This window comes from Sphingobacterium sp. HSC-15S19 (assembly GCF_050433745.1).
In the GTDB taxonomy this organism is placed as follows: domain Bacteria; phylum Bacteroidota; class Bacteroidia; order Sphingobacteriales; family Sphingobacteriaceae; genus Sphingobacterium; species Sphingobacterium siyangense.
The window spans coordinates 1-40,756 of the sequence record NZ_JBNPWQ010000048.1 but is presented as its reverse complement, the minus strand read 5'-3'; the positions used below and the strand labels follow the sequence as shown (position 1 = coordinate 40,756).

Annotated in this window: 42 protein-coding genes; 20 read left to right on the top strand and 22 right to left on the bottom strand. The window is 37.7% G+C overall.

The window, feature by feature from the left end:
• Positions 1–452: 452 nt before the first annotated feature.
• The gene (locus tag L1283_RS25900; protein WP_075991388.1) at positions 453–896 is read right to left on the bottom strand and encodes an SRPBCC family protein; all 444 of its coding nucleotides are present in this window, start codon (positions 894–896) and stop codon (positions 453–455) included.
• A 223-nt stretch (positions 897–1,119) separates the two neighbouring features.
• On the opposite strand from L1283_RS25900, the gene L1283_RS25895 reads away from it, so the two are divergent.
• On the top strand, positions 1,120–3,759 hold the full coding sequence (locus L1283_RS25895; RefSeq protein WP_232475692.1) for an alpha-L-rhamnosidase: 2,640 nt from the start codon (positions 1,120–1,122) through the stop codon (positions 3,757–3,759).
• Positions 3,760–3,793: 34 nt separating this feature from the next.
• Here L1283_RS25895 and L1283_RS25890 read toward each other — a convergent pair whose 3' ends face one another.
• The 5 genes from L1283_RS25890 to L1283_RS25870 all read right to left on the bottom strand — a co-directional run bounded on the left by L1283_RS25890 (position 3,794) and on the right by L1283_RS25870 (position 11,343).
• Positions 3,794–4,699, bottom strand: coding sequence for an AraC family transcriptional regulator (locus L1283_RS25890; protein ID WP_429626620.1), 906 nt, complete (start codon positions 4,697–4,699; stop codon positions 3,794–3,796).
• Positions 4,700–4,887: 188 nt separating this feature from the next.
• Entirely contained in the window at positions 4,888–5,877 is a 990-nt protein-coding gene (locus L1283_RS25885) for a DUF5007 domain-containing protein (protein WP_075991385.1), read from the bottom strand.
• Positions 5,878–5,885: 8 nt separating this feature from the next.
• Entirely contained in the window at positions 5,886–6,569 is a 684-nt protein-coding gene (locus tag L1283_RS25880) for a hypothetical protein (protein WP_075991384.1), read from the bottom strand.
• A gap of 18 nt (positions 6,570–6,587) precedes the next feature.
• Positions 6,588–8,201: a RagB/SusD family nutrient uptake outer membrane protein gene (locus tag L1283_RS25875; RefSeq protein WP_145327716.1), complete on the bottom strand. Its 1,614-nt coding sequence runs from the start codon at positions 8,199–8,201 to the stop codon at positions 6,588–6,590.
• Between the two features lie 4 nt (positions 8,202–8,205).
• A complete protein-coding gene (locus tag L1283_RS25870) occupies positions 8,206–11,343 on the bottom strand; it encodes a SusC/RagA family TonB-linked outer membrane protein (protein WP_145327715.1) in 3,138 nt (1,045 codons plus the stop codon).
• Positions 11,344–11,581: 238 nt separating this feature from the next.
• Between L1283_RS25870 and L1283_RS25865 the strand changes: the two genes are divergently transcribed.
• The 3 genes from L1283_RS25865 (at position 11,582) to L1283_RS25855 (ending at position 14,078) form a co-directional block, all read left to right on the top strand.
• A complete protein-coding gene (locus tag L1283_RS25865; protein ID WP_075991381.1) occupies positions 11,582–12,748 on the top strand; it encodes an FN3 domain-containing metallophosphoesterase family protein in 1,167 nt (388 codons plus the stop codon).
• 119 nt (positions 12,749–12,867) lie between these two features.
• Positions 12,868–13,347 carry a GNAT family N-acetyltransferase gene (locus L1283_RS25860; RefSeq protein WP_088160504.1) on the top strand — a complete coding sequence of 160 codons (480 nt, stop codon included), beginning with the start codon at positions 12,868–12,870 and terminating at the stop codon, positions 13,345–13,347.
• A gap of 194 nt (positions 13,348–13,541) precedes the next feature.
• On the top strand, positions 13,542–14,078 hold the full coding sequence (locus L1283_RS25855) for a GNAT family N-acetyltransferase (protein WP_145327714.1): 537 nt from the start codon (positions 13,542–13,544) through the stop codon (positions 14,076–14,078).
• A 24-nt stretch (positions 14,079–14,102) separates the two neighbouring features.
• On the opposite strand, the gene L1283_RS25850 is transcribed toward L1283_RS25855, so the two are convergent.
• From L1283_RS25850 to L1283_RS25840, 3 genes are all read right to left on the bottom strand, one after another.
• Positions 14,103–15,032 (bottom strand): alpha/beta hydrolase, encoded by a 930-nt coding sequence (locus L1283_RS25850; protein WP_429626619.1) that lies wholly within the window; start codon positions 15,030–15,032, stop codon positions 14,103–14,105.
• Positions 15,033–15,132: 100 nt separating this feature from the next.
• On the bottom strand, positions 15,133–15,354 hold the full coding sequence (locus L1283_RS25845) for a methyltransferase type 11 (RefSeq protein WP_120335437.1): 222 nt from the start codon (positions 15,352–15,354) through the stop codon (positions 15,133–15,135).
• Positions 15,355–16,662: 1,308 nt separating this feature from the next.
• Positions 16,663–17,262, bottom strand: coding sequence for an HD domain-containing protein (locus L1283_RS25840; RefSeq protein WP_232475691.1), 600 nt, complete (start codon positions 17,260–17,262; stop codon positions 16,663–16,665).
• Positions 17,263–17,440: 178 nt separating this feature from the next.
• Between L1283_RS25840 and L1283_RS25835 the strand changes: the two genes are divergently transcribed.
• The 6 genes from L1283_RS25835 to L1283_RS25810 all read left to right on the top strand — a co-directional run bounded on the left by L1283_RS25835 (position 17,441) and on the right by L1283_RS25810 (position 23,202).
• Positions 17,441–18,463 (top strand): LLM class flavin-dependent oxidoreductase, encoded by a 1,023-nt coding sequence (locus L1283_RS25835; protein ID WP_429626618.1) that lies wholly within the window; start codon positions 17,441–17,443, stop codon positions 18,461–18,463.
• Positions 18,464–18,475: 12 nt separating this feature from the next.
• The gene (locus L1283_RS25830) at positions 18,476–19,597 is read left to right on the top strand and encodes an NAD(P)-binding domain-containing protein (protein ID WP_088160503.1); all 1,122 of its coding nucleotides are present in this window, start codon (positions 18,476–18,478) and stop codon (positions 19,595–19,597) included.
• 163 nt (positions 19,598–19,760) lie between these two features.
• A complete protein-coding gene (locus L1283_RS25825; protein ID WP_088160502.1) occupies positions 19,761–20,672 on the top strand; it encodes a hypothetical protein in 912 nt (303 codons plus the stop codon).
• 145 nt (positions 20,673–20,817) lie between these two features.
• Positions 20,818–21,591: a helix-turn-helix domain-containing protein gene (locus L1283_RS25820; protein WP_088160501.1), complete on the top strand. Its 774-nt coding sequence runs from the start codon at positions 20,818–20,820 to the stop codon at positions 21,589–21,591.
• A gap of 202 nt (positions 21,592–21,793) precedes the next feature.
• Positions 21,794–22,291: a DUF1772 domain-containing protein gene (locus tag L1283_RS25815; RefSeq protein ID WP_088160500.1), complete on the top strand. Its 498-nt coding sequence runs from the start codon at positions 21,794–21,796 to the stop codon at positions 22,289–22,291.
• Positions 22,292–22,698: 407 nt separating this feature from the next.
• On the top strand, positions 22,699–23,202 hold the full coding sequence (locus L1283_RS25810) for a hypothetical protein (protein WP_088160499.1): 504 nt from the start codon (positions 22,699–22,701) through the stop codon (positions 23,200–23,202).
• A 526-nt stretch (positions 23,203–23,728) separates the two neighbouring features.
• Here the strand turns inward: L1283_RS25810 and L1283_RS25805 are convergent.
• Positions 23,729–24,535, bottom strand: coding sequence for a LexA family transcriptional regulator (locus L1283_RS25805; RefSeq protein ID WP_075991372.1), 807 nt, complete (start codon positions 24,533–24,535; stop codon positions 23,729–23,731).
• Between the two features lie 339 nt (positions 24,536–24,874).
• Between L1283_RS25805 and L1283_RS25800 the strand changes: the two genes are divergently transcribed.
• A complete protein-coding gene (locus L1283_RS25800; RefSeq protein ID WP_088160498.1) occupies positions 24,875–25,447 on the top strand; it encodes a hypothetical protein in 573 nt (190 codons plus the stop codon).
• Positions 25,448–25,597: 150 nt separating this feature from the next.
• On the opposite strand, the gene L1283_RS25795 is transcribed toward L1283_RS25800, so the two are convergent.
• From L1283_RS25795 to L1283_RS25785, 3 genes are read right to left on the bottom strand one after another with little or no spacing between them, the layout of a single operon-like run.
• Positions 25,598–26,113: a hypothetical protein gene (locus L1283_RS25795; protein ID WP_088160497.1), complete on the bottom strand. Its 516-nt coding sequence runs from the start codon at positions 26,111–26,113 to the stop codon at positions 25,598–25,600.
• Positions 26,114–26,120: 7 nt separating this feature from the next.
• Positions 26,121–26,447, bottom strand: a complete 327-nt coding sequence (locus L1283_RS25790) for a hypothetical protein (RefSeq protein ID WP_088160496.1) — start codon at positions 26,445–26,447, stop codon at positions 26,121–26,123.
• Positions 26,434–26,928, bottom strand: a complete 495-nt coding sequence (locus L1283_RS25785; protein ID WP_088160495.1) for an N-acetylmuramoyl-L-alanine amidase — start codon at positions 26,926–26,928, stop codon at positions 26,434–26,436. Before L1283_RS25785 ends, L1283_RS25790 begins: the two co-directional genes overlap by 14 nt.
• A gap of 608 nt (positions 26,929–27,536) precedes the next feature.
• Here L1283_RS25785 and L1283_RS25780 point away from each other — a divergent pair.
• The 4 genes from L1283_RS25780 to L1283_RS25765 all read left to right on the top strand — a co-directional run bounded on the left by L1283_RS25780 (position 27,537) and on the right by L1283_RS25765 (position 31,972).
• The gene (locus L1283_RS25780; RefSeq protein ID WP_088160494.1) at positions 27,537–29,768 is read left to right on the top strand and encodes an ATP-binding protein; all 2,232 of its coding nucleotides are present in this window, start codon (positions 27,537–27,539) and stop codon (positions 29,766–29,768) included.
• A 138-nt stretch (positions 29,769–29,906) separates the two neighbouring features.
• A complete protein-coding gene (locus L1283_RS25775) occupies positions 29,907–30,803 on the top strand; it encodes an SIR2 family protein (RefSeq protein ID WP_088160493.1) in 897 nt (298 codons plus the stop codon).
• 36 nt (positions 30,804–30,839) lie between these two features.
• Entirely contained in the window at positions 30,840–31,694 is an 855-nt protein-coding gene (locus L1283_RS25770; protein ID WP_429626617.1) for a DUF2071 domain-containing protein, read from the top strand.
• Entirely contained in the window at positions 31,691–31,972 is a 282-nt protein-coding gene (locus tag L1283_RS25765; protein ID WP_075991365.1) for a hypothetical protein, read from the top strand. The genes L1283_RS25770 and L1283_RS25765 overlap by 4 nt, the downstream gene beginning before the upstream one ends.
• A gap of 60 nt (positions 31,973–32,032) precedes the next feature.
• Here L1283_RS25765 and L1283_RS25760 read toward each other — a convergent pair whose 3' ends face one another.
• Positions 32,033–33,190: an FAD-dependent oxidoreductase gene (locus tag L1283_RS25760; protein ID WP_429626616.1), complete on the bottom strand. Its 1,158-nt coding sequence runs from the start codon at positions 33,188–33,190 to the stop codon at positions 32,033–32,035.
• Positions 33,191–33,220: 30 nt separating this feature from the next.
• Positions 33,221–33,982: a helix-turn-helix domain-containing protein gene (locus tag L1283_RS25755; protein ID WP_429626615.1), complete on the bottom strand. Its 762-nt coding sequence runs from the start codon at positions 33,980–33,982 to the stop codon at positions 33,221–33,223.
• Positions 33,983–34,355: 373 nt separating this feature from the next.
• On the opposite strand from L1283_RS25755, the gene L1283_RS25750 reads away from it, so the two are divergent.
• The 4 genes from L1283_RS25750 to nudK all read left to right on the top strand — a co-directional run bounded on the left by L1283_RS25750 (position 34,356) and on the right by nudK (position 36,515).
• Positions 34,356–34,589, top strand: a complete 234-nt coding sequence (locus L1283_RS25750) for a hypothetical protein (protein ID WP_429626614.1) — start codon at positions 34,356–34,358, stop codon at positions 34,587–34,589.
• 31 nt (positions 34,590–34,620) lie between these two features.
• Positions 34,621–35,460, top strand: a complete 840-nt coding sequence (locus L1283_RS25745) for a helix-turn-helix domain-containing protein (protein WP_312349787.1) — start codon at positions 34,621–34,623, stop codon at positions 35,458–35,460.
• A 118-nt stretch (positions 35,461–35,578) separates the two neighbouring features.
• A complete protein-coding gene (locus L1283_RS25740) occupies positions 35,579–35,917 on the top strand; it encodes a hypothetical protein (RefSeq protein ID WP_075991363.1) in 339 nt (112 codons plus the stop codon).
• Positions 35,918–35,933: 16 nt separating this feature from the next.
• Positions 35,934–36,515: a GDP-mannose pyrophosphatase NudK gene (nudK, locus tag L1283_RS25735; protein ID WP_075991362.1), complete on the top strand. Its 582-nt coding sequence runs from the start codon at positions 35,934–35,936 to the stop codon at positions 36,513–36,515.
• A 23-nt stretch (positions 36,516–36,538) separates the two neighbouring features.
• Here nudK and L1283_RS25730 read toward each other — a convergent pair whose 3' ends face one another.
• The 7 genes from L1283_RS25730 to L1283_RS25700 form a co-directional block, all read right to left on the bottom strand.
• Entirely contained in the window at positions 36,539–36,967 is a 429-nt protein-coding gene (locus L1283_RS25730; RefSeq protein WP_075991361.1) for a hypothetical protein, read from the bottom strand.
• 136 nt (positions 36,968–37,103) lie between these two features.
• The gene (locus L1283_RS25725; RefSeq protein WP_075991360.1) at positions 37,104–37,364 is read right to left on the bottom strand and encodes an Ada metal-binding domain-containing protein; all 261 of its coding nucleotides are present in this window, start codon (positions 37,362–37,364) and stop codon (positions 37,104–37,106) included.
• 10 nt (positions 37,365–37,374) lie between these two features.
• Positions 37,375–38,103 (bottom strand): 2OG-Fe(II) oxygenase, encoded by a 729-nt coding sequence (locus tag L1283_RS25720; protein WP_429626613.1) that lies wholly within the window; start codon positions 38,101–38,103, stop codon positions 37,375–37,377.
• Positions 38,104–38,258: 155 nt separating this feature from the next.
• Positions 38,259–38,690 carry a MarR family winged helix-turn-helix transcriptional regulator gene (locus L1283_RS25715; RefSeq protein ID WP_429626612.1) on the bottom strand — a complete coding sequence of 144 codons (432 nt, stop codon included), beginning with the start codon at positions 38,688–38,690 and terminating at the stop codon, positions 38,259–38,261.
• A gap of 47 nt (positions 38,691–38,737) precedes the next feature.
• Entirely contained in the window at positions 38,738–39,373 is a 636-nt protein-coding gene (locus L1283_RS25710) for a nitroreductase family protein (RefSeq protein ID WP_120335416.1), read from the bottom strand.
• Positions 39,374–39,385: 12 nt separating this feature from the next.
• On the bottom strand, positions 39,386–39,754 hold the full coding sequence (locus tag L1283_RS25705) for a DUF1304 domain-containing protein (RefSeq protein ID WP_075991357.1): 369 nt from the start codon (positions 39,752–39,754) through the stop codon (positions 39,386–39,388).
• A 3-nt stretch (positions 39,755–39,757) separates the two neighbouring features.
• Positions 39,758–40,183, bottom strand: a complete 426-nt coding sequence (locus tag L1283_RS25700) for an organic hydroperoxide resistance protein (protein WP_075991356.1) — start codon at positions 40,181–40,183, stop codon at positions 39,758–39,760.
• 167 nt (positions 40,184–40,350) lie between these two features.
• Here L1283_RS25700 and L1283_RS25695 point away from each other — a divergent pair, with 167 nt between their 5' ends.
• Positions 40,351–40,683, top strand: coding sequence for a hypothetical protein (locus tag L1283_RS25695; RefSeq protein WP_429626611.1), 333 nt, complete (start codon positions 40,351–40,353; stop codon positions 40,681–40,683).
• The last annotated feature ends 73 nt before the right edge of the window (positions 40,684–40,756 follow it).

Here is a 40,756-nt window from a genome sequence, read left to right as displayed (position 1 = left end):
TTATCATGGCGGTGTGTTATAATTTTGCAATTTAAATATAGCAACTTTGCTATATCCAAACACCGCCACTTTTTAAACGTTTAGGACGCAAGTGTTAATCAGATTATTAATTTAATTGTTATTTTCATAAATTAATCAAACAATTAACAAAGCTTCCACCAGAAATTATAGTAGCTATCCTAGTTCCATTGAATTCAGATCCAATCAATTTTTCCACAGTGGAGTGGTTTTATTTCGACCGTGTCATTCTACAAACATCAGGAGTAAATCTGAAGATGAGCGGGGATCCAATGGATATGTGATAGACAGCTTAGAATCAAGTCTATGGTATTTTTGGAGAAAGAAAAATTATAGCGGTAATGATTTAGGGATTATTAATCTCGAAGGAGAAACAGATGCTGGAGCCCCCAAGGGCAGGCTCACAGTTTATTATTTTGGTATGCTAGCAAAGATCAATTCGAAAAAGGCTGTCCTTTACCTGTTTCAATATATGCTTCTAAACTTTTCACAAATTGTCGCCATCCATCTGTACAAATAGCATAACATTCGATTTCAGGGGATAAGCCAATATGTTCAAGTTGCAACACAACCCCGTTTTCTTTTTCAGTGATGTCCCAAACGATCGTTGTGCCAATCCATTCTTTTTGATTTTTCAATCCAGGAAGGGCTATCAAGGAATCTTCGACATGCCAAACAACTTTTGCATTTTCATATAAGTCTTCCACTTGCATTACTTTGTAAATAAGATCGCCAAAGCGAATTGTAAATCTATCCTCCTTCTTATTGGAAGAGCCCTCAAACATGGTTGTCCACCAAAATGGTATTTCATCGGTTAGTGCTTTAAAAACCCGATCCTTTGTTACACCCAACTGGATCGTTTGACTATAATTTTCCATTGTCAATTTTTATTTTTTGAATAGTACACACGGCCTCGATTTTCCGTTATTATTAACGAATTTATAGATAGATTTTCCAATCGACCTTAGCATAAGACAAGTTTTTCTTCAGTGTCAGGATAGTACATGACGCTTATATAAAATTTATTGCGGATAATAGCTATATACTTTTATACTCCAAGCAACAGATTACTAATCAAATATAAAACCATCTATGAAGACTATGCTTCAAAAATTAGGAATATTAGGATTTCTGATCGTACTAAATTTCTCCACTTTCGCTCAAAAACTAGCGGTAATTGACCTAAAGGTAGAACATCTGAGCAATCCATTAGCCATCGAAACCGAGATTCCGAGATTGAGCTGGAAAATAACCTCTACGGAGAAAAACACACAACAAGCCGAATATGAAATTCGAGTGGGAACAGACAAAGTTTTCTTAAATAAAGATAAAGATCTCGTTTGGAAACATCGTTCTTCCACAGATCAATCTGTGTTAATTGACTACGCGGGATCTCCCCTTCAGTCAAAGAAAAAATATTTTTGGCAAGTCCGGGTAAAAGACAATCATGGCAATACATCTGCCTGGTCCACAATAGGATTCTTTCAAATGGGAATCTCAACCTCAGATTGGTCTGCACAATGGATCACTGTCTCAGGAAAGGACACTTCGTCCCGAAGTCCACTTTTCAGAAAAGAATTCAGCCTGAAAAAAAAGATAAAATCAGCGATGGCCTATATTACGGCAAAAGGCCTATACGAAGCCAAGCTTAATGGCGCTCGTATAAGTGACACATATTTTGCTCCGGGATGGACCAGCTACAAGAACCAGTTGCAATACCAAGTTTACGATGTTACAGCATTGCTTAGGGTCGGTTCGAATGTGCTGGGCGCAAGTCTCGGCAATGGCTGGTATAAAGGCCGTATTGGATTTGGAAATCAGCATAATTTCTATGGCGATACACGGGGACTGCTTTTACAACTTGAGGTCGAATATACCGACGGCACAAAGGAAACAATAAATACGGATGAGAACTGGAAGTATACTTATGGGCCTATTATGGCGTCGGATATCTATGATGGAGAGATTTACGATGCTAGAATGGAGATTACTGGATGGGATAATATTGATTTTAAAGAAGATAGCAACTGGAAGAATGTAAATGTGATGAACAAAGGAACGGAAAAGCTTATCGCGATGAGCGGTCCTCATGTTAGGAAACATGAACAGTTTAAAGCCCTCAGCATTTTTAAAACCCCAAAAGGGGAAACTGTGGTAGATTTTGGGCAAAATTTGGTGGGATGGGTGATTTTGAAGGCACAGGGCCCTACTGGAACAAAGATTACACTAAGTCATGCTGAAGTACTTACTAAAGAAGGTAATTTTTATACAACAAATCTACGATCTGCCAAGGCTCAGGACAGCTATATTTTAAAAGGCGGGGCCGAACAAGTCTTTGAACCACATTTTACTTTTCAGGGTTTTAGGTATGTTAAAGTTGAGGGCTATCCCGGAGAATTAAAATCCGATGATCTAACGGCCGTGGCTCTGTATTCTGATATGGCGACGACGGGTAAATTTACGACTTCCAATCCCCTAATCAACCAATTGCAGCACAATATTCAATGGGGACAAAAAGGAAATTTCGTAGATGTACCTACCGACTGTCCACAACGCGATGAACGCCTAGGTTGGACAGGCGATGCACAAGCTTTCGCGAATACCGCGGCTTACAACATGGATGTAGCAGGATTCTTTACGAAATGGCTAAAGGATGTCAAAGCTGACCAACAACCCAGCGGACTCATTCCTCATGTCGTACCAAATGTACTTGGGATCAATGATGGCGCATCAGCTGGTTGGGCCGATGTAGCCACAATTATTCCTTGGGATATGTACCGCGCTTATGGAGATCGCAGAATATTAGAAACACAATACGAAAGTATGCAAAAATGGGTGGGTTATATTACTTCTGTTGCGAAAAATAATCTCTGGAATTCAGGTTTTCATTTTGGGGATTGGCTTTTTTACCGTCCGAATGATGATAATGATGGAAGAGCCGCTGTAACCGATAAATATCTAATCGCACAGACTTTTTATGCTCACTCGACGCAACTACTGATTAACGCAGCGGAGGTCTTAGGCAAAAAAGAAGACGTTGCCAAATACACGGCATTACTTTTTAACATCAAAGCAGCCTTTGCAAAGGAGTATATGACTCCAACAGGTCGCCTAGTATCCGGTACACAGACGGCTTATGTACTGGCACTGCAATTTGATATGTTGCCTGAAGAGCTACGATCTGCTTGTGCTGACCGCCTTGTTGCCAACATCCGGGATTATGGCAACCACCTCACGACAGGTTTCTTGGGCACCCCTTATATATGCCATGTCTTGACTCGATTTGGACACAATGACGTTGCATACGATCTATTGATGCAAGAGAGTTATCCCTCTTGGCTCTACCCCGTGAAAATGGGCGCTACCACCATCTGGGAAAGATGGGATGGTATTAAACCTGATGGATCTTTTCAAACTCCAGACATGAATTCCTATAACCATTACGCCTATGGCGCCATTGGTGACTGGATGTATCGAACAATAGCTGGAATTAACTCGGCAGCAGATGCTCCGGGTTATAAATCAATCGTTATTGCTCCAAAACCGGGTGGTAAATTAACACATGCATCTGCAGAACTTGAAACGGTGTACGGTACGGTAAAATCGGCCTGGCTGTTAGAGAATAATCTATTGAAACTAGATGTCACCGTTCCGGTAAATACACGGGCAAAAATTGTACTCGTTGATTCCAGCCACAATATAGGTTCGGGTACTTATCATTTTGAAAGTAGTGTCAAATAAGCATAAAAGCCACGTCACACGACGTGGCCTTAAACTAAACATATGAAACAATTGTATTTTCTGTATGTCGCTGATCATAGCGCATAATATACTCTTTCGGTGTGCAACCGATAATCTGTTTAAATACGCGGTTAAAATTTGTAATGCTATTGAAGCCACAGTTATAAGCGATAAATGAGATATTTTCCAAATGTAAATGATCTTTTCCCAATTGACTGCAAACCTCATTAATTCGTATCCGGTTTAGATAACCAACTAAGGTGATTCCACAGTGTTTTTTGAAATAACGGCAGAATGCCTGTGGCGACAAGTGTGCACTCTCTGCTACACTTTCTAAAGTAAGCCCATGTTTAAAATGTGTATTGATATAATGACAAACCTTTTCAATTCGGTTATTTTTTCCAATCGAACAGACGGCAGCCTCCATAAGTTCAGGACAGAGTGAATCTGTTCTCTTTGAAATTTGAGATAGTGTTCTTAACAAATAAAAGAAATGCATCATTTTATCTATCTTTTCGGATTGTTTTAACAACATAATACGCTTAGATACCACTTCGAAATCCATCTTAGGAATCTTAAACCCCCTGGAATCCTGTTTTAAAAATTGCTCCAATGGTTCAAATTCGCCCAACATAAAGAGCTGTTTTAATCTCCCAGCAGGATCAAAAAATATGGAAATCGAACGTGCCGCATCGCTCGCCTTATCTTCAGAAACAGATTTAAATACATGCGCCTGGTTCGCGCCAATGAAGAAGATGTCGTTTTCTTTAAAGCTATGCAAGGTTTCATCCACGAGCAATACACCTCTTCCCTTTGTAATCCACATCAGTTGCGCTTCTTGATGACGATGCAAATGCGGGTAGAAAGATTCCGATATATCCTCTTGAACAGTTATACTCTGTCCTTGTATCACGGGGATATTAAACTGTAGTGTTTTCATAGTGCGTCGGTATTTAGGGTACTCAACATTGGTTTACTAAATATAAATAACAAACACAACATATTTATTATACGTCAATCTGAGATCAAATAAAATATCAAGATTTGCTCATTATTGGATAATTTTTGCACTTTGATCTTTTGGATCTATTAAAAACAAGGGGAGCCCCGCTTTGCCCCCCCTAATCGTTATTGTGTTATACGCGTTACTGTTGGCAGTTTCACCTGAACCTCATAAGTACCTTCCATCAATAGTTGGAATCCAAATACGGGGTTAACATTATTAGCACTCAACCCATCTATCTGTGCATACTTCATTGGGATGCGATAATAATTGAGAAATCCCCAATCTGTTCCATCTTTTCCAATTAATTTAGCCAATGGAAAGGGGGCTACTTCAAAATCACAGATCATTGAATTATCTGTAACCTGTACGGGATTAAACTTCACATGAGATTCAAACATCGGACGATCCCCTCTTTTGATCACTTCTCCATTTTTAGGATTGAATGCATTTCCATTTTTATCGACGATCTTTAGAATAACACGAGCGCCATCGTTTGAAATTTTTGTACAAGTCACCTTTGGAGCCGTGATCCCAGTAAAAACTTCAGCAGCACTTGATCCTGACGCCGCCTGATATGTTACTTTAAACATATCATCAATCGTGGGCTCTACAATCTCAATGGTTGCCAATTTAGGGAATACCCGTTCTCCTCTTGGATTGGTCATTTTGACATCAAAATTAAAACGCCCTAGAGGTAGGTTGGCAGAAGCTCGATTAAAAACCAGCTGTCCACTGACGGTATTGAATTCCATCGGAGCCTTTTTTACTGTTTCTCTCTTTTTATTGAGAAGCTCGACCGTGGTATCTGTCTCGGCATTGAATACTAAACCAGGCTTAAAGGTTAGAATGTCAAATTCTTTAAAAAAGACATCCGGTGCGGGCTGACCTGTTGCTTCATCCTTTAAATTTAACAATTCGAATGTATAGGGCGGAGTGGAGCCATCTGTATTGATACGGTCAGACATCGTAAGCGACATCCCACGTTTACAAAAGATGGTATTGTCTTTATAACGGATACCTTCACTCAAAAAGCCGTTTTCAATTTTTTTGCACCCAGAAGTCAGTGTAAAAACAAACACTAGGCTATATAAAATTTTTAAATTCGTTTTCATATCTGTTTTTAGTCAGCCATTTTTCCGGCGTTAAAAAATAAACGATGCGTGTTTTGCAATACATGCAATACACCTGTCGTCGTAATAATTCCTGAGGTTTGACAATCATAGGATTTATCGAGCTGATCTTTGGGAATCGCATTATAATCTGGTTCTTCAGCATCAAGAGTCCCGATAACCTTTGTAAAATTGAGATAGTCTACATAATCCAAATAATCGCTGTAATCACGTGTTCTGCGCAACTTAATATTGAACCTGACATTTGGGATCGCGCCAAGCTTGCTCACAAAATATTTATTATCCGGGCTGAGATTCTCTCTTGTAATCTTTCCATCGAATAGATAAATCATCATCGAATCGCGTAATTCCTTGACTGGGATGTTATTTATCCCGAACTGAATATTTTCGTTTCCTACTTCAATGATCTTTTGTTGTTTTTTGGCGGCTACATAATCCCGTACGCCATAATCACTCGTTGCAAAGAAAGTGACATCCGAATTGACAATATCTTTAATACCAGCGCGATCTATAATCTTAACCAATGAATCAAAGCTACCGTGCTGCTTTAAAAAATCATAGGTTGTCTGATTCACGTGGGCGTCGCTCTTTCCTCCATCTACTTTGTAATTATCTTTCTTACAAGCAAAAAGAAAGATCAATAACGACGCAAACAATCCTGTTATCTTTTTCATAATTCTTTTAGTTAGTGCTTAAACCTTTCCTCTCCAGTAAGAGGTCTGTGTCAACTTGTTATTATTTTTGAATAGGGCTGGATTAATCGGCCAATAAAATCCTTCTTGACGAAAACGGGATTCTGAAAGCCATGGAACAAAATTGCTGTATTGCTTTGTTCGCAATAGATCATAAAAAATATGCCCTTCGAGATAAAGTTCCTTACCTCTTTCAATAATATATTCGTACATGACATCGTCTTTACTCGATGTATTATCCACGAATGCAGATTCATCGGCGCCATTCCTTTTTCTAAATTCATTGATGATATCTATCGCTTTAGAGACTTGATTTCTGTAGAGTGCAATTTCGGCTTTCAACAAGCGCATATCCGCTAACCTAAAGACAATCAAATTATTGCTAACATAAGGATCTTGCTTTTGTGATGGATTACGATAGACAACACTTTGATATTTTATGCAAGTAGCTTTATCGCTGTTTAAATCTGTAAAATTACGTCGACAGCGAATATCGCTATCGTCAAAGACCTGTGAAGGCATCGCTTTCCACTCCCACTGCTGCAAACTTGTATTCCAATACCAATCCCAAACTTGGTCTATTTTATAAAAATGATTTGTCAGATAATCTGCATTGACATAACACCTCGAATTTGTTCCAGTAGTTGCCAGCTGCGCAGTTCTCAAAAACATATTGGCAATATGCTGGTTGGTTCCTTCACGCGTATTTTCACTCATTGCAATTTCAAAAATACCCTCACTCGAAAGTCCTTCGAAAGTCTTGTAATAATTGGATGTATCAGTCAGTGAATACATACCATTATTTAAGATTTCATCGATGGCTTTATCGGCTTTGTCTACCGCTTCGAGATCCGGTTGGTTTGAATTGACATCGCTCATTGTGGCCTTCCAAAGGTAAAAATGTGCTAACAATGCATTCACTGCGCCTTTATTGGCTGTAACTTTCGCATTCCCAACAAGTGAATATTGCCAAGGTAGCAGTTCATGTGCCAACAGTGCGTCCTTCTCAATCTGCGCCATAACCTCTTTTTTGGTACTTCGTGCTAATTCCGGAGCAGAAATAGGATCATCGTATTCTTCAGTTACCAAGGGGACATCTCCCCAAACACGTAGCATCATAAAATAAGTGAACGCCCGTAAAAAATAGGCCTCTCCGAGCATCTCATTTTTGAATTTCGTCGGATTGGTCACATCGGTCAGCAAGTCGTCCGCTACCTTAGGAACTCGATTAATAAGGATATTGCTCATCGTAATCGCTTTATAATACTTGGTCCAGTCTCCGAAATTTTCTACGTTGTATTGAAATGTGAAATCTCCGTCTTGAATTCCTTCCAGACCATCGCCATTATACTGGATTGTAAAATAATTCTTGGCAATTGCATCGCCATACATAAAGTATCGAGGACTCGGATTCCAGTTACCAGAATTCATCACATCCCGCACCAAGGCATAGTTACCGGCCATAGCACTTCTCAAATCGCCGGAGCTTTTCCAATACGCACCCGCAAAGGTTGAATTGACAGGTTCTTCCACCAAAAACTTTTTACATGACCCTAGCAAGAAAACCAGCATCAGTAGCACAGCTAGTCTATAGTTTAAAAAAAATCTTTTCATCGTCTTAAAAAGTTAGTTCAAATCCTAATGTATATTTTCTTGGAATAGGATAACCCCCACCGTTATACTCTCCATATGGGTTTACTGCCTCGGCATCAGGCAATTTTTTTGATTTTTGCCAACGGGCTACATTGTCAACTATACCAAAGAATCTCACTTTAGAAATACTCCATTTCTTGCTAATGCGTTCAGGGAGGTTGTAAGAAAAAATAAGATTCTTGAAACGCATATAGGAACCATTTTCTAAAAAGAAAGTCTGTGCAGAGGTATAGTAGTAGCGATAGGTACCGATATCATATTTGGCATATTCGGCTTTATCACCTGGCTGCCTCCAAATATTCAGTTTATCTAAATCCCGTATCGAATAGTAAGTGAAATTTGATACCGCATCTCCGGAAGTGGAATTATTAAATTGATCTGATTCAAAAAGATTTAGTACATCTCTTCCAAAACCATAGGTAAAAAATAAAGTAAGCGAAAAGTCTTTATAGTTAAAGACATTATTCCAACCTCCTGTCCATTTAAAATTGGGATCTCCAATAGCCCTTTTATCCGGATTGATACCACTGTTAAACACGTCTACAAAATAATCGCCATCAACATCTTCAAAATAAAAATCTCCTGGGTTGAACGTTCCATTGGAATTGCGATAACGCTCACCTGTATAGGGGTTAACAGGAATATCATCCAGGGTAGCAAAAACGCCCAAAGTTTTATAGAGATAGAATGCATTGATTGGACTACCTACGGAAAGGATATGTGATTTATCAAATCGATCGCCGTCCATGACCATATCACGGCCACCATTTGGAAGGTTCATAATTCGATTCTTGACATAAGAAATATTTAAATTGGATCGCCAGGTTAATGCGGAGCTACGTGGGAGCACATCAGCTGATAATTGAATATCGACACCTGAATTGCGAATCCCGACAGAATTTGTTTTGGCATAATCATATCCTGAAGTCACCGGGAGCATTACATCAAATAGTCCGTCATAATTTTCCTTATTAAAGACATCGACCATAGCTGTAAATCGTCCTCTATACAATTCCATATCAACGCCTAGATTCCACTGTCTATTACGTTCCCAACTCAGGTTCTTTTGTGCAACACCATTTCTAAAGTTTGGCGTAATAGCCACCTGACCATTATAGGAAGTTGCTCCGGAATTACCCTGATACCCACCATTATTGACATTATAGAGATTATACTGCAAATAGTTACTTGAAGGGAGCGATCCAGTCAATCCATAACTTCCTCTAATTTTAAGTAAGGTGAATGTAGGGTTATTTTTTAGAAAATCTTCTTCAGTTAAAATCCAGCCAACAGATGCCGATGGAAAATATCCCCATTTGTTGTTCTCTCCAAAGCGGGACGAACCATCAGCACGTACAGCACCTGAAAAAAGGTATTTACTATCAAAATCATAGGAAAAGCGACCGAGATAAGATAGCTGTGACCATTTTTGCAAATCGGAGTTGGCACCAATATTATTTTGCAGAAAACCTGTAACCACTTGGATCTGATCCGATACGCCCTGGCTGCCCCAAGCTGATACATTTTGCATTCTATTCTTTTCAGCTTCCTGGCCCAGTAATACATTGAGCGAGTGTTTTCCAAACTGTTTGACGTAGGTTAAAAAGTTCGATATCCTGACCTGGCTATTCTCATAAGAATAAGCTGACGAATAATTACCCGCCCCACTCATCAAGGCTGATGGTCTATTATAAGCCCTGTTGGCCATATCTTTGATATAGGCAGATTGGGAGGTAAAAGTTAACCCAGGTGCAATATTGAAAATCAGATTTAGATTGGTATTCAGATTAGAAGATTCATTATTGTCAAGACTACTATCATAGGTACCCAAAAGATAAGCTTTTTTAGCATCTGAAAGATTAAAAAGTGACGATGGCATACTACCCGCACTCAATGCTATTGGGCTCACATCACTCCCGCTCCCCCGCGCTCGCTTATTATACGAATAGGCAACAATGGGATTGATGGTTAAACGCTCATTGATAGCCTTACTGGACAAATTGAGTCTTCCTGTATAGCGTTTAAACCCGGTTGCTTTAATGATCCCGGCCTCATCGTAATAATTTCCGCTAAAACGATACGAACTAATTGCCGATCCGCCACTAACAGAAAGGTCTGCACTCTTTATCTTTCCTTTTTGGTAGAATAAATCCTGCCAATCTGTATTTCCATTGAATGCAGGGTTTAGCGAATCGGTTAGCATAAAAGGTAGATTTCTAAAATCGTTGGAAGAGAGTTGATTTTTTAGTATCGTCATCTTCTGCTCACGTTCGGTTCTTCCGAGTGTTACTTCACGTAGTTCGGGCCGTTGCGTTAGACCTCCATATCCGGTTAGCATAAAACGGGGATCGCCATTACGCCCTTTTTTCGTCGTAATCATAATCACCCCATTTGCTGCTCTAGACCCATAAATTGCAGCAGCAGAAGCATCTCTGAGCACGTCCACAGATTCGATATCATTCGGATTTAGACCTGCAAGGTAGTTGGTTCCTGTTCCTGTATTCGGACCCACAAATTGTTCTGTAGGCTGCGGAACTCCGTCAATAACATAGAGTGGATTACTAATGACATTGTAATAGTCGTCATTGGAGTAATTCAGGCTAACTGCCGATGTACCACGAACAGCCAATGTTGGCGAAGCACCCGGAGCGCCAGAAAAATTCTGAACGTTGACGCCAGCTAATCTTCCCTGAAGCAACATATCAAAACTGGCAGCTGGAAGATTTTCTAGATCCTTACCTGAAATACTTGATATAGCTGCAGTAGCTTTTTTGCGGGAAGTACTTTGATAACCGATTACCACGGCCTCGTCAAGAATACTTAATGTTTCGACCAAGGTAAAGGTCATTTTACCGGTTGCAGGGATAGGCTGACGCGCCCGCTCGTATCCGATAAAACTCGTCTCCAAGACATCTCCAACTTTACCTGAAATCTTAAAATTCCCCTGATCATCGGTCTGTGTACTATTGGAAGTACTCGTGTTTCTTAAAGTTACTCCGGCTAATTGCTTACCATTCTTATCACGTACGGTACCCGTGATCTGCTGGCCTAGTGCAATTAGTGAAGTTAGAAACACAGATAAAAATAAAACTATCTTTTTCATTTGTGTTTGATTAGGTGCTCTTACTTAGGTTATTCCAAATATAGGAGCTAAACACAGGTCTAATTTTCTTAATTATTACCAGTTTACAGCACTTTTTTAGCAAAAAACAAAACGGGGCGCCATGTAGTCTAGCAAGACTGTTACATTTTGATTGATGGCTTTTTTACACAATTTTATATCTTTAGCTTAAGAAAAACCGATTTACATCGGTAAATCAATTATAGACCCAGGTACTACAATGACGAAACTAAAATGCATCATCCTATTGTTGTTCTTCAATTGTTTTATGGCAGTTGGTCAGGATGCGATCAGAATAAATCACTTACCTTTCATTCAAGGACTGACAGAGCAATCTGTTTCCATTATTTGGACGACAGACAAGCCTGCTACTGGCTGGGTTGAGCTGGCCCCAGATGACTCCAGTCACTTTTACTTTAAGGAAAGACCAAAATATTATGCGGCTGCCTATGGCTTCAAAAAGGTAGGCACTTTACATCAGGTTACATTGACCAATTTAAAACCTGGAACACGCTATAGATATCGTGTGTATAGTCAGGAAGTTCTCAAACATGTTGGAGTCAATGTGCAATATGGAAAAGTAGTGGCCACTGATGTCTATCAAAAGGCACCCCTATTTTTCCAAACCTTTGGCATGGCCAAATCTACCCATTTTACGGTAGTTAATGATATTCACGAACGCAATGAGGTTCTCGATAAGCTATTGGATATCGGCGGTCTAAAGACTAGTGACTTTGTGGTATTCAACGGTGATATGGTTAATAACCTATTAAGTGAAACACAACTATATGAAGGGTTTATGGATACCGCCATTAAAAAGTTCGCCAGCGAAAAACCAATGTTTTATTCAAGAGGCAATCATGAAACACGTGGACCTTTTGCCACTGAATATCCCCAATATTTCCCAACACCAACAGGTAAACTATATTACCAATTTAGGCATGGAAATGCTGGTTTTATCATTTTAGATTGTGGTGAAGATAAACCCGATACCGACATTGAATATAGTGGCATTGTAGATATGGATAACTATAGAAGCGAACAAGCGGCCTGGTTAGCTCAAGCTATTGAAGATCCGTCATTTAAAGATGCCAAATATAAGATCGTAATCTGTCATATGCCCCCTTTTGGTGGATGGCATGGGGAACAAGAGATTTTGGAGAAATTTGTTCCTATCCTCAACAAAGCAGGAACACAGATCATGCTATCAGGACATTTACATAGAAACATCATCAAAAATGCGACAAATACGATACAATTTCCGGTCATTGTAAATTCCAACAATAATGTGCTTCGCGTAGATTTAGACGATGAAAAAGGAATCTTCAAAATTCTCGATCAGCAGGGGAAAACGGTGGACCAAGTGATCATTAACCCGTTAAAATAAAACAACAAATTTGCTCATGAATGAGGACTATACGGCCATAACCGTATGTTGTAAAACTACCATATAGATATTTTAACTCTATTCTTTATAATTAAGCAAATTATGGTAAATTAATCTAAATGAATACAATATCGACTGAATATCTGATGACCTCAGAACTTGACAGGAACGAAAAAATTGCTATCATGGGATTATGGAATAAAGAATATCCCGCAGTTATGGCATATTCCAGCCTATCGACCTTTGAGAACTATTTGGAAAGCTTAGGCCAACCACAACACATCCTTGTCAAACAAAATCAACAAATTGTCGGTTGGTGTTCAAAATTTGATCGCGATACAAAACGCTGGTTTCTTATTATACTTTCAAGTCTTTTACACAAAAAAAGAATAGGTTCCAATCTACTTGACAGATTGAAATCTGAAGAAACGGAGCTTAACGGCTGGGTGATAGACCATCACATGGAGAAAAAAAATAATAATTGCCCGTATAATTCACCGCTAGGTTTCTATATGAAAAATGGTTTTGAAGTCGAACCGAATCAACGTCTTGAGACTTCCAACCTATCAGCAGTAAAAATAAAATGGTCAAGAAGATAGCGCAGGAAATTTACCTGCACTTTCATATGCAAATGCTAATAGCAAATCGTACTTCCGTCAATTTCTAACAAAAAAGCTTCGAAAGAGCAAAGAAAAACGACCCTATGTGCATCTATCAGGGGAACGAGCATTAGCTGAAGAGCCTTTGAACCTGAATAAATTTTGAAAATAATGAATGCAATATACCTTAAACCATGGTCAACTTAAAACCACTCTCTGTTGAAGATGTCTCACCATTTTATGAATGGCTCAATGACGATTTATCTATTAAATATTCCCTCTCTCTTTTTCAGTCACTCCGATCAAAGGATCATATAGACAATTGGTTTTTATCCGTTGTCAACGATTCTAAAAATTTTAATCGTGGAATTTTCCTAAACGATTCGAATAAACTGATTGGGTATGCGGGCATTTGTAATATTTCCAAGCTAAACAGATCCGGAGAGTATTTTATCTTTATAGGGAATCGCCAAGAATGGGGGAAAGGGATAGGCTCTTTAGTTACCAAATTAATCCTAGATATAGGGTTTGGAAATCTAGGGCTCAATAGAATTATGCTTACGGTATCTGAACCGAATTATGCAGCGATAAAAGCATATGAAAACGCAGGATTTCAATTGGAAGGAAGAATGCGTAAAGCCTGTTTTAGGGATAATCAATTTCACGACAAGCTATTGATGTCAATCCTGGAAGATGAATGGCACGATAGAAGAAACCTAGGTATAAAATAAAATCAATCGCTACATATCCCCACACTATTTTGAATAAAACGTTTTTGGATACAACTTCTTAAAAGCGTTGTAGACCGCTTGATGTATTACAGTGGAATGCAATTCATCAGGCATGTAATCAAATACAAAATGATTTTTTTTATTGTTATTAAGTATATCAGATAACGCTATGGCCTCATCATACATTCTCACATCTTCTTCTTTATTGGGCACACCAAGATAAACTTTTATATCTTTTTTCAAATTACCTTGTAGAAACTTCGCTGCTCTTTTCAATAATGACTCCTCGCCCCACCACAAACTTGGGCTTATAATAATATAGTCATCAAATAGTTCGGGTTGTTTTAATAGTATCTCTACGGAAAGAAGCCCCGCCAGTGACTCCCCTATTAAAGTTTGTTTTCCATTCGATTTATAATTGCCACTTATGTAAGGAATCAATTCCTTTTTCATGAAGGTTCTATATTTTTCGGAACCACCATACGAGGGAAAGCTAGCTTTTTGAAAACCTTCCTTTTCTATAAAATCTGTATTTTCAACAGGGAAGGTAAAATCTCTCCTTCGTGTATTTCCACCTATTCCAACAACAATACTTTGAGGGAATCTATCGATCCAGGGTTGTGTACTGAAACGGACAATACCCGCAATATGAAAAAAATCTTCATCAATACCACCATCAAGAACATATACAATTGGATAGCGAACAGAATCATTGGGGTTATAATTGTCGGGAAGATAAATGTTGATCATTCTGTCTTCACCCAAAACTTTTGAATGCAAAATCTCTGACCTCCCCATCAATAAAGGAGTACCATTTTGTGCCAAACAATCTGTATTAAAAAAAAAGAGAATTAAAAGAATGAGCATTCTATTACCAATCATATCCGATATATCGCGCTTACCAACACTGTTTTTTTGAATAATCTTATTTTGAAATCCTTGACTATTCGACATAATATCCCTAAGACCTGCCAACAGTTTTGTTCAACAAATTACCAGCGCAATTTACAATGAAAATTAATATAATTGTTAGTTTTTTATTTTTTGAACATAATTAAATGATTCTTTCACAACGATAACCCCACTCGAACATCTTTCTAACAATGCTGTTGGTCTCAATTTCCAATTGTGAAGATTCAATTCTTAGAATACGTTCTTCATCGTCAAGATCGAAGTTAATTTTATAAGCGGAAAACAGGCTGACAAGAGTTGCAACAATTCGCTGTGCATCCTTCATTCGATAAACATTGGTTTTAAATATTTCGACTCGTTTCATTAGATCTGATTAAGTTCCATTCAAGAAATACGGTGTTAATCCTATTCCATTTACTCATTCTAAACTACAATACAGCGCGTACAACAGCTACAAAGTTTAGATAAATACAGTAAAAAACTCGGTAAGTATGGTAAATTAAACGGTAAACACCAGGCTACTATTTAATAACTGAATTATAACCATTCATAAATCCCTGAATAAGTTCAGGAAGATTCAATAATAAAAATACGCAAATGACAATAGCAATAATGGCATAAAAAAACCACGACGAACTTTTCTTTTTCATAATAAGCTATTTAAGAATAATCAATTTAAAAATATAGGCTTCATAAAGATGGAAATTGCGCTAGAGCGCTGCAAAACAGAACAGACACAATAATATACCTTCTTGATTTTCAATATAACTCAATATACGAAATTAATCTATATAACAATAAAGTAATTTAAAAATTATATTTTTCAAAAAATAAAAACAGTCACTTCAAATAAGAAAGTTAATGTTACAAAATAGAATCTTTGTAATCCATGTATAGTCGAACCTTATCTTGTCGCATATTGTGTAGGATACTGGGCTTAATAGCGCGATTGATTGAAGATTTATATTCTACTATAGTGTCCCCAATATTGGCCTGGGAATCTTTGGTTTTCACGCTGGTAAAGATGGTTATCAATCCTACTATAGTTAAAATTACCAATGAATTAAAGAAGTGTATCATAAATAAAGATTGAATAGTTTATCAATCCAATTTCAAAAAATAAACTTTAAAAAACCAAAAGTTTTCGGTGAAAGAACAATTTCCATCGGTAAACAACAGACTTTTATCTATAAACCGACCAACTCTTGCCATAAACAATTACACAAGAGAATTCCATACTAAACTTTCTGTCATATATTTTTTTACAAACAGATTTTCAGAGGCTCTTGACCATACTAAAAAACAGCGCGTTATCACCTACGCTAAGTTCGCGGTCCAATATTAAGTTTTCTTTAATTTTGATGCTTCCTATTTAGTCTGACTACTCAATTTCGTAAATATGTCCCATGAAAAGAATAGGAACATTCATTTTGACAACGTGCATGTTTGCAACCTCGCAGCTCACGTTCAGTCAAAACAATATACAAAATAGAATTAGTTCTTTTTGGAAAGCAATAAAGTTGGACTACCAAATGGCTGGACACTAACCTCTGTTGGGAAACAAATAGAACTCGAAGACTTACCGCTGAACTTAGTTATCAATCATCATAAAAAGCTGGCAGCTGTCAGCAATAGTATCGGATTTACTGCTTGCCATTGATCAGTATCCTAACTACTCTCCCTTTTTGAGAATCCCCCGAGCAACTCCAGCATCGATCAATTTTTCTGCATATTCCCACAATACTGCTGAGCCATCCTTGATGACAGATTTTTTTGCATAAACCTTTTCATAATTTACACCAGGTTCATTCCAGGTTCCACCATTATTGGAACTATTCTGTAAAAGTGGTTCCAATCGATCCATCGCTCGTGCGAACTGTGCTTCTGGCGTTTGGCCAGCTTCAAATTCTTCCCAGATCGCAATGAGTTCCTCTGCTTGCTGCCCAGGCAAAATTCCAAAAATCCGCTGAGCTGCCAAACGCTCCGCACCTGTATTGGTATGATTTTTTTCTGTATCATAGATAAAAGTATCACCTGCATCAATTTCGACGATATCGTGTATCAATACCATTTTGACTACCTTCAATAAATCCACTGATTGATTTGCGTGTTCTGAAAGTACAATAGCCATGAGGGCAAGATGCCAACTATGTTCAGCGTCATTTTCGGGACGGTCACTATTGAAAAGTTTTGTCCTGCGCTGGATATATTTAATCTTATCGATCTCCTTAATAAACTCGATCTGTTGTAATAATTTGTCTGAAAGCATCATCCTGAATCACTAATACAATTGAATAATATATAAAATTACTCTTTTTGAGCCACAGCCTACTTGTCATTTGGGAAATTCATTCAAACCATATATTATTGACACCCATCGGACAATGTAAACTACCGAAATAATCGCAACATTTATTAAATTTGATTGACATCAAATCCCATTGTGATTTATGAAAAAAATAGGCTTTTTATCTTTTGGCCATTGGTCCAAGCATCCCGCATATAGTACGCAGACCGCAAGCGATACTTTATTGCAATCCATCGATCTAGCAGTAGCTGCTGAAGAAATAGGCATAGATGGTGCATATTTCCGTGTACACCATTTTGTGAATCAGCTAGCATCTCCCTTTCCTCTATTATCGGCCATTGGAGCCAAAACCTCCAAAATTGAGATCGGCACCGGCGTCATCGATATGCGCTATGAAAACCCCCTTTATATGGTGGAAGACGCAGGAGCTGCAGATCTAATCTCCGGGGGCAGATTGCAGCTCGGCATCAGCAGAGGATCGCCTGAACAAGTAATAGATGGTTGGCGTTACTTTGGTTACAATATCAACGAGGGCGAAACAGATGCTGATATGGGAAGGCAAAAAGCATTGGAATTTTTAGAAAAACTTAAAGGAATTGGTTTCGCTGAACCAAATCCCTATCCAATGTTTCCAAACCCGCCCGGTTTGCTGAGACTCGAACCCCATTCGGAAGGGTTACGTGATCGTATCTGGTGGGGAGCAGCATCGAATGCCACGGCTGTATGGGCTGCTCAAAACAGGATGCACCTGCAAAGTTCCACTTTGAAATATGATGAAAATGGCAAACCTTTTCATATTCAGCAGGCCGAACAAATACGTTTATACAAAGAGGCCTGGAAGGAAGCAGGGCACCCTGGTGAACCCCGCGTTTCGGTCAGTCGATCCATATTCGCTCTGGTCGATGATTTAGATCGTTATTACTTCGGGCAAGAGGCTGACAAAACAGATAAAATTGGGGTAATAGAATCGGACAAGCGGACGATTTTTGGGCGAAGTTATGCCGCAGAACCAGATCAACTCGTGAAAGAACTAGCGCAAGATGAAGCAATACAGGAAGCAGACACGCTATTATTGACCGTTCCAAATACGCTAGGGGTCGACTACAATGTCCACATTCTTTCAGCCATTTTGGAACACGTAGCTCCCGAACTTGGTTGGCGTTAACTCCACTCTCGTATGATAAAGAACATTCGCTACAAAACAAAAATTGCAGTCATTGGTGCGGGTCAGGCTGGACTTTCTGCTGCTTATCATTTGAAGAAGCTCGGACTTAAAATCGGGCCGGATTTTATCATCTTGGATGAAGCCTCTGCACCAGGAGGAGCCTGGCAATTTCGCTGGGACTCCCTTACCTTAAGTACAGTCAATAAAATACACGATTTGCCCGGCATGTCGTTTGAGGAGACTTTATCAACAAAAGGGGCGGAAGTTCAGGCAAACACCGCTGTTCCCCATTATTTTAAACTTTATGAAGAAAAATTTGGACTTCAAGTATATCGACCAGCTAAAGTAGAAAAAGTCTACTTGTACCAAGATCGCTTTCATATCGATACGGCAGAAACTCTTTTCTCAGCACTCGGTATTATCAACGCCACCGGAACATGGGAAAACCCCTATATTCCTACCTATCCAGGTGCAGAATTATTTCGTGGCGAGCAACTTCACACAAAGGATTTTAAAACTGCAGAGTATTTTCGTGGCAAACATGTTATTGTTGTTGGAGCCGGTATTTCTGCCATACAGCTATTGGACCAAATCTCGAAGGTTACAACGACAACCTGGGTAACACGACGACCACCTTTATTCAGAGAGGGGCCATTTGATGACATGGCTGGGCATAATGCTGTTGCTATGGTAGAGGAACGTGTACGGTTGGGGCTTTCACCTTTGTCTGTCGTTTCCGTTACGGGCCTCCCCTATTCTACAAAAATCCAGGAGATGGAAAAACGGGGTGTCCTTCAACGTTTTCCAATGTTTCAAGAAATAACAGAAAAGGGGATCAAATGGGCCGATGGAACAGAACAACAAGCAGATGTTATACTTTGGAATACAGGCTTTAAAAGTTCATTGCGCCATCTAGACGCTGTGCTGCCAAAAGAAAAACAGGGCGGCATTCAAATGGCAGGAAGACTAGCGACTATGGTCGCTAAAGAACCAAGAATTCACCTCGTGGGTTATGGTCCATCAGCATCGACAATCGGTGCAAACCGTGCAGGTAGCGCCGCAGCTAGAGAACTTCTAAAAACGCTTTCAGCTGCCGACCTGAACACAAATACATTTAGTGGGATCCAACTATAATGGTAGTTTCAATTTTGAGTACAATAACAAAAAGTCAATTTATTTTATACGCTATTTAACAACAGTACGAATCTTAAAAATTATAACCACTATTGTCAGAGTTCACTGAAACAAAGGTATACGACAGACGATCAATAATACGCACCAGCACAGCTTAATTGATATGAGACATTTCAAACAGCCATTCCGTACAAAAATAATAAACCAGAGCTGGAAATTGTTGCTGGGACTATTCGCCGTTGCATTCTTTAGTTGTAACTCGCACAACAAGCATGTGCAATTACCGGATTCTTTTCTAGTCTACCAGGAAATCGATAGCCTAAAAACTTCGAATTACAACCTGATAGAACAAGATTGTTCTTTTATAGCAAATAAGCGTTATAGATTTTCCGTCTTTAAAAACGACTCAGCGTGTTTCTTTCAGGTCGAAAAGCTGCAAAATAATCAATGGCACCTCATTATGCGAGATATGGATTATAAGACCAATAATTCAGGATTATCGTTTACCGATCAAAACAAAGACGGTTTTGAAGATATTGTATGGAACAAGAAGTGGCAAGAACATGCCTATTTGTTTAATCCAAAGGTTGAAAATTTTATTGAGATAGGTGAATACCACAACAGCAAACCACTTAAAATCAAAGGGAAAACCGCGTTTTATAAGCATAGTTTTCCCATTCAGTATTTTTGGAACGAAGAGAAATCCAGGAACTCTATTTGCGGAGAAATCATCGAAACACATTCAGAACTCTTTGCGATTGATGAAAATTATCAGAAAATCAGCATTGCAACATTGGATAATTTCGACAGTTATGATTATCCCTCGGTTGACAGTTGCGTGCAGGCTATTAAATGTTATACCCCTCCCTACAGGGGACGTTACAGCAAAATAAGCATTTGGAATGTTGGGACAGCAGTGGATTCGGTCGTTTTAAAAAGTGACCTGAGTCATTACAACCCTTCGTTGGATTCAAATTGGATTGCCAATTATTGGCAAAATAATTATGTTAAATTACTGGAACATGCACAATTATTTCAGGTGAGAAGAGAAAATCCCCTTTCTTATTTCAAATAAATCGGATTACATGCGTAGACTTTAGATATACCATGATATTACAAATCCGCTAATGAAAATCTTAGGGCAACTCCATCTTATAATAGATTTTTCAGTATATTTAAACGTACAACAGGTCGTAATCAAAAGCCAACAAAGTTAATTGATGAATTCTCAAATTATCAGCCCTGATACATCCATTACATTATTCGTAAAGGCGATCCTGGTATTTGAAAGTCAGAAAAATGATCGCGTAAACTTACCTTTTTATGCTGATGGTTACCCTGGTCTATTGTTTCAACGATGCTATGGTGATTTTACAATCAAGCCCCATGATAAAAAGATGCCGACGATTTTTCTCTATGGTCAGACAATAAAACCGATTTCAATAGATGTAACAGGGCCTTTTCAGATTATCGTTTTTCAATTTTACCCATTTGTATTACGCCGATTTTGGGGTATCTCGCCCGAAAGCATAAACGACGACTGCTATGATCTAGATGCTCCTTCAAATAGAGCCTTCCACCAACTAAGCAGTACATTATTCTCATCTTCAAATGCTGAAAACAGCATCCAACTATTAACACAATCGCTCCTCAGCTTTTTCGATAGCAAGAAATATAACATAGATTTTTCGATTCAGCGAGCAATTCTCGAAATCATCAAAAAAAAGGGCCAAATCATTATTAAGGAAATTGCAAAAAAAGAAGCATTGAACATCCGAACTTTTGAAAGAAGGTTTTTCAAGGAAACTGGGGTGTCCGCTAAACAATTCGCTAAAATGGTACAGTTTCAGGCCGCTTTGAAACAGCTTAATAGCAAAGATTTCCAAAAGCTAACGGAAATTGTTTATGAAAATGGGTTCTCCGACCAATCGCACTTTATTCGTGTCTTTAAGACTTTCACAGGAACAACGCCAACATCATTTAACAAAAAGTAGGTTACTGTCGTTTTTATTCTATATTGACTCACTGTTTATCACAACTTTTGTATTGTCTAAGGGCGAGCTCAACGAAAGTGTGTAATTTCTTAAAGCCTCAACTTCTTCGAAAGATTTGCTATAAGAAAACAATGCTTTGATAAATTAGAGCTCCTAGAGAATTAGGTTCAGTAAAACATTGTACATCAAAAAAAATATAGACATGAAATCGCAAGACATCATTTTAGCGCTGGCAACAATATTTTCGGCTATCATATCAGGCTTGTTTTTTTCGTATACCTTTTCGGTCAATTTGGGTCTACATAAACTCAACGATAAAGCCTTTTTGATGGCCATGCAAAATATCAATAAAGAAATACTAAACTCAGCTTTTTACTGCTGTTTTCTAGGTGCACCAATTTTGTTATTCATGGCTACCATATTATTTTTTGATCTGTATTCGCCAAAATTTTATCTAACCCTAGCAGCATGCCTAAGCTATATTATTGGTGTATTTGTGGTTACAGGCACGCAAAATGTACCCTTAAATAATCAATTAGCCTCGATAGACCTATTGATATCTTCAGAAAAATCGTTAAGACTTGCACGTGACGCTTTTGAAAAACCCTGGGTATTTTGGAATAACATCCGAACTTGCTCTTCTTTACTTACACTCACTTGTTTAGTTATTAACTTGGTCTTTTTTAAATCAAAAAATTGATCATAACATTGGGCTAATCGTATAAGATCAAATCTTTATAACCAGTTTACTGACATTTCCGCCGAAATAAAACTCGCGTTTATCATTTACCTATCTCTTATAGACGAAAAAAAGCCCACGGCATGCGAATTTAAATTCATTCCCCCCGAATTTAAATCAAGTACTAAAACCTCTTCCTCAATACTTTACTTTTATAAAAATTGATCAACGGATGTTATTGAATGTGAGCTTAAATTATCATGAAGGCATGTATATTGATGGTTCAAAGAAATCTTCACGAAACTGCCAAAACATAAATGAGCAGAAGTTGTCTATCAATAAAAAGAGTCTTTACAATTAAAAAAGGAGCATAGCAGTATGAAGTACGTTATGCTCAAAATAATATACAATTAATGAGATTTTTCCCAATGAAAACAAAACACTTACTTTCGACATCATTGTTAATATCTTCAGCCATGGCGCTGTTCACATCTTGCAATGGCAGTTCTGTTGATACGGTAAAAGCTATCGAATCAAACTATGACAATCAAAACAAAACCATTACATTAACAGGTGAATTTGATGCACCATCCTTTACATTCTCATCAGGTAAATCAAAAACTATGGCCATGAATTTCGTAGTTAAATCCCATGCATTTAGTTCTGAAAAATTCACTGCATTCAGCGTTATATTACCTGTAGGAACAGAAAAAAACAATGTTTTATTTGAAATTCCCGCAGATCAGAAAAATTATACGCTTAAGAACTTTTATGTATTTGACGATAAGGGAGAAAAAATCAATCTAGATTCCCATACAACCTTCAAGATGAAGGGAACTGTTCACTACAGTGAAATGGAAAAACCTGAAACTGAACGGGAAAAAGATAATTTTTCCTATAAAATAACCGATGTAAGCTTTGTAAAAGACTAAAATTAACAACAATTGATAGCATAAGAAATAAAAAAGCCAGATTTCAAAACCTGGCTTCAAAAATAAACATATGATGATTAGTAAATGGTAAGTCCGTAGGTACAACTTAGTAAATAGTTTGATTTATTCAAAAATGCCTCTACCCGCCCTGACAACCTGCGCACATGTACCTATTATTTCAATTGAACGCCACGGACATGCCTGAATAATGAGCAACCAATATTCTCTTCACGTTATCGGCCTTCTCAACATTAAATATATACTAGGTGCGCCAAGACAGCACGCAACAACATGCCCGCAAACGTTCAATTTATAATCAAATATAGAAATAAAAACTAATATAATTAGTTTTTATTTCTATATTTTTTAGCAAAATCATAAAGAATTGATACGGAGAACTTTCAATTTAATAGCGGGCGATTGGATTAATTTATCGCACCTATAGCCTAAACAAAACGGTCCACCTATAAACGTTGATATGAAAAGACGAACCATCAAAACGATCATATGCTGAGTTAGGCTGCCCCTAAAGCGAACGGCTAATATCTACAACATTAAAAATTTGGTCAACATCATCTAGACTTACTTCAAAATCCGGGTATCTTGTTTTATCAGTATTTAGCGAACGAAGGGTAAGAATTCCGTTATTGACATCATGATGAGCAATTTCTTTGATAATGACTCCTTCATATTTATGTACAACAACCCAATAACGATATTTGTGGGTATGAAATTTTGATTGCCATAACTCCCTTTTAATCAAACGTCCCGTCACAATATCGCCGTCCAATACACTTGCATCGGTTCCATCGGTCATACTATCACCACTAACTTCAAAAGAACGATAGGCACCTTTATGGAACTCATTGACCGTAATAAAATGTGCCGGTAAATCGTCCATATATTCAGCATCAGAAAAGCCTGACAAATACCCCGCTTTAGCTTTCTCTGTCACAAGTTTTGTCTGCATCAAATATCGTCCTGGGGAAACTTCAAAAAATATATTATTCTTATTTTCGTCAATAAACTTGACGTCCTCCGAAAAATACCCTATTGACTTACCGTTACCAATACTAAGCATTGCTATCGTGTCGGGGTGCATTAAAGGAGTTATCTCCACTCTTTCACCTTTTCCATACACCAACCAGTCATACTGAACCTGAGGAAAAGCCGCTTGAATACGTGTTTTCATCGTAAGTCCAATAGGATACTCTCCTTTTTTAATACGCGAGTACACCTGTTCGCGTACACCCAATAAAGACGCGAATTCACGGTTAGTAACGCGCATCTCCAAGCGTAAAACTTCAAAGTTATTATTTGGATAAGTTTCCATAGTCGATCGGGTATTTAACAAATGTTACACAAATATATAACAATCTGACACTAAGTTACACAACTTATTAAACCTAAACAAACAGACAATCAAAATAAAACAATAAAAACCTAATTACCAATACATTATAGTTAAACAAATAAGTTTATATTTCCATATAAAAAGTAAAAATATGCTTCAAATAATCTTGTATGATTAACAAATTTGTTTAACTTTGTTTAACACCAATAGACTATTAAATTCATAGAATAGACGAACAGGGTAGTAAGTAAATTAGCTATTCACTGGATTTGCAATTAGCGAGACTAAAATCAGTTCATACTTAAAGATAAAAAGAAAATGGAACAGCTCATGACACAACATCCCAGACAGCACATTGTTTACGCAGTAGATTATCATCAACGACAAAAGCACAACAGTAATTTAAGAAAAGAAGAAAGCAGTACAATAACCGACAAAAATAGCTCACAGGGTATGAACTCACTATATCATTCATTCATCATGAGTTTCTTGAAAGAAAATCATCCTGAAATATTAAAATCCATCGATAAGATATATGAATCTGACCTTTCCAAGATCAGTCAAGTAATTGACTGTTATTGTCAATTTGTGGGTATACCTTCTCAACAGATTATGGGTGAATATATCAATTATAAGGATATTCAGCATCGTTACAAAGCTATCGCCGTTGTTCTACGTATTTTTCAGCCGGAAAAATTAGATAATCTGAAAACAAAAGTAAAAAGTAGCATATATAAGGAACTTGGCCCTTATTTAAAAATAAATAATGACACGTTACAGAAATCTATCATCTGTGCTTGCAATCAATTTGACCTCTATCGTGATTTCAAAAAGGAAATTAAACAGATTGCCAATTATTACCTTATTGACAGGCATTTCGATGGGGTTTAGTATTATTTGTACAATCACACCAGCTCTGCTAATTCGGCAATTCTGCCCGGTTCCAAAAATATAGTCCTTGAATTTTAAATACTCAAGGACTATTTTGTGCTTCTTATCTGAACTTCATTAAGAATAATAGTAACATTTTTTAATCGGAAACTACCAAGACTCAACAAACTTACGTTTCTTTACCCACCAAATAATCAAACCGACCAATACACTGCCACCCATTAAAAAATAAAGAAGGCTTGACACCGCTGGTTTTGAAACCTCTTTTGATTGTGCTTTGCGTAGTTCCATTTTCGTTTCAATTTGCTGACGACTTTTTACCTTCTGAGCTTTCCAATTGGTATCGAACCTACTCTCAAGCTGCAGCTTTTCAGAATAATGTTCCTTTTTCGTATAGACTTTTCCCTTACGTAGCTGAACAGCACCATCCTGCATAATTTGGATCCCTTCACCTTCAATTTGCATCACATATTCATCTGTTACCAAAACCTCTTTATCTGATCGAACAATTTGTATATGTTCCGTGTTCTGTGCTATAGTAGCATAATTGGTATTTTTCTCGTTGACACCAAACTCTTGTGACCCCTTGGTTTTCTCAACTTTTCTAAACAAACCGCAGCTGCTAACCAGTAGCAGCATTGCGATTATCTGTAGTGTATTCTTCATTTTTAACTCACTTTAATTCAACCTGTAACCTATTATAAAGTTTCATGAGATCATCATATTTCACTTGCAAATCCGTTAAGGTTTTAGCGCAAGACGTACGTTCGTCATTTGCTAAACGTAACCCTTCATTAAGATCTTCAATGATCGTCCGTAATTGCTCAATATCTTTCTCTAATCTATTGGCATATCCTTCCCATTTTTCAATTACCTTTCCGGCATTCTCAACATTTGTTGCCTCCACTTCGGCTTGCTGCTTGGGCCTTCCAACATAATACCCCCCTACAGCTGTCACTACAGGGATAATCAATTTCTCCAAAATCTCAAGTAATTCCATTATAACTTCCTTTTGTTAACGGTTTAAATTTTTCCCAGGGAAACTGTATCCCCGGATCCTCCTTTCTTCCAGGCGAAATATCCGAATGTCCCAAAATCTCCCGAATTGAATAAGTACGGACAATTGTTTTACAAACAGCTATCGCCACATTGATCTGTTTTTCGGTGTAGCTCTCCGTACCTTTATTTTGCAATTCAATTCCAATGCTACAATTATTCAAATCTCTTTGACCGGCCCAAGTACTAAGGCCCGCATGCCAACATTTAATATTAAAATGGGCCAATTGCGTTATAACACCAACACGGCTGATATGAAGATGGGCAGAGACCTTGCTCCGGGAATCAGTCATCCAATCAATTGCACTCGTTGCATTGGATGCACCATCGTAGTGCATAATAATATAAACGGGTTTAATAATTCCACCTTTGTTTGGTGTATCTCTATAAGAAACACCGATCAATTTGTTTTCTTTAATTTCCATATCCGAACTTTTTTTATGACTTAACCTTTTTCTATGCTAAAAAAATTGCCATTGTGTATTAAAAAAGGGAAACACATTTTATCAATCGTCATTTAGCTTCTATTTTTATACAAAGTTAAGTGTGATCCTCTGTCGCAGAACGGACTATTAGCTGGATGTAAGCGGTAGGTTACAGATACCGAATATTACACAAAATTTTCTTCGGTGTACGCGTTCACCAAAAGTGATTTTAACAGGACCAACTCTTCATATCACCCTCAAAAGCAAACAATAACACAACAAAATATTACTGAAATTTATGAGGGAACATGTTACCAAGACCGTGATATCATTGTCAAGTCATATCACAACAGATCTCACATCATTGACGAGGCATCAAACATTTCCTGTACTGCTTTGTTGTTTGTTTGTTATAGCATAGGATGAGTTATACCGTGAAGGCTAGGAAGTTGGTTCGCCTAGCCTTTTTTGACGAATAAAAACAACATATCTGACTGATCCGCCCATCGTAATGACATAATCATTTTTTACAGAGGTTTCAATTTACACTATATTGCTTCTATGCAGATTATGGTGAGAATACATCTTTTTTTTGTAAGTTAGCTGGTATGGACGACCCTCATTTTTTAAATTGCGATCAAGAACCCATTCATCGCTGTGGTTATGTACAAAATTATGGTTGTCTTATTGTATTTGACAAATCCCATCACTGTATTGGTTGGAGCGAAAATTACGAAAAAACAGGATTTCCTGCACATAGTATATATCAGGGGCTTCTCCTTTCAAAATTTATCAGTGATCTTAATTTGTCTCATCCGATCGATTTAGATCAGATCTTACAGGATAAAGTAGAAATTTTCAAACACAGATATGTCTCAGATGTCCATTTGAATGGTACGGCACATTACCTGAGTATTTATCCTTTTGACGATAAGATCTATATCGAGATAGAAAGGCATCAATCACAATCGCATCAATTCAAGAATATCTACCACTATGCCCAACATATAAACGCAAGTAGGGATATCTGGAAAGCATTAGCCGAAAATATCTATACAGTAACAGGATACGACCGTGTCATGATCTATAAATTTTCGAAAAACGGCGACGGAAAAATCATAGCCGAACATGTTGTTGGAGGACTAGACCCTTTATTGGGCTATCGTTATCCCGAATTTGACATTCCGCAACAAGCACGTTTGCTTTACACGAAGATCTTTGCGCGTGTCACCCCTGATACAGATGCTATACCGATCCCAATCCTTGGTGTTCAACCCGAGCAACTCGACTTATCAATGACAGGAATACGTGCCATGTCAACCATTCACCTGCAATACCTTCGCAATGCACATGTCCGTGCGAGCGGGAGTTTCTCGATTATTGTTAACGGCAAATTATGGGGACTAGTCGCCTGTCAAAATAGAACACCAAAAACCATTGATTTGGCACAAAGACATCTCTCCGTATTTATTGTCCAATATGCCGTAAACAACTTTCTGGCAAATAAACAAATTGCAGATAACAACTTTAAGCTAAAAACAAAAAGTATAGAATTTGAGATCAGACAGCGTCTTTTCACAAAACACGACCTCTACAATGTAATCGGAAGTTTAGGTTCAAGTTTAATGAACATTTTAAAGGCAGATGGCATTGCCTTCAAAAGCCGTGATAAATGGCATCTTGTAGGCAAAACGCCCAACCAGGATACAATTCAACAAGTAGATAACAATCTGATTAACAATAATTACAGCGAGTTATTCTGGCAATCTGATTTTACAGGGCCCCAGGAAGGTAACCAAACGCCTTTTCATTTTCCTGGCATCGCAAAAATAGACTTGGAGAGCAAGCTGGATTTTAAGATTTACTTTTTTAGAGAGGAATTGAAAATTGAAGAAATTTGGGCAGGGCAACCTAAAAAAGAACTTATTTACGACCCTAGCAAGCCCATAAACTTCCCCTCCCCACGCACATCGTTCGAGGCCTGGAAAAAGACTGTCAGTGGCACCGCACCTAAATGGAAAGAACGAGAAACCAATTTTTTAAAAAACTTAAGCATCATTATTCAAGAGGCCTGCTTAAAAAAAATAACAGAGATTCAAGCACTCAATGAGAAATTGATAGAGATCAACAATGTCCTTGAAACCTTTAGTTATACACTGAGTCACGATCTAAAAAATCCTTTAGCAGCCTTACAAATGACAGCCCAAATGATTCGTGATCGACCTGGACTGAGCCAGGAGTTTCTAGGAAAAGCTGGTAAAAACATGATGGAAGCCATTCAGCTCATGAACAATATGCTCGATAAAACCGCTGATTTTGCCCGTACAAAAAGTTACAATTTTGAATATGAGCCTGTCTATCCCGAGCGCTTTATTCAAAACATTATCGACGACTGCAAAGTCAGGTATAATATTAATCAATTGCATTTTCAAAAAGGCAAAATACTACCTATTGATGGTGAGAAAACATTGATTTATCAATTGTTTCTAAACCTTTTAGGAAATGCCATAAAATACAGCAGCAACAAGGAAGCTCCTATGATTGGTATTGATAGTGAAGATCATGGACACATCGTTGTTTATAAAATCTGGGACAATGGTATTGGAATTTCTTCAGAAGATACTGAAAGGATTTTCGAAATTTTCCATCGCCTACCAAATGCGGTCCAATTTGACGGTTCGGGAGTTGGATTGTCCATCGTCAAAAGAATCGTGGAAAGACTACATGCAAAAATCACCGTAGATAGTAGATTGAATGAAGGTACCATTTTTCACATTCATTTTCCTACGAATAGTCAAACCCTGCAGACAATACCATCGACAGTACCATCACAAATCTAGTTGACATAAATCCTACGATTTTTTATTAAATTCGTAGGAGAGAAATCTAAATTCAATAGATTATATGTTACAACCAAAAATGAGATTGATTGACATCGTCATTTAACTTTACATGCGTGAATCTTGATTTATAATACAATGAACAAGTTTGCTTTATTAGTTGGAAACGACATTAATAATATTTCACCAGGAATAAGCTGGAGTGATTTACTACACAACATCAAAGAAAAGTATAAAGTCAGCTCATTAGAAAATGGACAAAAACCTTTTCCTATGTTGTATGAGGAAATATTCCTTAACGCAATTCGAGAAAAACATATTAATGAAAGAGAACTCAAAACCTATATATCGGATTGCGTCTCTCAAATCAATCAAAACGAAATACACCAATTAATTCGGGATCTTTCGATCGAAAACATAATCACCACTAACTATGAATTCAGCTTAGAAGGAGAAATCGCCACAGCAAATACCGGCTTAATCCGTGAAACGACCTACAGTGTATTTCGTAAACACCAAATCGGCAACACGAGCTATTGGCATATACACGGTGACTGCCTAAATCCATCTTCCATTAATCTAGGTTATGAACATTACTGTGGCCAATTGCAAAAAATGAGGGATTATGTGGTTAATGGGACAAATTATAATTCGCAAACGGTCTACAAGGCTGCACTAATTAAAAGATTAAGCCGAAAAAAGGATACTAAACTCCAATCCTGGATTGATTTATTTTTCACGCAGGATATCCACATTCTAGGTCTATCGCTTGATTTTGTAGAAATAGACCTTTGGTGGCTGCTAACCTATCGCGCCAGAAATAAGTATTATAGACGAAGCGCATTTATTGAAAATCAACTCTTTTATTATACAACTAAAAAATGGTATGCACTCTCCAAAGATAAAATGCAATTACTTCAAGCAAACGATGTTGAAATTGTCATTATTGACGAAACCAATAAAACTAAATACTACAAGAAAGTCCTCGCAGGCATAAAAAATAGATATAAGCTACCCAGCAAAATATTAAGTTGAACCATACAGCAATTCATAGATTTTCAGCTTGTTATCATGTCATTAATAGAAAAAGAATTTCGCGCTGCCAAACTAAACAAATTTACATTAAGCATTGAAAACTTTCTGAATAGTCTATTCTTGAGGAAAACAAAGTTTATACTTACCAAACCCTTTTCAGCAATAAAATTGAAAAGTGAAATTAGCCATGTAGTTTATTTAAACTGGATGGTGCCTCTCGCCAGAATTCAACAATTCGTCCCCCCAGGAATTACCCTCGATCCTGTCGGTAACCATGTTTTATTTTCAGTGCTAACTTACCGCCATGGCCATTTCGGCCCTGCAAAACTATATCATTTAAAATCCTTATATGGGTCACCTCTACAGAGTAATTGGAGACTTTACATCAGTCAAACCCAAGAGCAATTTAAAGCGCCTACAGTCCTATTTCTCGCAAATGTAATGAGTAGCCAGATCTATTGCATCGGTAGTTGTTTATTCAGTAGCATGATGTATACACATCAACCTTTGGCTTTCCAACATGACCATATCGGCGTTCAAACTCACACCAAAATAATCCCCGGGAGAAGCAATGCACCAGACTTGGAGGTTGTTTGCCAACCCTGTGATCAGTGGAATATTCCAAGTCAATTTCTCCATCTGTCGAAAGATTTCAATCAACTCCTGAATAAAATAATTATTCAAGACCAAGCCTTAACTCCACTGAACAATGGTCTATTCCGACAGGCGAATATTGCGTTAAAATTCGATCCAAAAGACATAAGACCTTTAAAAATTGATTTCTTTAGAAGCGAAACATTAGCTGATATTGTTCAGCATGAAAAGTGTTTTGCTTTCGAAATACCGGCGGTTTCATTTTTTATGAATCACGAAAAAACAATAAAATTATGAACTTTATCGATTTTAGTATAGCTGTATTGCTCGCAAACGCGATGCCCCATTTTATTTTTGGAATAACAAAAGTTCGCTTCTTAGGGCTTTTTGGTTATACGGCAACAGCAAATATTTGCTATGCACTATGCCAATGTATAGTCGGAATCGGTCTGTTTCATCACAAATACGGGTTAGATAAACTTTTTAGCAATGGTTTTGCACTTGGCAGCACATTAGTTCTGATACTTTATTTTATTTTCGGTAGCTTACTGCTTGTGAAGTTCCAGAAAAAATAAATATTCTTTTTCTGGAAACTCCCTTTGTTACTCCATACTGCTTAAGGTGATTTAAGGTTGTTAATCCGCCGATGGATGGCTAAAAAATTCCAACATAGCAGATAAAGCAGTAGCCGAATGCATGCGATCACTATTTTCCAATGTATCCTGTGTTGCTTCTGCCCCCCTTCTTATCATGTCTTTTTCAAAATAAGATAATGCTTCCAGCAAAGATTCATGTTTCCCATTTGTCAGGCATTCAGCCAACTCGAAGGCATCCTGCATTGCTACATTCGCCCCCTCCCCAGCAAATGGTGGCATACGATGAGCTGCATCTCCGATCATTGTAAGGTTAGTCTGTGTTTCCCAGTGTTGATCAAGAGCAAAATAATATTGGGGACGGGGTATAAACTGAACATTGTCATTCACAAAAAATTCATCCCAAACCGTGGTCCATCCAGGGAAATGATCTTTAAGCCACTGCGATACTTGCTTATTGTCCTTAAAATCAATTCTAGCCTTATTATAATCTTCTTCTAGCATCTTTGTACTTGCAACAAACATCATTGAACCGTCACCTTTTGTACCATATCCAATAAATTGTTCCGATCCAAAAGCCATCACTTTACCACCGTTCGCCAATTTAAAAAGATGAGGAGCATTCTTTTCAGCATCATAGATATTTCCCTCAACCAATGTAATTCCCGAATATATAGGCGTTAGATTACTTAAGTAAGGACGTACTCTTGAATTTGCTCCATCTGCTGCGATCACCAGATCGGCATATGCATCCACTGCATGTTTAAAATGCAACAACCAACCTTCACCATATCTTTCCATTGCAACGAATTGACTATCCCAAACAACGGTATGCGATTCTAAAGCATTCAATAAGATATCTCGCAAAGGGGCTCGGTCTATTTCCGGTCGATTTTCGGCGACTGACTGCTCTTCATCATGGTCATCAAATTTTACGATGAGATCCTGATCAACGATACGCAGCTTACTCGCAGTCGGTCGATGATATTTATAGAACTCTTCCATTAATCCTGCGCGTTTCATCGCTTCAAGTCCCGTCCCTTCATGAAGATCCAAAGTAGAGCCCTGTACACGAACTTCAGGATTTAAATCCCGCTCATAAACAGATACATCAGCCCCCTTTAACTGTAATAATCGAGCTAACGTAAGGCCTCCAATTCCACCGCCAATTATGGCTATTTTTTTATTTTCTATTAACATCTTATTTGTTTTAAAATTCATAAAACAAAACTATTGAGATGTAAGCGATGATAATAGTATAAATCGGTCGTTTTTATTTTTTAACAGCTCTTTGGGAACTACTCCCGAAAATTTCTTAATCTCTTTAATAAAATGAGTCTGATCGAAAAAATATTCCTCTGGAAAAAGTTCCCCTTTTGCAATGTGATCCAATGAGGACCTAAAACGTAAAATATTACAGTACGACTTTAAAGAAAGTCCAAATTGCTGATTAAAATAACGATTGATTTGCCTGCTGTTCCAAAAAATCTGTTCGGAGAGTTCGGCAACTGAAATCGCTCCCTTACGCTGATAGATCAGTTCAAATAACTTACGCTTTCGCTCATCAATCATAGAAGGAAGAAGTGACTTAATAATTTGTACAGATTTGACAACAAATAACTCAAAATCAACTAAATCCAATTCACAAAAGCCCCAAAAATCAGTCGCAAGAAACTTACCCGTATTGATGATGCCGGCAATACTTTCCTTTAAAAGATACTCCGCCCCAAGCAATTTAAAGCTGATACAAAATAGCTGTCCGTCAATAGGAATAGTCGCTTCTTCATGGGGCATTGTTCCTAGACCAAGTAAAACGATCCTAAAGTTATCTACAGAAGATTTGAAAAGAAACAAATCAACACGTCCATCTGGCAAACCGATGGTTTCCTTTATAACGCCAGATTCATTACGCAAGCACCAAAAGCTATCCACAAAACTTGCGATCGCTTCATCAGGTTTAACTATTGTATATTGTAGGCCATCTTCCATCATCAATTGTCCTTATCATTCGTATTTTGAGTATGCTAATTGATATAACAACATAAAATTAACGATTAAATCTTAAGTTTACTTATTGTCTAAAACCTGAACAATAAGGTCTTGACGTCATCACCAACGAACTTATTTCCCCTACTAAGCCACTAGATCATGAAACAATGAATGACTTCGCTACGCAAACGTTCTTTCGTACTGAAAACGATTCGTTGTTAAAGTCAATGAAATTACACGTTCAAATCTTTCGCAATTGATGGATTAAACAAGGGGTACAAGGACGGATTTCACCTCATAAATACAAGTCAAAAACACATTTATAAACCAGAAAACGAACTATTTACGACATATAAAATATTTTTTAAAATCGATTTTGAGAAATCAAACCTCAGATATGAATTATCTGGCCTATTCAAAGGATGGTCTACACTTTCGCGTCTTCGAAAAACCTTTAGCTTCGGCCAATGTATACCGCTCTTCTGTATTCCCAAAGACCTCTTCCTCAAAAAACATTGAATTTGGTGCTGTAATTGGTTATAAGTCTGGAGCCTTTGGCTATCGTGAATTCACCATCAACAAACAGGTACTAAAAGATGGTTTAAAATAAAACACCTATATTTAGGTTCAAAATCATTTCGATGGAGTTATTTCCGACAATAGATATTCAAGAATTTAGAAAAAACCAGCTTGCAGGTAATCAAGGATATTTATACTCGGAATTACGTGGTGAACATCATATAGCGCGTCCACATCAACATCACTTTTTTTTATTGGTACTTTTTGACCAAGCAGAAGGTGTCCATACGATTGATTTTAAAGATTATCACATTAATCGTCATCAAATCCATATCCTGTTTCCAAAGCAAGTTCATAGCTGGAAATTAGGAGCCAATACAACTGGTTTCCAATTGATGGTCGATAGAGAATACTTCGAGAAATTTTCACCCAATTTCCGTTTTTCATTCGCTTACTATCAACGTAATCCTGTTATCTCACTCTCCAACGAAACATTTGCTCTACTTTATTATGAATTTAATGCGATAAGAAAAGAACTTGAGGACCACAATTGTGTTCCTGCTATTATCTATTCTCGCACAGCTGTGATCGCATCGATACTAAGCAAAGAGGTACAAAAGGTAGTCCAAAATGAACAAAATAATGAATCCAATCCTCGTCTCTTAAAGTTACAGGAGTTAATTGATATCCATTTTCGGCATGAGAAGTCGGTATCTTTTTATGCGAAAGAACTTAATATATCCACCCCGCACCTTACTAAAATCTGCCGTCAAAAGCTCGAAGTATCTCCAAGCCAGCTCATTCAGCAACGAACTATCTTGGAAGCAAAACGATTGTTAAAAGCAACCGGTCTATCTATCAAAGAAATTTCGTTCAAACTTGGTTTCGTCGACTCTCCTTACTTCTCCAATTTTTTCAAACAACATACAGGTCTGAATCCAAAGCAATTTAGAACGGACTGAGGTTCGCCAATACCTAGCATAAATTAAATTTTGCTCCAATACTTCTTCGTTAAAAATAAACAGTAAGTCCATTTGCGAAACAAAAACTTGTTATTTTTACATAAAAACACCATTATCAATGATTTCTGAGCTTATTAACCTTGTAATGGACACAACTCTTTTCATCTTTGGCCAAGGTTCCAGTAACGACCGTCCTGAGAAAGAAAAAATAATTTCAAATTTGGGCCTGTCTTTGACGCTAGTTGCTGCTTTGGTTGTTACGCTACTTCCCCACAGTCGGATTGCACCAATTGATTTCTTTTGGATTATACCTGTTAGTTTATCAATGGGTTTTATCCTACTTTTTATCCCGCTTCGACTACGCTGGGTAGCACCATGGAGAATCGCGACATACATCAAAGCTTCTCTTAGTTTTTCCTGCTTAGTTTGGATTGCAATTCTTATTTTTATCTTTTGACTTTAACGCGCTAAAAATGGCAATAAAAGATATTAAAATTGTAAAAACTGAAATTCTATCAGACAACTGGTACACTTTAAAAAAAGTGACTTATCAATACAGCAAACCCGATGGTACGGTACAGCAACAAAGCCGAGAAGCTTATGATCGTGGCAATGGAGCTGTCATTTTACTCTATAATACCAGTACTCAAACAGTCATATTAACAAGACAATTTCGAATACCCACCTACATCAACGGAAATGAATCAGGCATGCTTATCGAAGCTTGTGCAGGTCTACTTGATCAAGATTCTCCACACGACTGTATACGAAGGGAAACAGAAGAAGAAACAGGCTATCAGATCAAGGAGGCAAAAAAGATCTTTGAAGCTTATATGTCTCCAGGTTCTGTAACTGAAATTCTACATTTTTTTATAGCAGAATACACCAATAACATGAAAGTTGGCGATGGCGGTGGTTTAGAAGAAGAGGAAGAGCATATTGAGATTCTAGAAATCAATATCAAAGAAGCACTACATATGATTGATACAGGTGAAATCAAAGATGGTAAAACCATTATGCTACTACAATATATTCGATTAAAAGATATACTGTAGACGCCCAATTTATATGATTAGGGCTAGTGATTAACTTTCTCAAAGATAAACTTCGGGTCTTGGAAATTGATGGTTGAAGGTATATAATGTGGAATTCCCATATACACTTGCTCCGTTCCTGTACCTAAAATATACAGAGACCCTTTTTTTAATAAAACAAAGGGTCTTCTTTTTTTCTGTCCCCAGCCAAATGGTGTATAATAATAGTCCCCAAGCAATGTGTCTTTTTGGATATTGCCGCGAATATCTCCCGAATCAACCTCACCTCCAGGTCTATAAAAGAACAATTGACCATGAAAACGGCTCTCAAAAAGATTAAGATCCAAACGGGCACTATCACGTTCACTATGCGCTATATAACTCAATACTTTAGTATCTTGTCTCCGCTCTTCACAGCTTATTAACAGCAGAGCCGAAAAAATAAAATAAACAGCAATCGAAAATAAACGCATTTTTCTTTTGATCTACGATAATTAACCCTGCCTCAAGATAAACACAAAATTCAACAATACACAAGGAAATTGACATAAGATGCTTTTTCCAAACTCGATTTACTTAGATGCTCTATATAAGAGAACTTAATGCGACCTACACTTCACCAAATCTCCTATTTTTTTCCTTCCATTCAACATAGTTCGCTTTTAAGCAGTGCCCACAAGGACGATATTGATGCTGTAGCGCTTCTTGCTCAGTGGCAAAAAAGACCCTGTTCTCCCGCTTCATCCTTTTTCCGGAAATACAACAAAGCAATCCATAAATTTTTAGTTTTTCATTGCCTCCTAAGCGAATTTCTCCCGTTCGAATCTTGGCGTGCAATGAAGCATCTGATATATTTTTATGCCATTCCATTGTGCGGGTTTTATCTCTCGGCGTCGTGAAAAATAATACCCAACGCATGGCGTTCACCTGCCGTAACTTCACTCACCCCGTGTTTCATATTAACCCTAAAATATCCGATTCGTCCTTTCTCAGGCCTAAAATTTGTTGCAAATAGGACGAGATCTCCCTTTTGGGGTTTCAAAACAATAGCCTTTGACTGCGCTCGAGGTATTTGTTGCGTTAGGACAAATTCCCCCCCTGTAAAATCTATTTGTGGCTCGTTCAACATAAACACCGCTTGCATCGGAAAATAGACTTCTCCATATAAGTCCTGATGTAGGGTATTGAAACCTCCTTGACTATATTTCAAAATCAATACTGTTGCCTGTTCTTGTCCTTTCAAGCGGCAATCCGTCAAAAGGTCTTCATGTTTCATCGAAAACGACTTATCGACTTTCAGCGCGCGAAACCAAGCATTAGCAATGACGGCCAGATGGGGATAAAGTTGAGATCGAATCGTTTGAATCAACTCAGGTAGTGGGTAGTCAAAATATTTGTACTCTCCTATTCCGAATCGATATCTCTCCATAACGACAGTTTTGCGGAAGAGCCTCGAATCGTAATACCCGTCTTTTAATAGATCGCATTGTAAATCTGTTAATAGATTTGGAATGACCACATAACCCTGTTTATGCATTTCCTCTGTAATCGCAGACCAATTTAGATTTTCTATGTTTTGAATGACATTTTCCATAGCACGAATCTCCATATTATAGTCCTGCCAAAAAATCCGAAATATGCTAATATGATGTATAATAAAAGGAACGCGAACATTTATCGCTCAAGACAATCCATATCACAAAAAAAAGGACTAAATACAGGCTGGTGTATTTAATCCTTTTTTGATTTCATATCGTATAAAAACTAGCTATTTCCAACATTATTTACGATTTTTTCTGCCAAAGCTTTAAGCTGAAGCATATCAGCATAGTCGAGCTTGAGGGCTTCAAAAATCTGCATGGGAACACAGCTCGCCTTTTCCTTTAATTGCAATCCTTGTGCTGTAAGCTGTATTTTAACCACACGTTCATCTTCTTTGCTTCGTGTTCGTGTAAGCAACGATTTACTCTCCAAACGCTTTAGCAATGGGGTGAGTGTCCCATTGTCGAGGTATAGTTTTCCACCAAGCTGATTTACGGTTTGTCTGTCGTTTTCCCATAGTGCCATCATCGTGATATACTGCGGATAAGTCAAATCAATCTCTTCGAGAATCGCGCGATAGCGCTGCATAATTTCCCTATGCAGTACGTATACGGAAAAGCAGAGTTGTTTGTCTAATTTTAATAAATCATCCATCTTACAAATATATTGAGTTTTCGAGGGATTGAAAAGTTGTTTAGGGCTTATTTGAATTCAACAACAAACTCATCCTTAGGAACTCGAACCTTCTTCATTGACGAAATCCAATCTCTCGAAGAGTCCGCCACACCAACATACATTAACGAGACACTTTTTAATCCATGTTTCTCCAATTGCAATACCGTATCCACCACATGGTTATCGAAGCCTTCTGCAGGGGTAGAATCGACACGAAGTTCAGCTGCCTGAGCCAAAGCCAAACCTAAGGCTATATAAGTCTGTCTTGCCGTGTGCGCAAAATTTCTTTCCGCAGCTTCATTCAGATAAATTGACTTTAACTTCTCGGTATAGGAACCAAAACGTCCACGAGGTAGTTCTCGTTCATCCGTTGTAAAATCATAAACTTTATCAATACGTTCTTCCGTATAACGATCCCATGCAGCGAAAACAAGCACATGTGAACATTCACGCATACAGTCTGGATTTAGTGCTCCCTTTGCCAATTCTTCTTTCAATGCCTGATTTTCAACAATCAATATCTTAAATGGCTGTAAGCCCGAAGAAGTAGGAGCAAAGCGTGCAGCCTCAACGATTTTATCTACATTTTCCTGACTAACTTTTTTTGTAGGATCGTATGCTTTCACAGCATGACGCCATTTTAAATCTTCTAGTAGTGACATATAATTATTTAATTATTTTAAGAAAATCATGGATAATATTGCCAACAGTGCAGGAACTCCTTGTACAAAAAATATCTTTTTGCTCGCTGTGATTCCACCAAAAACCCCAGCCACGAGGACACAGCCTAGAAAAAACAGGCGTACATTTCCACTCCAGACCGGATCATTGATAAAAAAGGACCAAGCTAAACCCGCAACTAAAAAACCATTGTATAAGCCTTGATTTGCGGCAAGCCCTTTAGTGGGTTTGAAAAGATCAGCAGGAAGAGCCCTGCCAAAACTACGTTTTCCTGCAGTTTCCCAGGCAAACATTTCCATCCATACAATGTATACATGTTCTAAAAGTACGAGCGCTGTCAGCACATTAGCCAAGTTATTCATCTATTATTCGTTAGTTGATACCGTCAATTTAACATCTATATTACCCCTTGTTGCATTTGAGTAGGGACAAACTTGATGTGCTTTTTCAATCAATTGCTGGGCGACTTCCAAACTCACTCCCGGAATATTTGCATGTAATTCTGCAGCCAACCCAAAACCGCCATTATCCAATTGTCCAATACTCACATGTGCAGTTACCGAAGTCTCTCCAGTTTTTACTTTTTCTGACCTAATAACCAAATTCAAGGCACTATCAAAACACGCAGCATAACCTGCAGCAAAAAGCATCTCTGGATTGGCATAATCATCATTCGCACCTCCTAGTCCTTTTGGCATACGAACAGCTAAATCCAGTACACCATTTTCACTTTTTACCTGACCGTTTCGTCCTCCTTTGGCTGTCGCGCCGATGTTATATAACGTTTTCATATTTCAATTTGTTTTGTTTGCACAAATGTAGGATAAGAAATTATATTGTGCAAAATATAGTTTTGCAATTTACATTAAAATGAGAATAGCAGAATTTCAAAAAAAGTACAGCATGTATTAAATATAATCTAAAACGAGTACATTTGATTATTGCAAATAGGATTTAAATGAAAACAACTTCCATCGAACAGTTTTATCAGGAGATTAATGCGAGTATTCCAAAAGAGATCGCAAGAGAGATTGGTCATTTTAATGTATTCAGCTTTGAGGAACTTGCCGCTAAATTGAAAGATAAACCGATCATGCCCTACAATAAGCGCACGTATTATAAAATCAGCTTAATCACAGGAAAAAACACAGCCGAATATGCCGACAAAGTAATCGAAATCGATGAATCTGCACTTGTATTTGCTACCCCCAAAGATCCTTACCATTGGATACCGAAAGATGAGCATCAAAAGGGGTATTTCTGTGTTTTTAAGCTGCGCCCGTTTGTTTAGACAGAAATTTCTAATTTTTATATAGTATTTTCTGTTTTAGGGCTGAAAATGGAAATAACTTTTTGGCTCTTGA

Coding starts and splice junctions, on each gene's coding strand:
- L1283_RS25730 (WP_075991361.1), bottom strand. CDS start 36,967: ATGCGTTTATTTTCGATTGCTGTTTATTTTATTTTTTCGGCTCTGCTG.
- L1283_RS25820 (WP_088160501.1), top strand. CDS start 20,818: ATGAATTCTCAAATTATCAGCCCTGATACATCCATTACATTATTCGTA.
- L1283_RS25845 (WP_120335437.1), bottom strand. CDS start 15,354: ATGAAACGAGTCGAAATATTTAAAACCAATGTTTATCGAATGAAGGAT.
- L1283_RS25740 (WP_075991363.1), top strand. CDS start 35,579: ATGATTTCTGAGCTTATTAACCTTGTAATGGACACAACTCTTTTCATC.
- L1283_RS25700 (WP_075991356.1), bottom strand. CDS start 40,183: ATGAAAACGTTATATAACATCGGCGCGACAGCCAAAGGAGGACGAAAC.
- L1283_RS25855 (WP_145327714.1), top strand. CDS start 13,542: ATGGTCAACTTAAAACCACTCTCTGTTGAAGATGTCTCACCATTTTAT.
- L1283_RS25710 (WP_120335416.1), bottom strand. CDS start 39,373: ATGTCACTACTAGAAGATTTAAAATGGCGTCATGCTGTGAAAGCATAC.
- L1283_RS25765 (WP_075991365.1), top strand. CDS start 31,691: ATGAACTTTATCGATTTTAGTATAGCTGTATTGCTCGCAAACGCGATG.
- L1283_RS25695 (WP_429626611.1), top strand. CDS start 40,351: ATGAAAACAACTTCCATCGAACAGTTTTATCAGGAGATTAATGCGAGT.
- L1283_RS25860 (WP_088160504.1), top strand. CDS start 12,868: ATGAATACAATATCGACTGAATATCTGATGACCTCAGAACTTGACAGG.
- L1283_RS25830 (WP_088160503.1), top strand. CDS start 18,476: ATGATAAAGAACATTCGCTACAAAACAAAAATTGCAGTCATTGGTGCG.
- L1283_RS25800 (WP_088160498.1), top strand. CDS start 24,875: ATGGAACAGCTCATGACACAACATCCCAGACAGCACATTGTTTACGCA.
- L1283_RS25885 (WP_075991385.1), bottom strand. CDS start 5,877: ATGAAAACGAATTTAAAAATTTTATATAGCCTAGTGTTTGTTTTTACA.
- L1283_RS25850 (WP_429626619.1), bottom strand. CDS start 15,032: ATGTCGAATAGTCAAGGATTTCAAAATAAGATTATTCAAAAAAACAGT.
- L1283_RS25875 (WP_145327716.1), bottom strand. CDS start 8,201: ATGAAAAGATTTTTTTTAAACTATAGACTAGCTGTGCTACTGATGCTG.
- L1283_RS25825 (WP_088160502.1), top strand. CDS start 19,761: ATGAGACATTTCAAACAGCCATTCCGTACAAAAATAATAAACCAGAGC.
- L1283_RS25780 (WP_088160494.1), top strand. CDS start 27,537: ATGGACGACCCTCATTTTTTAAATTGCGATCAAGAACCCATTCATCGC.
- L1283_RS25815 (WP_088160500.1), top strand. CDS start 21,794: ATGAAATCGCAAGACATCATTTTAGCGCTGGCAACAATATTTTCGGCT.
- L1283_RS25835 (WP_429626618.1), top strand. CDS start 17,441: ATGAAAAAAATAGGCTTTTTATCTTTTGGCCATTGGTCCAAGCATCCC.
- L1283_RS25870 (WP_145327715.1), bottom strand. CDS start 11,343: ATGAAAAAGATAGTTTTATTTTTATCTGTGTTTCTAACTTCACTAATT.
- L1283_RS25760 (WP_429626616.1), bottom strand. CDS start 33,190: ATGTTAATAGAAAATAAAAAAATAGCCATAATTGGCGGTGGAATTGGA.
- L1283_RS25725 (WP_075991360.1), bottom strand. CDS start 37,364: ATGGAATGGCATAAAAATATATCAGATGCTTCATTGCACGCCAAGATT.
- L1283_RS25880 (WP_075991384.1), bottom strand. CDS start 6,569: ATGAAAAAGATAACAGGATTGTTTGCGTCGTTATTGATCTTTCTTTTT.
- L1283_RS25900 (WP_075991388.1), bottom strand. CDS start 896: ATGGAAAATTATAGTCAAACGATCCAGTTGGGTGTAACAAAGGATCGG.
- nudK (WP_075991362.1), top strand. CDS start 35,934: ATGGCAATAAAAGATATTAAAATTGTAAAAACTGAAATTCTATCAGAC.
- L1283_RS25810 (WP_088160499.1), top strand. CDS start 22,699: ATGAAAACAAAACACTTACTTTCGACATCATTGTTAATATCTTCAGCC.
- L1283_RS25785 (WP_088160495.1), bottom strand. CDS start 26,928: ATGGAAATTAAAGAAAACAAATTGATCGGTGTTTCTTATAGAGATACA.
- L1283_RS25840 (WP_232475691.1), bottom strand. CDS start 17,262: ATGATGCTTTCAGACAAATTATTACAACAGATCGAGTTTATTAAGGAG.
- L1283_RS25775 (WP_088160493.1), top strand. CDS start 29,907: ATGAACAAGTTTGCTTTATTAGTTGGAAACGACATTAATAATATTTCA.
- L1283_RS25755 (WP_429626615.1), bottom strand. CDS start 33,982: ATGATGGAAGATGGCCTACAATATACAATAGTTAAACCTGATGAAGCG.
- L1283_RS25865 (WP_075991381.1), top strand. CDS start 11,582: ATGACGAAACTAAAATGCATCATCCTATTGTTGTTCTTCAATTGTTTT.
- L1283_RS25790 (WP_088160496.1), bottom strand. CDS start 26,447: ATGGAATTACTTGAGATTTTGGAGAAATTGATTATCCCTGTAGTGACA.
- L1283_RS25890 (WP_429626620.1), bottom strand. CDS start 4,699: ATGAAAACACTACAGTTTAATATCCCCGTGATACAAGGACAGAGTATA.
- L1283_RS25895 (WP_232475692.1), top strand. CDS start 1,120: ATGCTTCAAAAATTAGGAATATTAGGATTTCTGATCGTACTAAATTTC.
- L1283_RS25745 (WP_312349787.1), top strand. CDS start 34,621: ATGGAGTTATTTCCGACAATAGATATTCAAGAATTTAGAAAAAACCAG.
- L1283_RS25795 (WP_088160497.1), bottom strand. CDS start 26,113: ATGAAGAATACACTACAGATAATCGCAATGCTGCTACTGGTTAGCAGC.
- L1283_RS25705 (WP_075991357.1), bottom strand. CDS start 39,754: ATGAATAACTTGGCTAATGTGCTGACAGCGCTCGTACTTTTAGAACAT.
- L1283_RS25715 (WP_429626612.1), bottom strand. CDS start 38,690: ATGGATGATTTATTAAAATTAGACAAACAACTCTGCTTTTCCGTATAC.
- L1283_RS25720 (WP_429626613.1), bottom strand. CDS start 38,103: ATGGAGATTCGTGCTATGGAAAATGTCATTCAAAACATAGAAAATCTA.
- L1283_RS25770 (WP_429626617.1), top strand. CDS start 30,840: ATGTCATTAATAGAAAAAGAATTTCGCGCTGCCAAACTAAACAAATTT.
- L1283_RS25805 (WP_075991372.1), bottom strand. CDS start 24,535: ATGGAAACTTATCCAAATAATAACTTTGAAGTTTTACGCTTGGAGATG.